This is a genomic window from Methanobrevibacter sp. (genome assembly GCF_045112895.1).
Lineage (GTDB): Archaea > Methanobacteriota > Methanobacteria > Methanobacteriales > Methanobacteriaceae > Methanocatella.
In genome coordinates, this window is record NZ_JBGUIH010000029.1 from 1 (window position 1) to 41,221 (window position 41,221).

The 41,221-nt window shown below is 32.2% G+C and carries 34 protein-coding genes, 1 tRNA gene and 1 pseudogene; 15 read left to right on the plus strand and 21 right to left on the minus strand.

From position 1 onward, the window contains the following. The coding region (locus tag ACJMLD_RS05805; protein ID WP_405269187.1) for a glycosyltransferase family 2 protein at window positions 1-147 on the minus strand (147 nt) is incomplete at its 3' end. 26 nt (window positions 148-173) lie between these two features. Then, the gene (locus ACJMLD_RS05810; protein WP_405269096.1) at window positions 174-1,925 is read right to left on the minus strand and encodes a hypothetical protein; all 1,752 of its coding nucleotides are present in this window, start codon (window positions 1,923-1,925) and stop codon (window positions 174-176) included. Between the two features lie 171 nt (window positions 1,926-2,096). On the opposite strand from ACJMLD_RS05810, the gene ACJMLD_RS05815 reads away from it, so the two are divergent. Then, a complete protein-coding gene (locus ACJMLD_RS05815; protein WP_405269099.1) occupies window positions 2,097-2,558 on the plus strand; it encodes a hypothetical protein in 462 nt (153 codons plus the stop codon). A 75-nt stretch (window positions 2,559-2,633) separates the two neighbouring features. Here ACJMLD_RS05815 and glf read toward each other — a convergent pair whose 3' ends face one another. From glf to ACJMLD_RS05845, 6 genes are all read right to left on the minus strand, one after another. Continuing rightward, window positions 2,634-3,734 (minus strand): UDP-galactopyranose mutase, encoded by a 1,101-nt coding sequence (glf, locus tag ACJMLD_RS05820; protein WP_405269102.1) that lies wholly within the window; start codon window positions 3,732-3,734, stop codon window positions 2,634-2,636. A 21-nt stretch (window positions 3,735-3,755) separates the two neighbouring features. Further along, window positions 3,756-4,559 carry an acyltransferase gene (locus ACJMLD_RS05825; protein ID WP_405269105.1) on the minus strand — a complete coding sequence of 268 codons (804 nt, stop codon included), beginning with the start codon at window positions 4,557-4,559 and terminating at the stop codon, window positions 3,756-3,758. 4 nt (window positions 4,560-4,563) lie between these two features. Beyond that, window positions 4,564-5,376 carry an acyltransferase gene (locus ACJMLD_RS05830; protein WP_405269108.1) on the minus strand — a complete coding sequence of 271 codons (813 nt, stop codon included), beginning with the start codon at window positions 5,374-5,376 and terminating at the stop codon, window positions 4,564-4,566. A gap of 14 nt (window positions 5,377-5,390) precedes the next feature. Further along, on the minus strand, window positions 5,391-6,005 hold the full coding sequence (locus ACJMLD_RS05835; RefSeq protein WP_405269111.1) for a class I SAM-dependent methyltransferase: 615 nt from the start codon (window positions 6,003-6,005) through the stop codon (window positions 5,391-5,393). An 82-nt stretch (window positions 6,006-6,087) separates the two neighbouring features. Continuing rightward, complete coding sequence (locus ACJMLD_RS05840) at window positions 6,088-7,272, minus strand: ATP-binding cassette domain-containing protein (RefSeq protein WP_405269190.1); 1,185 nt, start codon at window positions 7,270-7,272, stop codon at window positions 6,088-6,090. 460 nt (window positions 7,273-7,732) lie between these two features. Next, window positions 7,733-8,503, minus strand: a complete 771-nt coding sequence (locus ACJMLD_RS05845; protein ID WP_405269114.1) for an ABC transporter permease — start codon at window positions 8,501-8,503, stop codon at window positions 7,733-7,735. 304 nt (window positions 8,504-8,807) lie between these two features. Between ACJMLD_RS05845 and ACJMLD_RS05850 the strand changes: the two genes are divergently transcribed. From ACJMLD_RS05850 to ACJMLD_RS05880, 7 genes are all read left to right on the plus strand, one after another. Then, window positions 8,808-9,662, plus strand: a complete 855-nt coding sequence (locus tag ACJMLD_RS05850; RefSeq protein WP_405269117.1) for a hypothetical protein — start codon at window positions 8,808-8,810, stop codon at window positions 9,660-9,662. A gap of 3 nt (window positions 9,663-9,665) precedes the next feature. Beyond that, window positions 9,666-11,252 (plus strand): hypothetical protein, encoded by a 1,587-nt coding sequence (locus tag ACJMLD_RS05855; RefSeq protein WP_405269120.1) that lies wholly within the window; start codon window positions 9,666-9,668, stop codon window positions 11,250-11,252. A 16-nt stretch (window positions 11,253-11,268) separates the two neighbouring features. Then, window positions 11,269-14,484 carry a glycosyltransferase gene (locus ACJMLD_RS05860; protein WP_405269123.1) on the plus strand — a complete coding sequence of 1,072 codons (3,216 nt, stop codon included), beginning with the start codon at window positions 11,269-11,271 and terminating at the stop codon, window positions 14,482-14,484. A 66-nt stretch (window positions 14,485-14,550) separates the two neighbouring features. Next, window positions 14,551-17,292 carry a CDP-glycerol glycerophosphotransferase family protein gene (locus ACJMLD_RS05865; protein ID WP_405269126.1) on the plus strand — a complete coding sequence of 914 codons (2,742 nt, stop codon included), beginning with the start codon at window positions 14,551-14,553 and terminating at the stop codon, window positions 17,290-17,292. A gap of 13 nt (window positions 17,293-17,305) precedes the next feature. Beyond that, window positions 17,306-18,355 carry an FkbM family methyltransferase gene (locus ACJMLD_RS05870; protein WP_405269129.1) on the plus strand — a complete coding sequence of 350 codons (1,050 nt, stop codon included), beginning with the start codon at window positions 17,306-17,308 and terminating at the stop codon, window positions 18,353-18,355. A gap of 11 nt (window positions 18,356-18,366) precedes the next feature. Then, the gene (locus ACJMLD_RS05875; protein WP_405269132.1) at window positions 18,367-19,494 is read left to right on the plus strand and encodes a glycosyltransferase family 2 protein; all 1,128 of its coding nucleotides are present in this window, start codon (window positions 18,367-18,369) and stop codon (window positions 19,492-19,494) included. Window positions 19,495-19,498: 4 nt separating this feature from the next. After that, window positions 19,499-20,101 (plus strand): class I SAM-dependent methyltransferase, encoded by a 603-nt coding sequence (locus ACJMLD_RS05880; RefSeq protein WP_405269135.1) that lies wholly within the window; start codon window positions 19,499-19,501, stop codon window positions 20,099-20,101. Between the two features lie 32 nt (window positions 20,102-20,133). Here the strand turns inward: ACJMLD_RS05880 and ACJMLD_RS05885 are convergent, their stop codons facing one another. Beyond that, entirely contained in the window at window positions 20,134-22,857 is a 2,724-nt protein-coding gene (locus tag ACJMLD_RS05885; RefSeq protein WP_405269138.1) for a CDP-glycerol:glycerophosphate glycerophosphotransferase, read from the minus strand. A 279-nt stretch (window positions 22,858-23,136) separates the two neighbouring features. Here ACJMLD_RS05885 and ACJMLD_RS05890 point away from each other — a divergent pair, with 279 nt between their 5' ends. Beyond that, complete coding sequence (locus tag ACJMLD_RS05890) at window positions 23,137-24,327, plus strand: aspartate kinase (protein WP_405269141.1); 1,191 nt, start codon at window positions 23,137-23,139, stop codon at window positions 24,325-24,327. Window positions 24,328-24,489: 162 nt separating this feature from the next. Here the strand turns inward: ACJMLD_RS05890 and ACJMLD_RS05895 are convergent, their stop codons facing one another. From ACJMLD_RS05895 to gdhA, 4 genes are all read right to left on the minus strand, one after another. Continuing rightward, a complete protein-coding gene (locus ACJMLD_RS05895) occupies window positions 24,490-24,894 on the minus strand; it encodes a PaaI family thioesterase (protein ID WP_405269144.1) in 405 nt (134 codons plus the stop codon). A gap of 38 nt (window positions 24,895-24,932) precedes the next feature. Then, entirely contained in the window at window positions 24,933-26,069 is a 1,137-nt protein-coding gene (locus ACJMLD_RS05900) for a TMEM175 family protein (protein WP_405269147.1), read from the minus strand. A gap of 110 nt (window positions 26,070-26,179) precedes the next feature. Beyond that, window positions 26,180-26,731, minus strand: a complete 552-nt coding sequence (locus tag ACJMLD_RS05905; RefSeq protein ID WP_405269149.1) for a hypothetical protein — start codon at window positions 26,729-26,731, stop codon at window positions 26,180-26,182. Between the two features lie 106 nt (window positions 26,732-26,837). Continuing rightward, on the minus strand, window positions 26,838-28,172 hold the full coding sequence (gdhA, locus tag ACJMLD_RS05910; RefSeq protein ID WP_405269151.1) for an NADP-specific glutamate dehydrogenase: 1,335 nt from the start codon (window positions 28,170-28,172) through the stop codon (window positions 26,838-26,840). A gap of 496 nt (window positions 28,173-28,668) precedes the next feature. Here gdhA and ACJMLD_RS05915 point away from each other — a divergent pair, with 496 nt between their 5' ends. After that, window positions 28,669-28,914, plus strand: coding sequence for a hypothetical protein (locus ACJMLD_RS05915; protein WP_405269154.1), 246 nt, complete (start codon window positions 28,669-28,671; stop codon window positions 28,912-28,914). Here ACJMLD_RS05915 and prf1 read toward each other — a convergent pair. Beyond that, window positions 28,911-30,155: a peptide chain release factor aRF-1 gene (prf1, locus tag ACJMLD_RS05920; protein ID WP_405269157.1), complete on the minus strand. Its 1,245-nt coding sequence runs from the start codon at window positions 30,153-30,155 to the stop codon at window positions 28,911-28,913. The genes ACJMLD_RS05915 and prf1 overlap by 4 nt on opposite strands. Window positions 30,156-30,292: 137 nt before the next feature. Between prf1 and dusB the strand changes: the two genes are divergently transcribed. Next, window positions 30,293-31,294: a tRNA dihydrouridine synthase DusB gene (gene dusB / locus ACJMLD_RS05925; RefSeq protein ID WP_405269160.1), complete on the plus strand. Its 1,002-nt coding sequence runs from the start codon at window positions 30,293-30,295 to the stop codon at window positions 31,292-31,294. On the opposite strand, the gene ACJMLD_RS05930 is transcribed toward dusB, so the two are convergent. Continuing rightward, window positions 31,259-32,227 (minus strand): hypothetical protein, encoded by a 969-nt coding sequence (locus tag ACJMLD_RS05930; RefSeq protein ID WP_405269163.1) that lies wholly within the window; start codon window positions 32,225-32,227, stop codon window positions 31,259-31,261. The two genes, dusB and ACJMLD_RS05930, sit on opposite strands and share 36 nt — an antisense overlap. A 104-nt stretch (window positions 32,228-32,331) precedes the next feature. Between ACJMLD_RS05930 and ACJMLD_RS05935 the strand changes: the two genes are divergently transcribed. Then, window positions 32,332-32,847 carry a zinc-ribbon domain-containing protein gene (locus tag ACJMLD_RS05935; RefSeq protein WP_405269166.1) on the plus strand — a complete coding sequence of 172 codons (516 nt, stop codon included), beginning with the start codon at window positions 32,332-32,334 and terminating at the stop codon, window positions 32,845-32,847. Here ACJMLD_RS05935 and rimI read toward each other — a convergent pair. After that, complete coding sequence (gene rimI, locus ACJMLD_RS05940) at window positions 32,818-33,273, minus strand: ribosomal protein S18-alanine N-acetyltransferase (RefSeq protein ID WP_405269169.1); 456 nt, start codon at window positions 33,271-33,273, stop codon at window positions 32,818-32,820. The genes ACJMLD_RS05935 and rimI overlap by 30 nt on opposite strands. Before the next feature lie 68 nt (window positions 33,274-33,341). On the opposite strand from rimI, the gene ACJMLD_RS05945 reads away from it, so the two are divergent. The 3 genes from ACJMLD_RS05945 to cobK are packed head-to-tail and all read left to right on the plus strand — an operon-like array spanning window position 33,342 to window position 36,956. Next, complete coding sequence (locus ACJMLD_RS05945; protein WP_405269172.1) at window positions 33,342-33,731, plus strand: UPF0146 family protein; 390 nt, start codon at window positions 33,342-33,344, stop codon at window positions 33,729-33,731. Window positions 33,732-33,735: 4 nt separating this feature from the next. Continuing rightward, window positions 33,736-36,165: a cation-translocating P-type ATPase gene (locus tag ACJMLD_RS05950; protein ID WP_405269175.1), complete on the plus strand. Its 2,430-nt coding sequence runs from the start codon at window positions 33,736-33,738 to the stop codon at window positions 36,163-36,165. Further along, window positions 36,162-36,956, plus strand: coding sequence for a precorrin-6A reductase (gene cobK / locus ACJMLD_RS05955; protein ID WP_405269178.1), 795 nt, complete (start codon window positions 36,162-36,164; stop codon window positions 36,954-36,956). The genes ACJMLD_RS05950 and cobK overlap by 4 nt, the downstream gene beginning before the upstream one ends. A 10-nt stretch (window positions 36,957-36,966) precedes the next feature. Here the strand turns inward: cobK and ACJMLD_RS05960 are convergent. From ACJMLD_RS05960 to ACJMLD_RS05980, 5 genes and pseudogenes are all read right to left on the minus strand, one after another. Further along, a tRNA-Ser gene (locus ACJMLD_RS05960) sits at window positions 36,967-37,050 on the minus strand. Window positions 37,051-37,088: 38 nt separating this feature from the next. Next, the gene (rpsJ, locus tag ACJMLD_RS05965; protein ID WP_042691424.1) at window positions 37,089-37,397 is read right to left on the minus strand and encodes a 30S ribosomal protein S10; all 309 of its coding nucleotides are present in this window, start codon (window positions 37,395-37,397) and stop codon (window positions 37,089-37,091) included. Between the two features lie 69 nt (window positions 37,398-37,466). Then, window positions 37,467-38,708 (minus strand): translation elongation factor EF-1 subunit alpha, encoded by a 1,242-nt coding sequence (tuf, locus tag ACJMLD_RS05970; protein WP_405269181.1) that lies wholly within the window; start codon window positions 38,706-38,708, stop codon window positions 37,467-37,469. Between the two features lie 143 nt (window positions 38,709-38,851). Then, window positions 38,852-41,053 carry an elongation factor EF-2 gene (locus ACJMLD_RS05975; protein ID WP_405269184.1) on the minus strand — a complete coding sequence of 734 codons (2,202 nt, stop codon included), beginning with the start codon at window positions 41,051-41,053 and terminating at the stop codon, window positions 38,852-38,854. 29 nt (window positions 41,054-41,082) lie between these two features. Next, window positions 41,083-41,221 (minus strand): annotated as a pseudogene (locus ACJMLD_RS05980) (30S ribosomal protein S7); the annotation flags it as partial.

The window sequence follows — 41,221 nt, forward strand, 5'->3', positions numbered from 1 at the left end:
CAAAACATCTAAAGAACCATCGGTAGAACCATCATCAACACAAATCAACTCAATATCACTCACAGTCTGATTTAAAATAGAATCAATAGCGCCTTTTAGAAAGACACCTGCATTATAAACTGGCATAACCACGGAAACTTTAGTCATAATATCACATCAATTACATGAACCTCTTAATTTTTTAAAGAATTAATTGTTTTATCTTTCTCATCAATAATATTTTTTAAAACATCTATTTCATCCATTAATGAACTAATATTTTTGTCTTTCACTTTTAAATCCTCTTCCAGAATATTCATTTTATTTTCTAAAGAGGATAACGTAGATTCATTCTTTAACTTAGTTATTTCAGAATTTGAACCATTATTTAGAGAATTACGCATCTTATTGTTTTGAATAATCATATTATTTAATTCTGCTTTTAATTTATTAACTTTATCAACATCATTCACTATTATATTGTTAAGTCTATTAATTTCAGCATTCTTAACATCTAATTCCTGATTCAAACTGGTGAACTTTTTTTCTTTATTGGACAAAACATTTTTAATATTATTGATTTCTTCATCATTAACTAGCAATTTCTGATTCAAACTATCCAAATCACCATTCAAACCAGCAATAACATCATCTTTATCAGCCAAAACCTTATTAAGAGACTCAACCTCACCACTCAAACCAGAAACAACCTCGTCCTTATCAGCCAAAACCTTATTAAGAGACTCAACCTCACCACTCAAACCAGAAATAACATCATCCCTATCGGCCAAAATTTTATCCATATTAGCAATTCTTCCATCTTTTTCAATCAATTCTTGATTTAAACTTTCCAAATCACCATTCAAACCAGAAATAACATCATCCTTATCAGACGAAACCTTATTAAGAGACTCAACCTCACCATTCAAACCAGAAATAACCTCTAAATAATTATCCAACTCCTTACGAGCAGATTCAACCTCACCATTCAAAGAAGAAATGCTGTCATCCTTAACACCAATAGTTTCATTCAAACTAACAATGACCTCGTCCCTATCAACCAAAACATTTTTTAAAGAACTTATGGTGCTATTTAAGGAAGATATAACCTCTGACTTATCATCTAACTCCTTATGAGCAGCTTCAAAATCAGAAATCAAAGAAGAAATATTCTCATCCTTAACACCAATAGTTTCATTCAGATCAGAAATATCATTATTTTTATCAATTAAAACATTATTAAGAGATTCAACCTCAGAATTCAAACCAGAAATTATCTCCAGCTTATCATCCAACTCCTTACGAGCAGATTCAACATCACCATTCAAAGAAGAAATACTCAAATCCTTAACACCAATCTCCTCATTCAAACCAGCAATAACCTCATCCCTATCAACCAAAACCCTATTAAGAGACTCAACCTCACCATTCAAAGAAGAAATACTCTCTAACTTGTTTTCATGATCCTTTTTTAGACCAATAATTTCTTCACGTAATGAACCTAAATCAGCATCTTTAGTTGTAATTTTCTGTTTTAATTCCTCATTTTTCAATTCTAATGATTTAATGCGATTGTCCTTATCAACTGAAGCCTGTTTAAACTTGCCTAATTCCTCATTTAAAGAAGATAAGATTTCAATTTTTTCATTATTTTCAACTTTTAACAAATTAATTATTTCTTTAAGAGAATTGAATTTTGAATCTTGTTTAATCTGCGCTTGTTTTTGCTTATCCAAATTAGATTCTAATTCCAATAGTAAAAAATCTTTTGTTTTATCATTAATATCTTTAACAGAACTTAATTCTTTTTTAAATGAATTTAACTCATTGAAATGATCATCCAGTTTATCATTTTGAGCTTTTAATACATTTTGTAAATTTAACAAATCTTCTTTATATTGTTTTAACTCTTCATTTAATTCATCGGAAGATGAGTTCTTAGACATTTTAATCCTCATAAAATTTATTTTTAAAATAGTATTGCAACTATAAATAATATTTAAGTAATTAATAATATAAAATAATATACTTTAATAAAAATAAATCTAAAATTATATTATTGTGTTATTGAAGATATTTAATTAGGAGGTTTAATAATGAATAAAAAATTTGCTTTAATGGGCGTAATAATTATTATTTTATTATGCGTTATTGGTTTTTTAGTTTTCAATCAACCTACCACCAATAATGAGGATACTCATGAAAAGGTTTCAGTCGGTGAAGCTAGCTTTACTATACCTGAAGGTTATAACATTAGTGATATACACAACGATGGGGAAGTAAATCTAACCAATGGAAATACTACTCTTTACTTGGTAGAATATAACGGTAACAATCTAACTAAATATGTTAATAAATCACTAGAATATGTAGAAAGCCAAAATCTTAAACCAATTGTTTCAAATTTTTCAATTGAAAATACATTCGTTGAAAAATTAACTATTGACGGTAAAGAAAATTACCTTCGTTATTGGTTTGTTGATAATGATAAAACATACTGTGTTTACACCTTTACAGGCGACGGCAGCACAGACAACACAATAAACTATTTAGTTAAATCATTACATGAATACAAATAACTATATTCATAAATGTAGGAGTCTTAAAACTCCTATATTTCTATTTAAATTAAAAAAAAGTGAAAAAATATGCAATCATTCTTTTAAATTTCTGACTAATTTTAGTGCTTCATCAATGACTTGCCACATATCAAAATATTGATACATACCCAATCTTCCACCAAATATAACATTTTCCTCTTTTTTTGAGAGCTCAACATATCTATTGAACAATTCAGAATTTTTGTCATCATTTAAAGGATAGTATGCTTCTTCACCTTTAGACCATTCTTTTGGATATTCCTTTGTAATTATGGTTTTTGGAGAATCAGAATTTTCAAAATGTTTATGTTCTATAATTCTAGTAAATGGAACTTCCGCATCAGTGTAATTGATTACAGCATTGCCCTGATAATTTTCCACATCCAATGTCTCAAATTCGAAGTTCAGGCCCCTGTATTCAAGTTCGCCATAGCAGTAGTCATAATATTGATCAATCATTCCAGTAAAAACAATTTTATCCGCAGAATTTAACCATTTTTCCTTATCCTCAAAGAAATCAGTGCTCAATTTAACTTCAACACCATCCAACATTTTTTCAATAATTTTAGTATATCCCCCAATTGGAATTCCCTGATACAAATCATTGAAATAGTTATTATCAAATGTAAATCTTACCGGCAGCCTTTTAATAATAAATGAAGGCAATTCATTGCATGGTCTGCCCCATTGCTTTTCTGTATATCCTTTAACAAGTTTTTCATAAATATCTTTTCCAACCAATGAAATAGCTTGTTCTTCAAGATTTTTTGGGTTTTCAACTTTAGCTTCAGCTTTTTGCTCTTCTATTTTTGCTTTAGCCTCTTCAGGTGTTTTTACACCCCACATCTGATAAAAGGTATTCATATTAAACGGCAAATTATATAATTCCCCCTTGTAATTAGCAACTGGAGAATTAGTATATCTGTTAAAATCAGCAAATTTATTAATGTAATCCCAAATCTCCCTATTATTGGTATGGAAAATATGTGCCCCATACTTGTGAACATTGATATTCTCATCTAACTCGGTGAAAACATTTCCACCAATATGATTTCTTTTCTCAATAACCAAACATTTTTTACCATACTTATTCATTTCATATGCAAAAACTGCTCCAAAAAGACCTGCACCAACAATTAAATAATCATATTCCATATTAATACCTTACAAATACTATCATTTTAATGTAAATCGATTTTTACCAACATCTAAAAAATTAGATTCTATATAATCAACTATATCTTCAGGATTTGAAAATTTATTTAAATCCTCTTCAATATCATCCAAATCAAGAGTATCCCCATCTAAATCATAAATAAACTTATCAGACTCATATTTAGAGTATTTTTTAGTTTCTTCATCACTCCAAGGATGAACCGAATACCCTACCCAAAATGAATCTTCATGAATTAATCTTACTGGCGAACCTGCAAAAGTTGTGTTTGATGGAATAGTTTTATTTGAAACAATGGCTTCAGCACCAATTAAAGCGCCAGACCCTATTTTAGTTCCCTTTAAAATCAATGCGCTCTGACCTAACCAAACATGATCACCAATATAAATGCTTTTGGAATAATTTAACCTTTCTTTAGATTTTGAATGATATATCAAATGAACATCGGATACTCTAATTAAAACTCCATATGAAAAAAGACCGTCATCCCCAATTATGATGTTCTTTGATTCGGATAACACGATTGTTGTTTTACCATTGAAAAAGTTATTTTTTCCAATAAAACAAACATTATTGCCATTTATGGAAATATTAACTAAATATCTGAATCTATTTGAAGATAAATATAAAACAGAATTATCTTGATTAAAATCAATTATGGAGTTTGTGAGAGTAACATCGCCTTCACAAACAAGAATGTTATTTGTACCATTAAAATTTATTTGAGAATTATCTAATTTAGGTATTTCACCAACAAATCTGTTATCTTTTAAGTTTAGAAGTTCTTTTCCATCAGTTATTTGCACAATTTCACCTTATTGAAAATCTATTCTTGCGTTTATTTCTAACAAATAACTTTTGAATAAATTCTAATCTAGAATCCACATCCAAATCCTTTAAAATTTGGTCGATTTTATCAAAATCCAGTGTTTCTTGAGTTAAGACCTCATAAATGAAAACATCACTTTTATAATCTTTAGTATCTAAGGAAGATTCGGCTTTATGATGTGCCAAAAAGTTAGTAACATAAAATACATCTGTTTCCGCTATTTTTGCAGGATTTCCAATCACTAAAGAATTAGAAGGTACATGAGAATAATCTTGAACAGAAGAATTATTGCCTATTATTGCTCCTGAACCTATTCTAACACCTTTTGAAATATATGCCAGATGCCCAAGCCAAACATGATCGCCTATAAAGACACTTCTGGCATAATTAATTCTTTCCTTAGATTCATTTTCATAAATTGGATAAATATCAGCAGTGCGTATATTAACTCCACTGGATATAGTTACTTCAGATCCAATAAGTACATTCTGATTTTCCTGAATGTTAATATTAATTGGCGAACTCATATTTCCTTCTCTACCTATGAAAAATGTAGAATCATTGTAAATAACTAAGTTAAAAGAATATTGAGAATTTAAAGCTGAAGATAAATAAACGATTGAATTATTTCCATTAAATGTAAATTTTGCATTTACAAGTTTTACATTACCTTCACAATACAATATATTATTATCGCCTTTAAAAGTGATTGTCGAATTATTAATTTCAGGATTTCCAGAAATCCTATTTTTTTCCAACTTTTCAATATCTTTTAATGATTTTACAGTTTCCATATATAATCATCTGATTAGTTTTTATTAATAGCTTCCAAAATTGAATCTAACTTATTCTCTAAATTATTTATTCTGTCTTCAAGTTCCTTTGTATTCTCACTAGAAACTGAACCTGCTTTGCGAGCAACTAAACATGCATCATGCCAAGGAGCAGCTTCATCTCTAGAATCGACAGAAACATGAATAACTTCCAAATCAACATATTTTGCAAGCGCTCTGAGCCCATCTTCATAAAACCTATAACAATTCAACATGTTTCCACCATGTTTAGGGCCTGCTGATGGTGCAATAATACAGACATAACCTCCAGGCCTAAGAACTCTTTCAATTTGAGACATGGTGAGCCAGAAAAATTCTAAATGTTCAAAAAACTGACCTGAAATTACAACATCATATGAATTATCCTCTACTTCAAACCAGTTGTAAATATCAGTTACGACAATATCCACATTATTTCCGGCTTGGAAATCAAGACCTGTATATGTCCAATTCTTTTCATCAAAAATATCGGAGTAATTATAATTGCCTTTACCATCTAATGATCCAACATCTAAAATATCAAGATTTTGTGAAATATCCAAATAAGTGCTTTTAAACCATTCCATTTTTGAATGTGAATTTTTATGCATAAAAAAATCTCCTATATATAAGTAAATATTTCTAATTTAAGAATATTTAAAAGTTTAGATTAACTAAATAAGCATTATTAACTTATCTAAATTGTATATTTGCTAGCTGTTCGTTGCTTGCCTTTTCAGCGTCTTTAAGATAATTGTCACAGACTTTATTAACTTCCCCAATTTCCCTTATTTCGCCTTTATCTACCCAAATTGCTTTATCACATAACTCTCTAACTTGAGGTATTGAGTGAGATACAAGCAACACAGTAGTTCCGCCATCCATCAAGGAATGTATTTTATCCCTACTTTTTTTGGCAAAGTTAACATCCCCCACACCTAAGATTTCATCAATTATCAATATGTCTGGTTCAACAGCGGTTGCAATTGAAAAACCTAATTTTGCAAGCATTCCTGAAGAATAATTTTTGATAGGGATATCAATAAACTCCCCCAGTTCTGAAAATTCAATAATTTCATTTACTTTTGATTCTAAAAATTTTTTATCGTACCCAAGAACAGCACCATTTAACAAGATGTTTTTTCGTCCAGAATAATTATGATCAAATCCTGCTCCTAATGAAAGCAATGGAGATATCTTACCATTTGTTTTGACAAATCCACTATCAGGAGGGTAAATTCCAGAAATAACATTTAATAAGGTTGATTTTCCAGCACCATTATACCCAATAATACCTACTTTTTCACCCTTATAAACTTTAAATGAAACATCATTTAATGCATGAATCTCTAATTTTTTAGATTTATTCCTCTTTATTGTACGGATAAATGATTCTTTAATGGTGTCAATTTTTTCATTAGATACTTCAAAAGTTAAATCAACATGGTCTACTTCAATGGATATATGCTGATTATAATCAGGAATTATGTCTGAAAGAATATCATCAACATCCAGTGATTGAGATTTTTGTTTAGTAGGCTGTTCTTGTATTTCTTGTTTAATATCCTCTTTAGTTTCAGATGATTCCTCGGTTTCAGGCTTAGACTCGTCAACAACCGGCCTTGCCTCACCAATAACAAGTTTGGCCTCGCCAACAACAGGTTTGACCAAAGATGAATCATCAACAACATGTTCAGACTCAACTACTGCCGATTCAACCTTAGATTCAACCTTAGATTCAACCTTAGATTCAACTTGAGGTTCAGCCTTAGATTCCACTTTAGATTCAACCTTAGGTTCAACTTGAGGTTTGACTTGAGGTTTAGGATTATAGCCTTTATCCTTAGCTATGACATTATATGGACTGTCTTCATCCATTTGTGGTTTAAAACCACTGATTTCATTTTTTTGTTCAATTGGTTCGTGTTGAGGAGTTATAACATAATCATCACCTTTATACTCCCTTCCACTTCTTAAATCTACTCTTTTAAGTGATTGAATATTTTCTTGATTTTCTTTTTCCTTAATTAATCTTCTAGATTCTTTTTTCTTCAATTGCAATAATGAATTATCATTGGATTGATTTGTTTGGTCGTTGTCTATTTGAGGATTTAATCTTGATTTTCTTTCTACATCACTCATTGCCTTTCTTTCAAAATCAATTAAAATTTGTTCAGCCTCTTCTTCAGAGACCCCGAACTTTGAAATCAATTTTCTTTTTGCAAGCAATCTTTTTTGCGCTAACGAATTTTGAGGATTTTGTCTTTTTTCACTATTCAAATCATTATTAACAGTATTATCAAACTTAACAGGTTTTTGATTCATGAACTAAATCCTCCTAAAATTTCATTGTAACTCTTTTTTCATATTTCTTATAGATTATTATTCCAATTACCAATACTATTACAGACAACAATAATGAATTAGCCATATAATGTATAGACGGAATTGTACCTTGATACATCAAACATCTGAATTGATCGATAATCCAATAAATCGGATTTAGAATTAAAAGATCATGATATGGTTCAGGAATAATACTCATCGGATAGAATATTGCTGAAGCATACATTAACATCATTGTCAAAACGCCCCATAAATGTTGAATATCAGTATAATAAACCCTCATAATCGCCAACATAAATCCAACACCTGTAAACAATATTAACGCGGAAATTACCGGTATGACTGCTAAAGGCATTATTGATAAATAAAACGGTGCTCTAGTTACCAACATTACGCCCAATAAAATTATTACCGTAATAATAAAATTAATAAACTCTGATAAGATACTTCCTATAATGAAAATGTGTTTAGGTGCAGCAGTTTTTTGCAGAATATTCCTATTGCTGCTAATAGAATTCATTGCAACACCTACAGACCCTGTGAAAAAATCATAGATACATCTTCCACATAACAAATAAACAGGATAGTTATCAATACTTTTATCAAATAATGTGGAAAATACAACTGTTAAAACAATCATTATTAGCAATGGTCTTAATACACTCCATAGAACGCCTAAAACAGAATCTTTATATTTAGATGCGAAATTTCTTTTAACAATTTCTTCCAATAAAAAAAGTTCATTTCTATTTATTAAATTCATAAAGCCACATGGTCCCTTTTTTATTAAACTTTTAGTAATTACTATTATTTAAATATAGTTTACAGTATGGATTAACTAACCCCTCAAATTTTATCAAAATTAAGTAAAATTATCAGATTTCATGTAATAATTATAAATTATACTTATATATTAATTTAAATATAATTATAATTGTAATAATTAATTTAATACAAATTTTTAAATCAATAATTAATATAAAACATCATGATTATGTTTTATTTAAAAGCAAGGCTAAAATTTATTCAGTAAAACTAATAATCAAAAATAGGCATAGTGGATTAAAATGTTAGATGATTTAATAGATGAAGTCATAAAAATTGACCTTGACAACATGACAACTTACAACTTTCCCCTTGACAAACCATTTGGGCTAGAGATAATCCATAACAATAAAAAATATGAATTTATTTTAAAATTATCAAAAAATAATAATCTAATAATATTCTGCAAAGGATATGATGATATCGATATAATTATGGACAATCAAACTGATTTCCTAAATCAAGATTATGAAATTAACAAATTGAACAATATTATTGCTCAAAAAGATGAGGAAATCTCAAGAATAACTCATTCTAAAGAAGATAAAATAAATAACCTCAATGATATGATTATTAAAAAAGACAATATTTTATTCAATTTAACTTCTAAAATTGAAGAGTTAACTAATTCATCTAATTCTAAAGATGTTCAGATTAATGAATTAGAAAAGAAAATACAAAATCAAATCGAATTTGATAAAGAAATTGAAAAACTTAACAATAAAAATGCTGATTTGGATAACAAGGCAAAAGAATTATCTGATTTGATTTCAGAGAAACAATTTGAAATTGAAACCTTAAAAACCGACAACAATAAAATTTCCTCCGAATATGAATCCCATATCAAAGAATCGGAATTGGAAATATCCAAAAAAGAAGCTCAAATCGAAGGGATAACTCAAGAAAAAAATAACATGGAAAAAGAATTAACTGATAAAATCGATGAAAACAAAACAATGAGCGAGGAAATTGAAATCTTGAAGTTAACTATTGAAAAGAATAATTCCAATATTGACTCATTATTTAAAGAAATTGATCTTTTAAAATCAATTATCAGCGAAAAAGATAAAACAATTGACACATTAAAAGGCAGGTAGAATATGTTGATTTTCTATAAATTAAGTATACTTCCATCTTTACTAAAACATTTTAAAGTGAAAAATGTAATCATATCTGGATTAAAAGATGAAAATTTAGTAAATGAAGTATTGAATTATGATGCTGAATTTACTGCAATCGATATAAATAAAACTCATGCCGTTATTGATACAATAAATGGAAATCCTTTAGAAATTCTTCCTTCTCAAGAAAATTATGAAGCAATATTTATCAATGATGACCCTAACTGGTATACTCTTTACAACGAATTGAATATCATCAAAAATACAAATAAAGAATTCCCATTAGTCTTTATATGCAATAATAGATTCCCTCATAAACGCAGGGACTCCTATTCCGATCCAGACATTATTCCTCAAGAGTATCTCCAGAAAAATGTTAAGGAATTGCCTATTTGCTACAATAACAAAAAAATAGTTATCGCCGATGACTACTATCATGCATGTAACGAAGACACCCCTAAAAATGGAGTGTTAACCGCAATCGAAGATTTCATTGCTGAAAATCCTCATATCGGCATCTTAGATATGAATTTTATAGAAGAAATTACCATATTATGCCCGAAAAATACCATAAGCACCATTAGAATCGATAATGTAAAACGAGAAAATGAAGATAAAAAATTAAATTATGAAGGATTATCCGATAAACTAAACGAAAATAAACTGTTAGTGGACTATATTGAAAAATATAATCTGTCTGTGGACGAAGCTATAATCGGAGATATAAATACTATGAACAATTATAAGAATAAAATTCAACTCCAGGACAGTCAACTCCAGTTTAAAGATAGTCAGATTATTGATGTTAATAGTAAATTAAGCCTAAAAGATCTGGAAATTAAAAATATCGAATCAAAACTTGTAAATAAAGAAAATGAAATCAATGATTTAGAAATTCAACTTGATTCAGCCAATAAAGAGATTTCACTATTAAAAAATGAGATTGAACAAGAAACATCAATGGCAAAAGACAAAGAAGCGGATTTAAATCAGCAAATTAAAACTGCAAATAAAGAAATTGAAACACTTACAGAAAATGAAGTGGATTTAAGAAATCAACTGGAAACTGCAAATAATCAACTTTCCAGATTCAAAAATTTAGATTCAGAAATGGAATCTACAAAAAAACTATTAAATACTATCAAAAGGAGTCATACTCATCAAATTAATAAATTAGACACCAAAGAATACTGCATTACTTGCTTTAAAGAAGAAATTACTAATAATCATCTGGAGATTGACTATCTTAAAAACAAATCCCTTATTAGAAAAATACTATCTCCTTTTTCTTACATTTATTTGATTTTTAAATCCAAACCTAAGGAATTGCCTATTAATATCAAATTATATAAAGCTTTAAACAATAGCAAATGCTTTGATATTGGTTATTACTTAAATAATAATACAGATGTCCAGAAAGGAAAATGGATTAAATATTTTTCACCTGAACTGCATTATGTGTGTAAGGGATTTGATGAAAATCGTAAATTCAATAAAAAATATTTCAATAGACATTCAAAAGAAGAACTGTTAGATTATCTTTTAACTTGTGAGAGTAAACAATAGCGATAAAGGTGTTTATGTGTTTAAAATTACAATCATTATTCCAATAACAGACATTGAAGAATATTTGGAAACTTTTGAGTGTATAAAAAATCAAACAATTGGATTTGAGAATCTGCAAGTAATTTTTGTTAATTCTGCATCTGACAATATTGTGAATGATTACCCAATGATATATCCCAATGTAATTTCAGTAGAACTAAACGATATTAACCCCACCAACGGCAAACTTTACAACATTGGAATGAAACATTCTGTTTGCGATTATATGATGTTTTTAAATCCTTCAGACAGACTTATGGAAAATACATGCAAGTCATTATACGATGAAATATTGAAAAAAGATTATGATATTGTTTGTGGAGCTAATATTGACAGAGATATTTACGAAAAAACAAATTTAAGCTTTGATTCACATGAAACTAAAAATTTTATTATCAAAAATTTAAATGCATGTGTTAATCTTTTTAAAAAATCGTTTATTGCCAAAAACAATCTTAGATTCATAGAAAACTGCCCAGAATCCGATGATTCATTCTTATTCAATGCATTATTAAATACGGATGAAATTAAATTAATCAATTCAGAAATTGTGAAACATCCAACCCATCAAGATCCATCTAAAGAAATGCTAAAAGGGTTTTTAGATGAGACTTTTGAAATGTATTATTCCAGTTGCTCAAATGACGAAAACCAATTATTCAAAGACAATATCCTTTTGGATAGATTGAATTATTTTATAAATGAATATTTATTTAAATGCAATTTAGCAGCTAATGACCTATTGGACCTTTTAATCTATTCAAATCCATTATTCGACTTGTTGAAACAAAACCTATCCATTAGCTGTGATGATTTGCCTGCATTATTCAAATACATTATTCATGGAAAATATGAAGACGCATTATATTTGATTTATGGTGAAGATCTCCCTAAACAAAATGAAATTAAAATCGCTGCATTATGTGATTCAAAAACATATGATTCATTTAAATTCGAGTGTGACTTAATCAAGCTGATTCCGGATGATTGGTTAAATCAGTTGAAAAATGAAAAACCGAACCTGTTCTTATTAACTTCAAGTTACTGTGAAGATTTTAATGAAGAAAAATTGCCTGAAATCTTAGAATATTGCTCTAAAAATGGCATTCCATCAATTTTTTGGGAAAATTCTGCATTTAAACAAAAAGATCATAAAAGATTAATGTTTAATTTTGATTATATCTTTACCGCCTATAAAGAAAATGCCGATTACTATTGCATTAACGACTGCGATAATGTTGAGTATTTAATGTTTGCAACCCAACCCAAATTGTTCAATCCCATAAATGAATGCCCTAAATTGAAAAAAAGCGTTGCATTCATTGGAACTTGGGATAAAGGCGATTCTAAGCAATGCGAATTGATATCAAAAAATCTAAATGAAATAATAGCTAATAATTACAAGCTAAGAATATTCGATTATGATTCTATTAACGACTTAAATAACACAACTTTCCCTGTAAGATATCATAATTATATGGATATCGCGGAAAGCCATTCGCAAATCCCTAAAATCTATAATGAATCTGAAAGGGGATTGGTAATAAATGAAGATGAAAATATAATCGATGGCAATATTTTTGAGTTGATGTCATCGAATACATTAGTTTATTCGAATTATAGGGAGATACTCTATAGAGAGTTTAAAAATAATGTCATTTATTCTGATTGCAGCAATAATCCGGATGGTATGGGCTTAAAAAAAATTAAAAGGGAAAATTTGCATAATGTATTGAAGAATCATACTTATTCAAATAGACTTAAACAAATTTTAGACACCATTAATATAAAATACAGTCCTAACATCAAAAGGATAACCCTCTTTTACAGATTAAAAGATTTGAATGAAATAGAAAACATCTACAATCATTTTTATTCAATTGAATACCCGTATAAGCAAATGAAAATTATTGCAACAGAAGATTTGCTTTATTTGCCAAATACTATTTTGGAAAATCAATTATCGGAAATCAAGCTAGATGAAAACGACTATTTCAGCTTTGTGGATTTAAATTCAGATTCTGACTTCATTGAAGAGGCACTGCTTCATTTTAGTTATATTGAAAAAGATACCGGAATCAAAGAGGATATTGACAATAGCTTCTCATTCGATAAAACCCATGACATTGGAAATGTAATCTTTAATGGCTCCCAATACGAAAATGTCATCTCAGAAAACAGAAAAACATTTGATATCTACAAATTCAATAATTTTAAAACCAAAGTATCCGTTATTGTATCAGTCTATAACGGTGAAAAATACCTTAGAAAATGCTTAGATAGTGTTGTTGATCAAACACTGAAAGACATTGAGATAATATGCATTGACAATGGATCTTATGATTCCTCTTTTGATATAATTAAAGAATATGCTCAAAATGATTCCAGAATAAAGATTGTCACTCAGATTAATAACGGCCGAGGCAATTCTATGAATGCTGGTTTGGAAATGGCAAAGGGCAAATATGTTTATTTTATCGATTCAGATACTTATATGGAATTAAATGGACTAAATGAAATGTATCAACAAGCAGAACTGAAAAATCTGGATTTGCTGAAGTTTAATTTAATGACCTATAATGATGAAAATGATTTGAGTGGATTTGAAAACAGCATTGACCCGAAACTTTTAAAAGGATTTGAAGATGTAGCATTTGATTATAAAAAAATTGGATCAAATGCCTATAAATTATCACCAAGTATGGAATCACTCTTCTTTAGAACAAAAACTATAAAGAACCTGAAATTCCCCAAACTTAAATTTGAGGATAATGTCTTTTTTATCGAAGCGTTATTTAATTCTAAAAGAGTTTACTACTGCAATAAATCTTTGGCCAATAAGAGAGAAAAGGAATATTCCATCTTAGAACTGCCAGGACATGATTTTGCAGACATTATTGAAATAAGAAACCAGATTGCAGATCTGGCTAAAAGATATAACCATTATGAAGGTTATGAATTCATTATTTATTCAAGAAAATACAGGCAGATACAATGTTTATTCCTGCAAACATTTGAAAATTATAAAGAAAGATTCTTTGAAAAAATAAAAGAGGATTGCATGAACAAAAAAGAAGAGTATGAAAATGAAAAGATTTTTGAAATCTTAGATGATAAATCAATTAAAATATTTAACGCCGGTTTAAACTCAAAAGATTATAAGGAATTTGAAAATATCATAAGCAACCTTTAAAAAAAATTAACTTTTAAAAGATTGCTTGATAAGCGAATTCAAAAAGATAACGGAAATAGTGATGATATGGTTATTGAATCAGAAACTAATGAAAAACATGATATCTCTCCTGTTTTGGACAATAATATAATGCAATCCAAAATGATTTTTTCCGTTGTAATGGCTTGTTTTAACTGTGAAGATTATTTAGATGAAACCATAAACTCCCTGATTAATCAAACTTTATCATTTGAAGAGAATATCCAATTAATTCTGGTTGATGATGGAAGTACAGATGATACTGCAAAAATCTGTCGAAAATACATTGAATCGTATCCAAATAACATCACCTACATCTACCAGGAAAATCAGGGCCAAGGTGCCGCACGCAATTTAGGTTTAAAATATGTTGCCGGAAAATATGTTAATTTCCTTGACAGCGATGATAAATTCAGCGCGGATTCATTTCAATTAGTTTATGAATTCTTTAAAAACAATGAAGCAGACATTGATTTTGTTACCGTTCCGATTTTCTTCTTTGATAATGAAGAAGGACACCATCCTCTTAACTATAAATTTACAGACGATAGAATAGTCAATTTATTTGAGGATTGGGATTATCCTCAATTACATGCAAATGCAAGCTTTTTTAAATCAAACCTTTTCGATAAATATCAGTTTGCAACAAACCTCGTATCTTCGGAAGATGCATTGATGATCAATAAAATTTTAATTGATAATCCGGTTTATGGTTTAGTAAGCAATGCAAAATATTTCTATAGAAAACGTGACAATAACTCATCCACCCTAGATTCTGCCCTTTATAAGAAAGAGTTTTATTTAAACCGTCTAAACGGATACTTCAAAGAGCTAATCAACTATTCATTGGAAAAATATGGGGAAGTTAAAAAATTCATCCAATATTTGACTGTCTATGATATTCAATGGATGTTTAGAATTCAGAATATTGGTGAAATCTTATCAAATGATGAAATTACAGAAGCTTATGCTGTTATTAAGGATATCCTATCTTATTTGGATGATGAAGTCATCTTATCTTTAAGGGAGGATAATGTAAACATAGTTCATCACCTATTGGCGCTAAAATACAGTGATGTTGATGTTGATTCGAATGGGGATGTAAGCTGTAGCGACATCCATTCTGATTATGATGGCGAAATTGCTCGAGTATATTCGGCGGACAAGGAAATTGACCAATTGGACATACACAAAATTTGGATAGACATAATTGAAATCAAGGAAAATACATTATACCTTTCGGGATATCTGATGTCATTTTTTAATGATAAAGACATTGAAATTGAAATTGTCAGAACAACAGACGGCAATAAAGAGGTTTATCCTGCAAAAAGAGTGTATTATAAAAACACCGCTAAAAAGTTCCTGGGATGTACTATTGAGGACAGGTACAATTTTGATGCGGAAATACCAATTAACGAGAATTGCACAATTGAAATATTTACCCGATTCACAGGAAAAAATTCAAACCAAAATTCCATCTGGCAGCTTTCTGTTGATTTTTCCTATTATGCTAGACTTTCAACATTAAGCAATTACAGCGTTTATAAAAGCTATTTTTTAGAATTAAAGGGGAAAACATTTCATATCGTCAGTTATAACTATTTAAAAATGTTAAAATCAGAAATTCCAGTACTGCTTAGAGTTTTAAAAAGAAGAGAGGAATATTGGGATTCAATTCTATTAATAAGAACTCTTTATCTTCTAATGTATCCGATCTATAAGAATAAAAGAATCTGGCTATTCATGGACAAGGTAGAAAATGCAGATGACAATGCCGAACATCTCTATAAATATGCAATGAATAAAGAAGATGGAATAAAAAAATATTTTACTGTATCTAAAGACTCAAAAGACTTCAAAAGGCTTGGCAACATTCCAAACCTTTTAGCATTTGATTCTGTAAAACATAGATTAATCTATCTATTGGCGGAAAAGATTATCTCATCCCATCCTGATGAAGAGATATTGAACCCTTTCATCAATAAAAATGAGAAATCATATTCAGGTTTAAATAATGCAGATAAAATATTCCTGCAGCATGGAGTTACTAAGGATAACGTTTCTTCATGGCTTTACAAATATGAAAAAAACCTGAAATTAATTGTTACCGTTTCAGATGAAGAGAAAAAATCGTTCTTAGATCCAGGCTACAACTATGATGAGGAAATCATTCAGGTTTTGGGTTTTCCAAGATTTGACAATCTATCTAAAGCTAAGGAATGCAGCAATACCATTGTCATCATGCCTTCCTGGAGAAAAAAATTGCTTTATCACTCAGACGAGTATATTATTGAATCTGAATTCTTCAAAAGAATCAATTCCTTGATAAACAATGAGAAATTAATCGGCATTTGTAAAAAATATGGATATAACATAATTTTTAAGCCGCATCCAAGAGTTTATGAATATATTGAATTGTTTGAAACAAATGATTATGTGGACATCGATGAAGATAGCACATATCAGGAGTTGTTTAAAAATTCCGATTTAATGATTACGGATTATTCATCTGTGGCATTTGATTTCTCCTATATGGAAAAGCCTGTTATTTACTACCAATATGGTGACGATTACAACTTTGAAGAAGGTTATTTCAAATATGAAACAATGGGCTTTGGTGAAGTCGTTGAAAGTGAAGAGGATTTGGTAAACACAGTTGGAGAATATTTGGATAATGGATGCAAAATGAAAGATGAATATAAAAAAAGAGTAAATAGCTTTTATAAATATAATGACAAAAATAATTGTGAAAGAGTCTATAATGCAATTTTAAATTTGAAGTACTGAACTTGGGATTATTATGAGTTTTAAAGAAAGAATGTTATCCAAAAGTAATTCTTATAACTTTTATAAAGACAGGACTGAGCAACTACTTAAAGAAAATGAAGAATTAAAGAAGGAATTAGAAGAACTCAAATTAGAAAAACAAACAACATTACGTGATGAACTTTTTAAACTATATCCTAATTCCCTGGGATTCTGTAATTGGAATTATATGAGCTGTTATTTTAGCGATGACTTTGAAGAAAAGCTAATGAACGTTACAAAAAATCTTGATGAAAAAAACAAAATCAGGTACAAATGGTACTTGTTGAGAGTTCTAGCAATTAATGTGATGAAGAAAGATTCTCTTTTTTTTAAGCATGAACTGAAAAATCAAGAAGAATACCTAAAGTTTAGACAGGAAAATTCAGGTCCTAACGAAATTGCAGGATATACCTTTTACGGACAATATAATCTGCATCCATTCATTAATTTAAATTTGAACACTGAAGACAGGAATTATATTAGGGATAAGGACATCATTGATGCTGGAGCATTTACAGGGGATACGTCAATCCCATTATCCGACATTACCAATAAAAATGTTTATGCGTTTGAGCCTTTTGATGAATCCTTCGAACTTCTGGAAAAAAACATCAAAGCAAACAACATTGAAAATATTGTTCCTGTAAAAAAGTCTTTAGGAAATAGGAATGGTGAAAGAAGCTTATATTTGACAGGCCACAATTTCCAAGGAATTACAACAAATCCAGATGCAAGAGACTATGATCAAGAGATAAAAGTAGAAGAAGTGACCATTGATAAATTCGTTGAAGAGAATAATCTTGATGTTGGCTATATCACTGTTGACGTTGAAGGCGCAGAACTGGACCTATTAGCAGGTGCATTAAACACTCTTAAAGCGCAAAGGCCTATATTGAACATCAGCATTTATCATAAGGTAAGCGATTTCTTTGAGATTATTCCATGGATTGCTAATTTAGACTTAGAATATGAATTCAATTTACTTAAAGAACAACCATGGCCTTTTTTAGCAGATACCGTTGTTCAATGTAGACCAAAATAGACCGTGATAATATGCCCAAAATATCTGTTGTAATGCCCGTTTATAATGCCGAAAGATTCCTGAATGAATCCATAGACTCTATTCTAAACCAGACATTCGATGATTTGGAATTGATTTGTGTGGATGACGGGTCCACTGACAGCTCGTTGGAAATTCTGCAGAAATTTTCTAATGATGATAAAAGAGTCCGCGTATTCTCTTTAAATCATCAGGGCGGAGGCAATGCTAGAAATTATGGTTTAAAGCAAGTCACTGGCGAATACTTATATCTGATGGATGCCGACGATATTCTTTATTCAAATGCTTTTGAAGATTTCTATCCTGTTTGCGAAGAAAAAGACCTTGATTTTTTAGTTTTCAAGGCAACAAATTATGGCGTTGAAAAAGACCACTATTTTGAAACCGGATATCAAAACATGAGCTCAATTTCAAATATTGTGAAAGATAATGTGTTTGACTACAAAGATTTGGGAGATGCATTATTCGATTTTAATGTCAGCCCATGGTGCAAGTTTTACAATTGGGAATTCATTAAGAATTCCGGCGCCCAGTTTAGGGAAAATTCAAAATTCCACGACAATCAATTCTTTTGGGACATCATCTTTCAAGCAAAAAGAATACTGTTCGTCGATGAGTTTTATTATACTCGAAAAAGATACAGCGAATCATTAACATCTTCCGGTGATAAAGGCCATATCGATATCATTGGAGTTGTAAATGACATCATAAAACTTTTTATCAAGCATGGGCAATTAGACAACTATAAATCTAAGCTCTATAACTACAAGATCAGATGGATTACCGATAGGTATAATCAGATTCAGGAAAAGTATAAAGAACTATTTTTCATCGAAATGAAAAAGGATTATGAAAAACTTAAAAATACAGAATTTGAAAATATGTTAAATGAAGATTTGAAATTCATATTCAATAATGTAATTTTATCAAGTGATTATAAGGAATTCGATTCGATAAACGATTATTGTGATAGAAAGAAAAAAAATAATATTCAGATAGCAGATAAAAAACTTGAAAAAAAGATTTCACGTATTAAAGGGGAAAGAACTGGAATAAAGAAAATAGCTTTTAAGTCTTTCCAAAAAATAAAGAAAATTTGTAAAAAATGGTTAAAGAAGTGAAAAAATGCACAGAAGCTCTTTTTTAAAAATGCAATATTTTAAAGATAATTATCTAAATCCTGATGATGACCTAAAAATACTTGATGTAGGTTCTTTTGATAGAAATGGGGATTATAATTACGGCATGATACTAAATGAAGAAAAATGGACTTACAAAGGACTGGATTTGAAAGAAGGGAATAATGTTGACATTGTTGTTGAAGACCCCTATAACTGGAAAGAAATAGAAGATGAAGCCTTCGATGTAGTTGTCTCTGGTCAGGCATTTGAACATATTGAATTTTTCTGGCTTACATTGGAACAAATTAAAAGAGTTTTAAAAACCGAAGGCCTGTTCTGCCTAATAGTTCCAAGCTCCGGACCAGTTCACAGAAATCCATATGACTGCTACAGATTTAATCAAGACGGCATGAAGTCAATGGCAAAATATATAAATTTTCAAGTATTGGAAACAGGAACACGAGTAAGTGACGATGCAAAGCCATGGTATGATAGTTATCTGATAGCTAAAAAATCCGAATCAGTATCTTTTGATGATTTGGACAATAGAATTACCCGCTTAGAAAATAAAATTGATTTTATCATGTCAAAATTAGATGTTAAATAACATTAAATGTCGATTTTTGACATATTAGCATTTCAATTTCTAAAAATCCAATCATAAACTCTTTTTGAATTGTTTTTATCGGTGTATGTGAAAAATTCGTCGACGCGTTCCTGATATGTATCTTCCATCCTGCAAGCATTATTAACATATTCATTAAGCTTATCAACTACTTCCCTTTCTGATTTGGCTATATCACCAAAACCCATTGTTTTATAATCAAAATAAGATTTTTCATAATGATAATCCTCATTTGGATGATAATAAATTACCGGTTTTTTAAGATAGGCAAAATCAAAAAACACAGAAGAATAATCCGTAATCAATATCGAAGAATTATTCAATAATTCCTGATAAGATTCATCGCTGCTCACAATAATCTCCTTTGGAATATCAAACAGACCAATGAATTTATCTAATTCAGGGTGAGGCTTAAATACAATTTTATAATCGTCGTGACAGATTCCAAGCAAGTCAGGATTGTTTAAAAATGAATTCAGATTATGGAAATACTCTGAATCTTTAAAAAGATATTGATTTTCACTTAAATTTTTTCTCCATGTTGGAACAATCAATATTTGCTTATTATCCTTTTTTTCGAGGTTATCGAATCTTGGGAACCCTAAATTTTGAATTATGGATTCATCATAACCATATCCTTCATCCAAGAAGGATTTTGATTCTTTCTCGGAAACTGTAGTAATCAGAGATAAATCTATTAAGTATTTAGACAGCCATGATGAAATATTATCCTTTGTTACGCCATGTTGCAAGAAATATACCTTATAATTCAATAGCCCTGCAATCAATGGCCTTAAATTACGTTCTTTAGAGTAAAAAGGATTGATGGATGATTCATGAGGATGTGTTGTAATGATTTTATCAGCGTGAAGCATTAATAACTTATGTTTAAAGGAACCATAAGCCAATGCTTTTCCAATTTTGGACACTTCCCTAAATTGTTTACTTTCACGAGATAAAACAAAATATTTCTTTACATTATCTTTAACCGTGTTTGCATACCTAAAAAGCTGTAATGCATTATCATCTGCAATGCCTATCCTGTCCTCAAATAAATAAATTTCCTTATTTCTTAAAAACAGTTTAAAAAATGGAAATGACATTAAATAGACTGTCCTTAATCTAATGATTTCCTTTAAATCATTTTCATTAAGCCCATATTCGTTTTTTATTTCATCAATATTATCCAATTGATTTTTAAGTAATTCTATATTATCCATTTCACGTTTTACATTTGATTTGAATGAATTTGGGATAATGTGGAATGAATTATTATTAAAATAAAGAATATTCAAGTCAGTAGCTTGATATTTGCTTAAATCAGATATATTGACGCGAATTGTACGGTCAAGTCTTAACATCAATTCAACAATGTTGTCCTTATTGAAATTTTCATTATTTCCATCTTTGTGATAAGTAACTTGAAGTTTAACCTTAGATATCTCGCCCGGAGTGATTGGAATGGAAACATCAAAATTATATTTGTACTGGAATGGAATGGATAAGAGGAATAGGTCTCCTCGCGCATCATACTTCACATAATCAACTTTGAATTTATCCGTAACCACGTCATTGATGAATTTAACCGCCTCAATTGAGATGTATTTCGGATCTATAAAACTAGTGAGAGAAGCTGAAATATTTAAAGCATAATCTCTTATATCGACAATATCCAACCAAAATTTGTGGGATCCCAGGGATCCAAGTTCATTGTCTCCAATTTTTATCAAAACATCATCATCTTTAATTTCCGTGTGCAAATCCTTATTTTTTATAAATAAAAGGAAATGCCTTCGAACTTCCTCTTTTATATGCTTTGAGTTAACAATTACTTTAGAATCAATGAAGCTTAAAACCTCATTAAAATAAAGCCAAAACTCCTCTGCTTCATCATCAGACAATAGACTTAAGTCTTCCTTCAGCATCCATTGTAAATCATAGACTAAAGAATATTGCAAGAAAGCCGGCGCATTCCCTTCAATAGACTTTGCATAATTAAACAAATGCAAATAGTAATCCCTAAGCTTGTCTGTAAAAAACTCTTTTTTAGAATTTGCCATGTCTAAAGTTGAAGATTCATCATAACGTTTTCTGTAAAAGTATTCTGCTGAATTGACAACACCCAACGTCTTTTTTTCAAGCAAAATCTTATTGACTGCAATAACATCTTCTGATGATATAACATTTGTCGGAAATTCATATTCGGCAAAAACATCCGATTTGATAAAAGCGGAATTTGCATGTAATTGAGGATTGTCCGGATCTTTAGATAAATCGATTATACGGGACTTGAAGAATTTATCATTCAACATGTGAGGCGCATCAACTTTTTCAAAAAATGTAATTGGGATGGAAACAATATCTGTTTCATTGAAATGCTCTTCAAAAAAGTTATAAACCTCTTCAAAAGCATTTAATGATAGATAATCATCACTGTCAGTAAAGGTCACATATTTTGCATTGACTTGCTTGAATCCATTGTTTCTTGCAGCAGCCTGACCCAAATTTTCCTGAGTTAAGACAACTATGTTTTCAGGATATCTATCATAAAATTCCCAACAGAGCTGTTCGGAGTTATCCTCACTGCCGTCATTGACTAAAATCAATTGAACATTATCTTTAAAACCAATGCTTTGGTTGATGATAGAATCAATAGCTTTTGATAAATAATTTCCAGTATTATAGATTGCCATTACAACAGCAAACTTAAATTTATACTCCAATTCATCGCCAGCCATAATCAAATAACCACCCGAGAGTTTAAAAAAAGTTTATTAATAATATATCAATTTATTAAATACTTAAAAGTTTCTGAATTATCATTAAAAGCAATGCCTAAAAATAGAGAACAAAATAATTATTTTAATGAATCCCTCCGTTAATTCAAAATAGAGCATATATCGCTTATTTTTTAGAAAGCTTAAATGGGCAACATGAATTTATGTTACCCAACTTTCTTTTAAGAACAAAGTTTAATAAAAATATTAGACAAATATTAATTAGTTAGGTGAATTTTAATGCATGTTAAAGTAGCAAAATTTGGAGGAACTTCTGTTGGGAACGGCGAAAGAATTAGAAAGGCCGCCACATCAGTAGCAAATGAACATAAAAAAGGGACACAAATGGTTGTTGTGGTTTCTGCCGTTAACAAAACTACTGATGATTTAATTAACCTTACAGATGATGCCATTCCAAATAACCTGACTGAAAAACAGCATGCCGAAATTGTTGCAATGGGGGAGCGAACAAGCGTCAGATTATTCAGCGCAACTCTTGAATCTTTAGGAGTGAAATCCATTTTTATAGATCCTTACAGCGATTTATGGCCCATCATTACCGATTCAAACTATATGGAAGCAAAAATTAACTTTGAAAAAACAAATGAAAAGATTCAAGAACTAAAGGAACTTCTGAATCAGGGAATTGTTCCGGTTATTTGTGGATTCTTAGGAAAATCCGGCACACAGATTACCACTCTTGGTAGGGGTGGAAGTGATATTACTGCATTTTTAATTGGAGAGTGTTTAAATGCAGAAGAAGTGATTATTGTAACTGATGTTGATGGAGTGTTATCAACAGACCCGAGAAAAATCAAAGAAGCTGAACTTTTAGAAAGCATTACTGTTGGAGAGATGTTGGCTCTTGCAACACATGGTGCGCAAGTATTGCATCCAAATGCTCTTGACTATAAAAGGGCCCACATTGATGCAAAAATTATTAATTTCAAATATGGCGATTTGAATAGCAAAGGAACATATATTACAGGACCTAAAGAAGTCATACCTATTGACATGTTTGAAAATCCAGTTACATCAATAACCATTGTTGGCAAAAATCTTCTTAAAAAGATTGGAATAATAGCAACACTCACAGACATACTCCTTGATAATGGCATTAACCTTTTTAAGTTAAATCCTCACCACAATTCGATTACTGTTTTTATTGATAAGAAAGATAGTGCAAAGGCATTTCCCCTATATCATGATTATGTTGTTAAAAATGAGGACTTAAGTTCAATTTCCCAAAGCCATGACCTTGCGATGATCAGTTTGACTGGTCCTGAACTTGACGAGCTTGAAATCAGTAAAGCATTGGCTATAAATAATATCGAAGCTGAATTAATCAATGTTACAAAAACTGAAATATTGCTTTTTGTTGATTGGAATGAAGGGGATAAGGTTTGCAGGTTAATTGAAAAAATTAACTAAATTATATTTTTTATTTTTGTGATATACGTATGACCAAAACAATTCATTAAGATGGACGGCCCAACTTAAAATATAAAAAGTAAAGTGAAAAATTATCAATAGTCCTTAAGCAACCATCAATATAATTAATCGGAAAATCGATTATTCCATATGAAAATGAATTTACATTTGTAATTTGAAACCGGTTCCAATAAATTGTGCAACATCGCGACCAGTGTCATCACAAACATCAACATTTATGACAGATGATGTGCGGCCATTTTTTCTGCAAGTCGCCCTAGCTATTAACTTTTCTCCCTTTGGAGCAGACAAATAGTGAATATCAACTTGTTGGGCAACAGTCAACTGATGAATCTGATTTGACAAAACTGCAAAGGCAAAATCAGCAAGTGTAAAGATTACACCACCCATTACTCCACCATAAGCATTTCTGTGGTCATCTGTTATACCCAGAGAGCAAATTGCTTCATCCTGAGTTAGTTCATCTAAGGTTATGCCTGTTGTTACTGCGAATTTGTCTTTGTAAAAAAACTCCCTTGCACTTTCCACCGTGTCGAAATTAACCATATTCTTCACCTAATAATTAATTAGTTGTTCATTTATAATTAATATTTCTGAAGTTTTGGAATTAACCAAACTAAGAAAATTGAAAGCAGACATGACACAATAATTATTGGAGGATAGAAAAAGTAGCCCATTACAATACCAATTCCAACCACAACCAATGTTGAGATAAATTGGAGATTGCTTTCCAAAGCAAGTAAAAGTGCAATATTACCCTTATCGACTCTTTTTAATGCATTGGCAGTTACTATTGACAATAATGCGACTATGATAAAATCGATTCCATAACATGCCTGAGCCACAAACGAATAGAAATTCTTAGCAACAAAAGTGGATAAATACGGAATTAATGATAAGAAGAACATTGATATTCCTATAGACCAAATAACCCTAAGATCTATCTTATTTACAATAGAAAACAAATTATTGTTATAATTCCAATAGTTAAAACAAACGATAAAGCTAATAATATAAGCAATGAACTCAGTTCTCAAGTCAAATAAAGCCTGCCAACTACCATTTACTGCCATTCCAATATCAAGAACAATGACTGTCAGGATAATGGCTACAATCGCATCAAAGAATGCCTCGAATCTGTCACTACTTTCTATATCTGCCCTAGCCTTAATAGCTAATAAAAACCAATATAAAGTAGCTAGAATACATGAAATATAAATTCCCTTAACATAAACAGTGTAAGTCAATATAAACCCTATTAGAATAATAACAACTGAAATATATCTCCTATAATCTTTTAGATTAATTTTCTTAAGTTTTTCATTATAGGGATTTGCGCGAAGGATTAAATAAGTTGACAATGTGTAGCATACATTAACCGCTAAAAATATCAGACCAAACATTGTTTGGGCAGGAACAGATGTCGGGTGCAGTGAAACCCATGTTGCAAAATATGGCAAAATAGAAATTATAAACAATAAAATTCCATAAACCATCACAACAGCATTATCTATCTTATCGACCAGCATGAATAATATGTGGTCGTTATACCAAGTGTTAAAAATGATTAGAAAACAGATGAAATAAGATATATACCTCATATTCAAGTTTAAAATAGCTCCCCAAGCCGCTTCACTAGGTTGGGTTAATTTCAAAACCAAAACAGTGATTATGATTGCTAAAACTGCATCCATAAAAGTTTCGAATCTATTCGTGTCCATGATTTAATATCTGAAATTACTGCTTAAAATATTTTAATTTATAAATTGCAACGATGTTACTGAAAAGTCTGTTAAAAAAAATATCTCATATACTGTCTCTAATGAAACAATCAATAATTACATTCATCAAAGTGTTTTTTAATTTTTATGTAAAATTCATCACTTGTAAAATCAAAATCATTATTAAATGACTTATAAGCTAAATTACAATCAGTTTTTAAGTTAAATTTAAAATCAGGACATTTATTGAAAAATTTTTCAAAACAGATTCTTGAATGTTCGGGCAAATCAACCTCATCAAAAGATATTTTTGCGACCAACATCCTCATTGCAAAAAATAGAACCGTGAACTGAAGAACTGAAGCATAGGCATCATAATAATTCTCATAATCCAAATTGACATTAAAGTAAATCAAAAAGTTGATCAGCACATGAGAAACCCAAATTAAGGAATTCGGTTCAAATTTTTCCAATTGCAAATCTGTGAACTTATAAATCAGATTTTCCAAATTCCCCTCATTATCCTCACAGAATCCGACAAATTCTTTAAAAGAATAATTTGTCAAATATTTAATGTATGCATCTTTTATTTGGCCATCACAGGAATATTTAGAAATCTTCTTTAAATCTTTTGGCCTTAATACTTTGGGATATGTGAACATCATATTAATATATAATCGATGAATTATTTATGCTTTTAAAAAAAATTTTGAAACTGCTGACAAACTCATTTAAATAAGGGACTATAAAAAAAATAAGACAAGAAATCTATACGATTCCTTGTGCGTTCATAGCGTCAACAACTTTCTTGAATCCTGCAATGTTTGCTCCAGCAACATAGTTTTTGTCCATGCCGTATTCAGCTGCAGCATCTGCAACATTTGCGAAGATGTCTTCCATGATTCTTTGGAGTCTTTCATCAACTTCTTCAAATGTCCAGGATAACCTTTGTGAGTTTTGGGACATTTCTAATGCAGAAGTAGCTACTCCACCAGCATTTGATGCTTTACCAGGTGAGAACAATACGCCATTTTCTTGCAAGAATTCTGTTGCTTCAATAGTGGTTGGCATGTTTGCTCCTTCAGCAACAGCGACAACACCATTTTCAACCAAGGTTTTTGCATCTTCTAATTGCAATTCGTTTTGGGTAGCACATGGAAGAGCGATGTCACATTTAACTGTCCATACGCCTTTTCCTTCATGGTATTCAGCGCTTTCCCTTGCTTCAGCATATGCGGTTAATCTTTCTCTTCTCACTTCTTTGATTTCTTTTAATAACTCAACATCGATTCCTTCAGGGTCGTAAATCCAACCGGTTGAATCGGAACAGGTTACCGGGTTACCTCCTAATTGTTGAGCTTTTTCGATTGCATAAATAGCTACGTTACCCGCACCGGATACTGCAATGGTTTTTCCTGCAATATCAATGTCATTAGCTTTTAACATAGCGTTTGTGAAGTATAATAATCCGTAACCGGTAGCTTCAGTTCTTGCTAAAGATCCACCGAAGGATAATCCTTTACCAGTTAATACTCCTTCGTATAATCCTCTAATTCTTTTGTATTGACCGAATAAGTAACCGATTTCGCGACCGCCTACACCAATATCTCCAGCAGGAACATCAGTGTCAGCACCAATGTATTTGCATAATTCTGTCATGAAAGATTGGCAGAATGCCATGATTTCTCTGTCGGATTTTCCTTTAGGATCAAAGTCAGATCCACCTTTTCCTCCGCCGATTGGAAGGCCAGTCAAGGAGTTTTTGAAAATTTGTTCGAAACCTAAAAATTTGATAATACCTAAGTTTACAGATGGGTGGAAACGTAATCCTCCTTTGTAAGGTCCAATTGCACTGTTGAACTGTACTCTGTATCCGGTGTTTACTTGTACTTGTCCGTTGTCATCTATCCATGGAACACGGAATTTTAATTGTCTTTCCGGATTGGTTAATCTTTCAAGAAGTGCATTTTTTCTGTATTCTTCTTCGTTTTCTTCAATTACAACCCTCAATGATTCCAATACTTCGCGTATAGCTTGGTGGAATTCAGGTTCGGAAGGGTTTTGTTCTATAATAGTTTCAATTACTTCGTCTACGTATGACAAAAATATTCCTCCAAATTATAAATTTAGATTATTTTCAATATCATTAAATTCCAACTTTTGTGAGAATTATTAACAATACAATATAATTTTTGAATCTTCTTATATTTAAATATTTTTCAATATTTATAAAATATTCCGAATATTATTCAAATAAAATTAGATTTATCTTAAACAAATTATAAAATATTCAAAAGAATATGTTTAATTAAATATCTCTTTTCAGATATTAATCCAAAATGTCTAATTAAAATTATTAAAAATGTACAAAGTCGGAAAATGATTGCCACCTAAAAATGAAAGAACAAATGTCCAATAAATATGGCATTTTAGCCAGAAAATCCGAACATATTAAACAATCCCGAAATAAATTTTAAACAAAATTATATACATTTTAAAAAAGCATATCTCTTTATATATCATAATTACTAAAGTAACTATTAATGTATACCGAATTTTAAAATTCGATATACAAAATAACAAAATTAGGTTGAAATTAATGTATGCAAAAATAACTAAAAGTCATTATGAAGAGTTAAAAAATAACTACTTATCTAAAAACTGGGGCCTACATTCATTATATGTTGAAATCAACAAGAAAACTACAATCAACAAACACCTGTTTTTCCAATTGATCAATCAGATCAGACAAGAGGAAGGATTGAATCATTATTATACAAAAAAAGAAAAAAAGATGAATAACATTATAGAGAATTTGGATAAAGCTCCAAACCACTATAATTAATAATCTACATAATATCTCAATATTGCAGCAATTCCACCGAATGCCCTATAGATTTGATTGCCTTCTTCAGTTTCGGTGGAAATGAATTCCACATCAGTATTCATTTCTTCAGCAAGTTCGACAAACTCATCAGCCAAATCCATAGAATCTGTTTCTTTCATCACATCATTGCACTCAGGACATTTTTCATCGAGATTATCCGCTTCAACCTGTGTCTTGACAGTAATCTCTTTTTCATAGCCGCAATTAGTGCAAGTAAATTTCTTACGCATATTTGTCAAATCTTCAGATAAGAGCAATGTATCAACTGCACCCATAATCAGGTTGTTTCTAACCTGTTTTTCACCATAAGAGCATAATCCCTTATCCTTTCTTAATTCCTGAATGAATTTCTGAACTAACTTTTTCTCATGCATTACATCAAGGTTTTCCAAATCATCGGCTGCACGGGCAATGACTTCACGAATGCCCTCTTCACCAGTATATGAAGTGTCCACAATAGTTATGACCTTATCCTTAAGTTCATATTGAAGATAATCCCCTTCATAGAAATCTTTTTTGGTGAATCCCGGACCTCCGAGAATAATGCCTTTCAAATCATCCTTTAAAGGCAAGAACGCTTCATTCATGTGGTCCCCAATACGTTTCAGGAACTGGTGAGCAAGATCCTCGATAACACGGTCAAACCTTCTTTGGGATTGACCACCTGCCTTATGCTTGCCGGGAACCCCACTGGTCAAATGACCAAGAATAGTTTCCTTTTTACCTTTCAAAGTAGCATATGTTGCTTCATTCCTATCAATAACGGCAACACCATAAACATCACGCTCTTCAATCATGAATTCCAACGGCTCAACGAAAAATTCATTATTACATTTATACCAATAGGTTGTAACCGGCTCAGGAGGTTCTATAACATACTTTTCCATTTTTTCAGTACCTGGACCTCCTTTAGGAATCATACCCACAAATATGACCAGCCCGTTTTCCGGAGGTTGCTTGTATAACTTGATAGTTTCTAAAATAACCGCAATAGCAGACTGTACATTTTTCCTTGTTTGTTTACTCTTGATGTTGGCACTCTGACCCATCTCATCACGCATGTGCTTACCGACATCACTCAATTGTTTGGTTGGCGGAATGTAAACGGAAACAAGCTCAGTACCTCTACCTCTTTTTTCTGCTAATTCCTTTAAGGTCTTCTTAAATTCATATAATTCTTTTGATGATACTTCTGACATGTTATCCCTATAATAATTAAATCAATATAATAGTAATAAATATCTACTTTTAAATATAAATAATTAATGAAAAAATAGCTTATTTTTACAAAATTCAACAAAAAACATAATAATCAATTAAAATAAATAATTGTGTGATGAAATGGAAAATCGGTAATGTCGAAATAGAAAATCAAGTTGTTCTAGCGCCAATGGCCGGAATATGTGATACTGCATTTAGAAGCATCATAAAATCAATGGGCTGCGGACTTATTGAAACGGAAATGGTGTCTGATAAAGCAATCATGTATGAAAACTACAAAACTCAGGAAATGTTGGTCATGAATGATTCAGAGCGCCCGATAGCCCAACAGATTTTTGGATGCGAAGAGGAATCCTTCAAGATAGCTTCAAAATACATTTACGAGAACATGAAACCTGACATTATCGACATCAATATGGGATGTCCTGTAAAGAAAGTAGCCATAAAATCAAAAGCCGGCAGCGCCCTTTTAAAGGACCCTGAAAAAGCCGGAAAAATCGTAGAAAGCGTTGTTGATAAAGTTCCAATACCTGTTACAGTGAAAATCAGAAGCGGTTGGGATGAAAGCAACATCAATGCCATTGAAATCGCCAAAATCGTTGAAGATTCCGGGGCGTCCGCAATCACTGTCCATCCCCGTACCCGGGAGCAAAGGTATGATGTCGCCGCAGACTGGTCAATAATCAAGGAAGTCAAAGAGACCGTAAACATTCCTGTTATTGGAAATGGAGACATCCGCACATGCTATGATGCCAAAAGAATGATTGATGAGACCGGCTGTGATGCGGTCATGATCGGCAGAGCAACACTTGGAAATCCATGGCTTATAAAGCAATGCGTCGAATACCTCGACTGTCAAATTGAACCCAAAAAAGTTACAATTGAAGAAAAGATAGCCATGGCAAAAAGGCATGCTAACCTGCTTGAGCAGACAAAGCCTCCAAAACTGGCTTTATCCCGAATGAGAACCCATACGGCATACTATCTAAAAAGACTATACGGAAGCGGAGACATAAAGCCACAAATTTTCAAAAAGAATTCAAAAGAAGAAATATTTGAGCTATTGGACGAATATCTAAAATCAGAGCAGGAGCAACTCGCCAAACTTCACAAATAATTCCAAGTCATTGCTTGAAATCGTGTCAATTTCAAGAAGATCCATGCCAGTAATCTCTCGAATCTCACGACCCAAGTGAACATAAGTGTCGGGATATTCATTATACCCGAACAAATGCCAAATGACATTGCCTTCAAAGACTATTTCAAGATACCAGTCATAGCCTTCCAAGTCATCGGGATCGCGGGTATTCGACTTTCTGTGATACTCGTCAAAAATCCATCTGTAAACATGATGCCTTTCCAAAAGGCTTAATATCAAATTGCAATCTCCTTCAGACAAATCCCTGTCAATATAACCATCAACTCTTGATGAATCAAAGTTTATAATCAGCCTCGGCTTGGGAATATCGTAAGGATAGGTTTGATAGTGCCCGAATTCAATAGTTTTAATGCCTAACTTTTCACCATCAACATAAATTCCATCCTTTCCAATGTCAAAAAATAGTGGAGTGACAATCTGTCTTTGATAGTTTAAATGAAGCACGTCAAAGCCAACCAAGTCAGACAACAATTTTGCGAATTTCACCCAGTTTTTAGGGAAATTGGTTTTGAAGCTGTATTCCTCAAAATTGTCTGTTGAATAGATTATAACATTGCATGAATAAATCAGCTCTATCTTTTCAAAGTATGAAAATTCTTCGCCTTCAAAATCGTCGAACAGTTTCAACTCATTGAAATTATGCAAAAACTCATCTGCCTTTTCAAAATCGAATGTGCGGATTTCACTAGTCATTTTGCGTCTCAAATCAACCAGAATATCAATCCATGAATCATCACAAAGACTGCTTTCAGTTAAAAATTTATCTCCACTGCCCCTCTCGGAAATTTTATAATATGAACTGTTATTGGTAAAATCAATAGTAAAACATTCGTAGTGCCTGTTTAGGCGTTTAAAATTAAACCTTTGCGTAATTTCAATTTTTTCAATCATAAATATCAATGAAATGCTTTTGGATTTTAAGTGTTATCCATTAAATATACTATTAAAACAAAACTTTATAAATTATTACTCTTAATTATTTATTAAGTGATAGTATGGTAGTAAGAAGATGCCCACAATGTGGCGCAACTGGCGATGACATTTATGGTTTTTGTATAAAATGTGGATGGGAGTTTCCAAAAGCCAAATCCGGAGAACGCATCTGCCCATTATGCGGATACCCAAATCCTGATGAAGCTGATTTCTGTGTAAAATGTGGAACTCCACTTATGTTCATGAAATCTCCACAGAGCAACACATCCATAAATCCGATTATCATTCAGAAAACCGTAACAAGCAGTCCAGACTCCACACAATCAAGCGGATTCATGAAATGGCTAATCATTTTTGGTTATCTATTTTCAATCTTGGGCGGTCTTATAGGTCTGATTATCGCAATTTATCTTATTACCAGAAAAGATCCAAACATAAGAAAACATGGAATTATCCAATTGGCTATCTTCGTATTTTACATAGCTTTGATTGGAATATTATATGCAACCGGAAATATTCCGGCCGAAGTTTTTACCAACTACCAACAGTTAGTCCTTGGTAATTTTACCCTTCCGTAGAGGTATATACATTATTATTGCACCGTCACCGTTTTCGTAATAGCCCGGCACTACCCTATCTATCTTAAAATTAAACTTTTTGTAAAACTCGACTGCTTCGGAATTATTCTCATTTACTTCCAGATAGATTGCATCAATATGGAGCAGAGACAATATGGAAATGGCCTTGACAAGCAGCTGGGTTCCCGCACCCTGCCGCCTGTAATTCTTATCAACTGCTATGGAAATGATGTGGCCCTGATTTTCATATTTTATCCAAAACATGACATAGCCTATAACATAGCCATCCTCTTCAGCTACTAAAAAACCGATTCCCATTTCATATAACTGTTGAAACATGTTTATTCCATAAGATTGGCTGAATGACATGTTTTCTATTTCAAAAACTCTTTTTAAATCTGTTGGAACAAACTTTCTAATAATCATAACACATTTAAATATTAAATGCAATATATTTAATAGTTTGGATTAATAATATTTAATTAGTGACAGATATGTGGCAAGATTTCGCAGAATATATTTTGAATGAAACTAAAGGCCGGGAAGTCAAAATAGCTGAAGTAGGTATTGGAAAATTCTCACAAATTGCGGACATTTTACAAAAGGAGGACAATATCACACTTATCAAAACGGACATTCTGCCTGCTGATGCCACAGTAATAAAAGATGACATTACAAATCCTAATTTGGAGCTATACAATGATGTGGATATTATTTATTCAATCAGACCACCTAGCGAACTCCAGCCATACCTTGTGAAATTGGCTCGGATAATCGGCTCACAATTAATCATTAAACCGCTTACAAACGAAGATTTAAATACTCCTGAAGTCAAAATGAAACTAAAAAATTTCAACAAAGCAAGTTTTTACATTCTAAGGTGACATGATGAGTGACATACTATCCAAATACAACACATCACTTAACGGACTTGACAAAAATGAAGTTCAGAAACGGCAAACCGAATATGGTTTAAATGAAATCAAAGAGAAAAAACCTACACCATTAATTATCTTATTCCTATCACAATTCGTAGATATTCTAATTGGCCTGTTAATCATTGCTGCCATTGCCGCTTTTGCAATTGGAGACATTATTGATGCGGGAGTAATCCTTCTTGCAGTTCTGCTGAATACAATTATGGGATTCATTCAAGAATATAGGTCTAGAAGAGCGGTTGAAAGCCTAAAAGGATTAATTACCAAAACCGCCATTGTTAAAAGAGACAATGAAATCACACAAATCAATGCAAAAGACCTGACAATCGGAGACATTGTAATCCTAGAAGAGGGATGTAAGGTTCCAGCCGATGCGACACTGATTGAAACTAACCATTTGAGCTGTGATGAATCAGGCCTTACCGGCGAATCCGAAGCCGTTAAAAAAGAAATTGATGACGGAGTTTATATGGATTCAAATATCCTTTCAGGTCACGGCCAATGCGTTGTAACCAATATCGGAATGAAAACGGAAATCGGTAAAATCGCTCAAATTGTTCAGGAGGATGATGACGAAACACCTCTTGCAAAACGTGTTGGAAAACTTGGAAAAATCCTATCTGCAATAGCCATTGCCGTTTGTATTGCTGTTTTTATTCTAGAGCTTCTCAAAGGAATTCCTATTGTTGAAACCTTTATGACTGCCGTGTCACTTGCTGTTGCAGCAATCCCCGAAGGTCTTCCTGCAGTTTTAACTTTGACTTTAGCTTTAGGAATGAACGAAATGGCAAAATCCAAGGCAATCGTGAGAAAGCTGTTGTCCGTTGAAACCTTAGGTTCATGTACAGTTATCTGCAGTGATAAGACCGGCACCTTGACTGAAAATAAAATGACAGTAGTGGACAGTTTTTACACAAACAAGGATAAAACCTACTTAATTGGAAAATTATGCAATAATGCTGTCCTTAATAATGATAAAATCATTGGAGATCAAACCGATGGAGCTATTTTGAAATATTGTAAAGATTATGATTGTGAGCTGGAAAGGGTTGATGAAATACCATTGGACAGTAATCGTAAAATGATGACTACGATACATAGACTAGACGATGAAAAAGATATTGTCTTGTCAAAAGGTGCTCCAGAAATAATTCTAGACTTATGCAAATACATAGATAATGATGGGACCATTGAAATGCTTGACTCTAAAACAAAGGAAATGTTACTTGAAAAAATTAGTGAAATGAGTGCGCAAGCATTAAGGGTAATCGGATTTGCATATAAACTCAAAGATGAAAATGAAGATGAATCTAATTTGACCTTTACAGGCCTATTGGGCCTAATAGATCCTCCAAAAAGGGATGCTAAAAAAGCTGTTAGCGACTGTATCAACGCAGGTATTGACGTGATAATGATTACAGGAGACCATGAAAAAACAGCCCGTGCGATTGCAAAAGATTTAGGCATCCTAACGACTGGAAGAGTAATTACCGGTAAAGAATTCGACCAGCTTTCAGATGAGGAATATATGGAAATCGTGAAAGATATCCAGGTTTACGCCAGAGTGAAGCCGACTCAAAAAATGAGAATTGTTGAAACTCTTAAAAAACTGGACAACATTGTTGCAATGACTGGAGACGGCGTAAATGATGCACCAGCATTGAAAAAAGCATCAATCGGCGTTTCAATGGGTGATGGATGTGACGTTGCAAAAGAAGCATCAGATATGATTCTGCAAAACAATGACTTCACCACAATTGTGAAAGCCATTGAAGGCGGAAGAAAGATTTATGACAATATCAAAAGATTTGTCAAATATCAGGTCTCAACCAATGTCGGGGCAATACTTACAATTATTGGAACTTCACTTTTAAACATGCCGCTGCCGTTCAACCCTGCACAATTGTTATGGCTCAATATCGTGATGGACGGTCCGCCTGCACAGATGCTGGGCATTGAAGGTGCTGAAAAAGACATAATGGAAAGACCGCCTGAAAAAGGAGATATCCTAACTAAAAATACGTTACTTCAAATACTGCTTTTAGGCCTTGTAATGGCAATAGGAACCATTTGCGTATTTGCATTTGAAATATATTCAGGAGTCTCAACAACAAAAGCGATGACAGTGGCATTTACATTATTCGTAGTCTATCAATTATTTAATGCATTTAATGGCAGGGCGAACTCATATAAATCAAGCAAATACCTATACCTAGGAATCATCATCTCATTCCTGCTTCAATTATTGATCTTATACATACCACAATTGCAGATATTATTCAGAACAACTGCAATCGACCTTGTTGATTGGATAATTATAATAATTGTGGCTTCAACAATATTAATAGCTCAAAAAATAATGGACAAAGTGATTAAATGAAAATCTTTCTATTAGGCGGTACAAAGGATTCTACAAACATCATAGAATTTATCAAAAAGAATTACGAAGCATATATCCTAACAACAACCACAACAGAATATGGTGCAAAATTGGCTCGTGAATGCGGTTCGGATGATACGATAGCGCGCCCCCTTCTAAAAGATGAGATTATTGAGATAATTCTTGATGGGGAATTTGACATTTTGATTGATGCGACACATCCTTTTGCAGAACATATCACACAGACCAGCGCCACCATTGCAAAAGAGCTGAAGATTCCATATATTCGCTTTGAAAGACCTATCACCAACCTTGAAAACATTGATACATCACGCATCCATTATGTAAATTCCTTTGTTGAAGCTGGAAAGTTAATAGCTAGCGAATTTAGCGAAGGAAATGTCCTGCATTTTGCAGGAGCGAACACCATGGAAGATGTGTTGAAATATGTTTCATGCGAAAGATTTTATCCAAGAATCCTGAAGGTTCCAAGTTCCCTTGAAAAATGTGAGGAACTTAATGTTGATCCTAACCATATCATTCCTATGACTGGTGCCGCAAGTGCAGAGGAGAACATCGAACTGATCGAAAAGTATGATGCATCCGTAATGATTACGAAGGAAAGCGGCGAAATCGGCGGTGTCATCGATAAAATCGATGCCGCAAACAAAAAAGATATAGCAGTAATCATGATACAAAGACCAGTGATAAAAGAAGTGGATAAAAAGGACATGGCGTCTAATCTAGATGAATTAGACTATAAACTAAAAAAACTTTTTTTAAAAAAATAGATTAAATAAACGCCGAGACTGGGATTTGAACCCAGGCGAGGGTTACCTCACAGGATTTCAAGTCCTGCGCCTTACCAGACTAGACTATCTCGGCATATAGAAAGGAATATTTAGAAAAGGAATCTAAATATTTTATCCTTTAAGTTCAATTTCAATACTTACATTATCAGGAACGTTGACTTTCATAACTTGTCTCATTGCACGTTCATCAGCTCCAATACCGATTAAACGTTTGTGAATCCTGAGTTCCCATTTTTCCCAAGATGCTTTACCTTCTCCATCAGGGGATTTTCTAGTAGGTACAACTAGTTTTTTAGTTGGTAATGGAATAGGACCAGATAAGTCAACACCAGTTCTTTCAGCAATTTTTTTAAGTTGATCACATACGTATGCTAATTTTTCTGGGTCAGTTCCTGTAAGCTTAATTCTTGCTTGATTCATTTTATATTAACCTCCAAAAAAACAAAGAAAAGAAAGTATAAAAATACTTTCTAGTTATTGTTTACAAACTTATTTTGCTGGGGTAACTTTAAGACATAAACCTGCAGCAACAGTTTGACCCATATCTCTGATAGCAAATCTACCCATAGGTGGAATGTTTTTAGCTTCTTCCATAACCATTGGTTTTGTAGGTTTGATTTGTACGATAGCTGCGTCACCAGTTCTGATGAAGTCAGGTTTGTCAGCTTGAGGTTGACCAGTAGCAGGGTCTAATTTAGAAGTTAATTCTAAGAAAGTACATGCGGTTTGTGAAGTGTGACAGTGGAATACAGGAGTGTATCCAACGGTAATTACACCAGGGTGTTGTAATACAACAACTTGTGCGGTAAATTCTTTAGCTACAGTAGGAGCGTCAGTAGTGTGTCCAGCTACGTCTCCTCTTCTGATATCGTTTTTACCTACACCTCTTACGTTGAATCCGATGTTGTCACCAGGTTCAGCAACTTCAAATACTTCGTGGTGCATTTCGATAGATTTTACTTCACCGGAAGCTCCAGCAGGTTCGAAGATAACGTTTTCACCTTTTTTCATGATACCGGTTTCAACTCTTCCTACAGGTACGGTTCCTACACCAGTAATGGAGTAAACGTCTTGAATAGGAATTCTTAATGGTAAGTCTACAGGTTTTTCAGGTGGAGTTAATTTGTCTAACTCGTCCATGAGAGGAGCGCCTTTGTACCAAGTCATGTTGTCACTTTTTTCTTTGATGTTGTCTCCTTCAAATGCGGAAAGAGGGATGAAAGGTACAGTAGCAGGGTCTCTACCGATAGATTTGAGTAAAACGCCTACTTCTTCTTTTACTTCGTTGTATCTGTCTTCACTGTAGTCAACCATATCCATTTTGTTGATTGCAATGATGATTTGTTTAATACCTAAAGTCATGGATAAGAACATGTGTTCTTTGGTTTGTGGCATAACACCGTCTTTTGCATCTACTACTAATACAGCTGCGTCAGCTTGGGATGCGCCGGTGATCATGTTTTTAACGAAGTCTCTGTGTCCAGGACAGTCTACAACAGTGTAGTCGTATTTGTTGGTGGAGAATTTTTGGTGAGCTAAGTCAATAGTTACTCCTCTTTCTCTTTCTTCACCTAATTTGTCCATAACAAATCTGAATTTGTTTTCTCCGTCATCTAATTGTTGTTCAGCGATTGCACCAGCTTTTAATAATAAGTGTCCAACTAAAGTGGATTTTCCGTGGTCAACGTGTCCAATAAATGCTAAATTAAGATGTTCTTTTTCTTTTGCCATTATAATACCTCATTTTAAATATATATTACAAACATTAGTAAGCTTAAATGTTAGCTTAAATTTAATTTATATTTTAACATATAAATAGATAATGTTTTTTTATAAAAATATAATAAAAAATATAAAAATTAAAAATTTTAATTTTATACATCACCTAAGTAGTGGCTTGCAGGGAATGGTTCTGCAGATAAGCCTTTTCTTTGTCTGATTTCTTTTACGATTTGATGTTGCATCTCACGTGGGAGCGGTTCAAATCCTGCGATTTCAGTAGACCATAAACATCTACCTTCAGCAGCAGATCTGATGTCACCAGCGAAACCAAACATTTCAGCTACAGGCACTTTAGATTCGATTCTTGCCATATCTCCAGTTTCTTGACCCATGTTTACAATTTGACCTCTTCTGTTTTGGATTTCACGAGTACAGGAACCCATGTAATCGTTAGGAGTGTCAATAACTACTTTTTGCATTGGTTCGAGTAATGCTGGTTCTGCAAGCATCATGGAACCTAAGATAGCGTTTCTGATTGCAGGCAATACTTGTGCAGGTCCTCTGTGAACTGCGTCTTCGTGAAGTTTTGCATCATGGAGTTTGAATTTTAATCCCATTGCGATTTCCTCACCTAAAGGACCTCCTTCTAAAGTGGATTCGAATCCTTCAAGCAAGAGTTCTTTTACTTCATCCAAGTATTGAATACCACGAGTCATGTTAAGGAAGATACTTCTGTTGTGAACAGCCCAAACTCTTCTGGCTTCTTCTTTGTCTAAACCAGCTTCCATGAAGTCAGCAGCTGCTTCTTTACCTTTGACTCTACCTTCTTTAATGTCCCCTTCTTGAATAGCAGCAAAGAGGCTAGGTTCAATAGGTTCAACAGTAATGTAGAATCTGTTATGTTTGTTAGGGGATTTACCTTCAACTTGTGGAGATAATTGTCTTACGGTTTCTCTGTATACAACAATAGGTTCGGAAGTTGTAATGTCTACACCTTTTTCACCGATTCTGTAACCGATAACTTCCAAGTGAAGTTCTCCCATACCAGATACTAAGTGTTCACCGGTTTCTTCATTAATGTTAATTTTTACAGTAGGGTCTTCTTTACCTACTTGTCTTAATACTTCAATTAATTTTGGTAAATCCTTAGTGTTTTTAGCTTCCACAGCAACAGTAACTACAGGTTCGGATATGTGTTCTAATCCTTCGAACTCTTTGATTTTGTGTTCAGGATCGCATAAGGTTTCACCAGCAATAGCTCCTTTTGCACCGGCAATGTATACAATGTTACCAGCAGGAACTCTGTCGGTGTTAACTCTTTCAGGTCCGAAGTATACACCTACTTGTTGTACTCTGGATTTTCCGTGAGAACCAACCAAGAATACTTCAGTACCTTTTTCAATAGCTCCACCATAAACCCTACCGGTTGCAATTTCACCAGCGTGCTTGTCTACAGATACGTTGGTAACCATTACAGCTAAAGGTCCATCAGGGGAAGTGTTAATCATACATTCACCAGCAGGAGAATCGATGTCTCCATCCCAGATGTTAGGTACCCTGTATTGTTGAGCTACTTTAGGAGAAGGCAAGTGTTCAACTACCATACCTAATAATACATCAGATAAAGGTACTTTTTGAGCTAATTCTTTCTCATTGTCAGCATTACAGTAATCAATAATATGTTTAAAGTTAATTCCAGTTTCTTGCATGGTTGGAACATTGATAGCCCAATTGTGGTATGCTGAACCGAAAGCTACACTACCATCAGTGAAATCCAATGCCCATTCATCTTTCTTGTCTTCAGGAGCCATGTTTTTGATTAATTTGTTAGCTTCCATGAAGATGTTGATGAATCTTTTTTGCAATTCTTCAGGTTCTAATTTTAACTCGTTGATTAATCTGTCAACTTTGTTAATGAATAAAACTGGTTTTACGTTTTCTTTTAATGCTTGTCTGAATACAGTTTCAGTTTGAGGCATGATACCTTCTACAGCACAAACTACAACTACAGCACCGTCTACAGCTCTCATAGCACGAGTTACGTCCCCACCGAAGTCAACGTGACCTGGAGTATCGATTAAGTTGATTAAGTATTCTTCATCTTTGTAATCGTGTACCATAGATACGTTAGCTGCATCGATAGTAATACCACGTGCTTGTTCTTGTTCGTCAAAATCTAAGAATCTTTGATCACCAGCAAGTTCTTCGGAAATCATTCCCGCACCTGCAAGTAAGTTATCAGATAAAGTGGTTTTACCGTGATCGATGTGAGCACAGATACCAATGTTTCTGATTTGATCAGGTTCATACATTAATTCTTTGATTTTTGCAATCATTTTGTCTCTTCTACTCAAAATAACCACCTAAATAAACATGATATTAATTAGTGTGCTGCTTTAGCAACTCTTTCTTTCTCTTCAGCTTTTCTTAAAGCAAAACTTCTTGAATCTTCTTCAGAAGCAAGAATTAATTCATCAGCTAAACATTCAGCAACAGATTTTCTGTTTTTGAATGAAGATTGT

Excerpts from the sequence above, each read along its gene's own strand:
- ACJMLD_RS05810 (WP_405269096.1), bottom strand. The coding sequence starts at position 1,925 with ATGTCTAAGAACTCATCTTCCGATGAATTAAATGAAGAGTTAAAACAA.
- ACJMLD_RS05815 (WP_405269099.1), top strand. The coding sequence starts at position 2,097 with ATGGGCGTAATAATTATTATTTTATTATGCGTTATTGGTTTTTTAGTT.
- glf (WP_405269102.1), bottom strand. The coding sequence starts at position 3,734 with ATGGAATATGATTATTTAATTGTTGGTGCAGGTCTTTTTGGAGCAGTT.
- ACJMLD_RS05830 (WP_405269108.1), bottom strand. The coding sequence starts at position 5,376 with ATGGAAACTGTAAAATCATTAAAAGATATTGAAAAGTTGGAAAAAAAT.
- ACJMLD_RS05835 (WP_405269111.1), bottom strand. The coding sequence starts at position 6,005 with ATGCATAAAAATTCACATTCAAAAATGGAATGGTTTAAAAGCACTTAT.
- ACJMLD_RS05840 (WP_405269190.1), bottom strand. The coding sequence starts at position 7,272 with ATGGATGAAGACAGTCCATATAATGTCATAGCTAAGGATAAAGGCTAT.
- ACJMLD_RS05845 (WP_405269114.1), bottom strand. The coding sequence starts at position 8,503 with ATGAATTTAATAAATAGAAATGAACTTTTTTTATTGGAAGAAATTGTT.
- ACJMLD_RS05850 (WP_405269117.1), top strand. The coding sequence starts at position 8,808 with ATGTTAGATGATTTAATAGATGAAGTCATAAAAATTGACCTTGACAAC.
- ACJMLD_RS05855 (WP_405269120.1), top strand. The coding sequence starts at position 9,666 with ATGTTGATTTTCTATAAATTAAGTATACTTCCATCTTTACTAAAACAT.
- ACJMLD_RS05865 (WP_405269126.1), top strand. The coding sequence starts at position 14,551 with ATGGTTATTGAATCAGAAACTAATGAAAAACATGATATCTCTCCTGTT.
- ACJMLD_RS05870 (WP_405269129.1), top strand. The coding sequence starts at position 17,306 with ATGAGTTTTAAAGAAAGAATGTTATCCAAAAGTAATTCTTATAACTTT.
- ACJMLD_RS05875 (WP_405269132.1), top strand. The coding sequence starts at position 18,367 with ATGCCCAAAATATCTGTTGTAATGCCCGTTTATAATGCCGAAAGATTC.
- ACJMLD_RS05880 (WP_405269135.1), top strand. The coding sequence starts at position 19,499 with ATGCACAGAAGCTCTTTTTTAAAAATGCAATATTTTAAAGATAATTAT.
- ACJMLD_RS05885 (WP_405269138.1), bottom strand. The coding sequence starts at position 22,857 with ATGGCTGGCGATGAATTGGAGTATAAATTTAAGTTTGCTGTTGTAATG.
- ACJMLD_RS05890 (WP_405269141.1), top strand. The coding sequence starts at position 23,137 with ATGCATGTTAAAGTAGCAAAATTTGGAGGAACTTCTGTTGGGAACGGC.
- ACJMLD_RS05895 (WP_405269144.1), bottom strand. The coding sequence starts at position 24,894 with ATGGTTAATTTCGACACGGTGGAAAGTGCAAGGGAGTTTTTTTACAAA.
- ACJMLD_RS05900 (WP_405269147.1), bottom strand. The coding sequence starts at position 26,069 with ATGGACACGAATAGATTCGAAACTTTTATGGATGCAGTTTTAGCAATC.
- ACJMLD_RS05905 (WP_405269149.1), bottom strand. The coding sequence starts at position 26,731 with ATGTTCACATATCCCAAAGTATTAAGGCCAAAAGATTTAAAGAAGATT.
- ACJMLD_RS05915 (WP_405269154.1), top strand. The coding sequence starts at position 28,669 with ATGTATGCAAAAATAACTAAAAGTCATTATGAAGAGTTAAAAAATAAC.
- prf1 (WP_405269157.1), bottom strand. The coding sequence starts at position 30,155 with ATGTCAGAAGTATCATCAAAAGAATTATATGAATTTAAGAAGACCTTA.
- dusB (WP_405269160.1), top strand. The coding sequence starts at position 30,293 with ATGAAATGGAAAATCGGTAATGTCGAAATAGAAAATCAAGTTGTTCTA.
- ACJMLD_RS05930 (WP_405269163.1), bottom strand. The coding sequence starts at position 32,227 with ATGATTGAAAAAATTGAAATTACGCAAAGGTTTAATTTTAAACGCCTA.
- ACJMLD_RS05935 (WP_405269166.1), top strand. The coding sequence starts at position 32,332 with ATGGTAGTAAGAAGATGCCCACAATGTGGCGCAACTGGCGATGACATT.
- rimI (WP_405269169.1), bottom strand. The coding sequence starts at position 33,273 with ATGATTATTAGAAAGTTTGTTCCAACAGATTTAAAAAGAGTTTTTGAA.
- ACJMLD_RS05945 (WP_405269172.1), top strand. The coding sequence starts at position 33,342 with ATGTGGCAAGATTTCGCAGAATATATTTTGAATGAAACTAAAGGCCGG.
- ACJMLD_RS05950 (WP_405269175.1), top strand. The coding sequence starts at position 33,736 with ATGAGTGACATACTATCCAAATACAACACATCACTTAACGGACTTGAC.
- cobK (WP_405269178.1), top strand. The coding sequence starts at position 36,162 with ATGAAAATCTTTCTATTAGGCGGTACAAAGGATTCTACAAACATCATA.
- rpsJ (WP_042691424.1), bottom strand. The coding sequence starts at position 37,397 with ATGAATCAAGCAAGAATTAAGCTTACAGGAACTGACCCAGAAAAATTA.
- tuf (WP_405269181.1), bottom strand. The coding sequence starts at position 38,708 with ATGGCAAAAGAAAAAGAACATCTTAATTTAGCATTTATTGGACACGTT.